45 protein-coding genes and 1 riboswitch are annotated in these 47,799 nt (G+C 63.8%); of the genes, 16 read left to right on the forward strand and 29 right to left on the reverse strand.

Going from position 1 to position 47,799, the window contains the following annotated elements; all coding sequences use genetic code 11:
* The first annotated feature begins 160 nt into the window (after nt 1–160).
* Entirely contained in the window at nt 161–892 is a 732-nt protein-coding gene (locus tag ACVOMF_RS08340; protein WP_481508903.1) for an AraC family transcriptional regulator, read from the forward strand.
* 86 nt (nt 893–978) lie between these two features.
* The gene (locus ACVOMF_RS08345; RefSeq protein WP_481508866.1) at nt 979–3,642 is read left to right on the forward strand and encodes a M1 family metallopeptidase; all 2,664 of its coding nucleotides are present in this window, start codon (nt 979–981) and stop codon (nt 3,640–3,642) included.
* Nucleotides 3,643–4,014: 372 nt separating this feature from the next.
* Here ACVOMF_RS08345 and gcvP read toward each other — a convergent pair whose 3' ends face one another.
* Nucleotides 4,015–6,879, reverse strand: a complete 2,865-nt coding sequence (gcvP, locus tag ACVOMF_RS08350) for an aminomethyl-transferring glycine dehydrogenase (RefSeq protein WP_481508867.1) — start codon at nt 6,877–6,879, stop codon at nt 4,015–4,017.
* Nucleotides 6,880–6,991: 112 nt separating this feature from the next.
* A riboswitch (glycine riboswitch) is annotated at nt 6,992–7,100 on the reverse strand.
* Nucleotides 7,101–7,447: 347 nt separating this feature from the next.
* Here gcvP and ACVOMF_RS08355 point away from each other — a divergent pair.
* A complete protein-coding gene (locus ACVOMF_RS08355) occupies nt 7,448–8,668 on the forward strand; it encodes a multidrug effflux MFS transporter (protein WP_481508868.1) in 1,221 nt (406 codons plus the stop codon).
* Between the two features lie 74 nt (nt 8,669–8,742).
* Nucleotides 8,743–9,159, forward strand: coding sequence for a hypothetical protein (locus ACVOMF_RS08360; protein ID WP_481508869.1), 417 nt, complete (start codon nt 8,743–8,745; stop codon nt 9,157–9,159).
* A gap of 277 nt (nt 9,160–9,436) precedes the next feature.
* On the opposite strand, the gene ACVOMF_RS08365 is transcribed toward ACVOMF_RS08360, so the two are convergent.
* The 6 genes from ACVOMF_RS08365 to ACVOMF_RS08390 form a co-directional block, all read right to left on the reverse strand.
* The gene (locus ACVOMF_RS08365) at nt 9,437–9,904 is read right to left on the reverse strand and encodes a hypothetical protein (protein WP_481508870.1); all 468 of its coding nucleotides are present in this window, start codon (nt 9,902–9,904) and stop codon (nt 9,437–9,439) included.
* Between the two features lie 75 nt (nt 9,905–9,979).
* Nucleotides 9,980–11,977 carry a M2 family metallopeptidase gene (locus ACVOMF_RS08370; protein WP_481508871.1) on the reverse strand — a complete coding sequence of 666 codons (1,998 nt, stop codon included), beginning with the start codon at nt 11,975–11,977 and terminating at the stop codon, nt 9,980–9,982.
* 70 nt (nt 11,978–12,047) lie between these two features.
* On the reverse strand, nt 12,048–12,482 hold the full coding sequence (locus tag ACVOMF_RS08375; protein ID WP_481508872.1) for an EamA family transporter: 435 nt from the start codon (nt 12,480–12,482) through the stop codon (nt 12,048–12,050).
* Nucleotides 12,483–12,861: 379 nt separating this feature from the next.
* Nucleotides 12,862–14,517, reverse strand: coding sequence for a phosphoethanolamine transferase (locus tag ACVOMF_RS08380; protein ID WP_481508873.1), 1,656 nt, complete (start codon nt 14,515–14,517; stop codon nt 12,862–12,864).
* Nucleotides 14,514–15,290: a phosphatase PAP2 family protein gene (locus ACVOMF_RS08385; RefSeq protein ID WP_481508874.1), complete on the reverse strand. Its 777-nt coding sequence runs from the start codon at nt 15,288–15,290 to the stop codon at nt 14,514–14,516. The genes ACVOMF_RS08380 and ACVOMF_RS08385 overlap by 4 nt, the downstream gene beginning before the upstream one ends.
* 216 nt (nt 15,291–15,506) lie before the next feature.
* Nucleotides 15,507–17,237 (reverse strand): ArnT family glycosyltransferase, encoded by a 1,731-nt coding sequence (locus ACVOMF_RS08390; protein ID WP_481508875.1) that lies wholly within the window; start codon nt 17,235–17,237, stop codon nt 15,507–15,509.
* Between the two features lie 181 nt (nt 17,238–17,418).
* Here ACVOMF_RS08390 and ACVOMF_RS08395 point away from each other — a divergent pair, with 181 nt between their 5' ends.
* Entirely contained in the window at nt 17,419–18,111 is a 693-nt protein-coding gene (locus ACVOMF_RS08395) for a response regulator transcription factor (protein ID WP_481508876.1), read from the forward strand.
* Nucleotides 18,108–19,388, forward strand: a complete 1,281-nt coding sequence (locus ACVOMF_RS08400; RefSeq protein WP_481508877.1) for a sensor histidine kinase — start codon at nt 18,108–18,110, stop codon at nt 19,386–19,388. The genes ACVOMF_RS08395 and ACVOMF_RS08400 overlap by 4 nt, the downstream gene beginning before the upstream one ends.
* Nucleotides 19,389–19,473: 85 nt before the next feature.
* On the opposite strand, the gene ACVOMF_RS08405 is transcribed toward ACVOMF_RS08400, so the two are convergent.
* The 5 genes from ACVOMF_RS08405 to ACVOMF_RS08425 are packed head-to-tail and all read right to left on the reverse strand — an operon-like array spanning nt 19,474 to nt 22,470.
* The gene (locus tag ACVOMF_RS08405) at nt 19,474–19,962 is read right to left on the reverse strand and encodes a hypothetical protein (protein ID WP_481508878.1); all 489 of its coding nucleotides are present in this window, start codon (nt 19,960–19,962) and stop codon (nt 19,474–19,476) included.
* A 40-nt stretch (nt 19,963–20,002) separates the two neighbouring features.
* Entirely contained in the window at nt 20,003–20,254 is a 252-nt protein-coding gene (minE, locus tag ACVOMF_RS08410; RefSeq protein WP_282271139.1) for a cell division topological specificity factor MinE, read from the reverse strand.
* Between the two features lie 2 nt (nt 20,255–20,256).
* Nucleotides 20,257–21,066 (reverse strand): septum site-determining protein MinD, encoded by an 810-nt coding sequence (gene minD / locus ACVOMF_RS08415; RefSeq protein WP_282271141.1) that lies wholly within the window; start codon nt 21,064–21,066, stop codon nt 20,257–20,259.
* A gap of 32 nt (nt 21,067–21,098) precedes the next feature.
* Nucleotides 21,099–21,878, reverse strand: coding sequence for a septum site-determining protein MinC (gene minC / locus ACVOMF_RS08420; protein WP_481508879.1), 780 nt, complete (start codon nt 21,876–21,878; stop codon nt 21,099–21,101).
* 1 nt (nt 21,879) lies between these two features.
* Nucleotides 21,880–22,470 (reverse strand): GNAT family N-acetyltransferase, encoded by a 591-nt coding sequence (locus ACVOMF_RS08425; RefSeq protein WP_282271145.1) that lies wholly within the window; start codon nt 22,468–22,470, stop codon nt 21,880–21,882.
* A gap of 149 nt (nt 22,471–22,619) precedes the next feature.
* Here ACVOMF_RS08425 and ACVOMF_RS08430 point away from each other — a divergent pair, with 149 nt between their 5' ends.
* The 5 genes from ACVOMF_RS08430 (at nt 22,620) to ACVOMF_RS08450 (ending at nt 27,090) form a co-directional block, all read left to right on the forward strand.
* Nucleotides 22,620–23,819, forward strand: coding sequence for a sensor histidine kinase (locus ACVOMF_RS08430; RefSeq protein WP_481508880.1), 1,200 nt, complete (start codon nt 22,620–22,622; stop codon nt 23,817–23,819).
* A complete protein-coding gene (locus ACVOMF_RS08435; RefSeq protein ID WP_481508881.1) occupies nt 23,819–24,460 on the forward strand; it encodes a response regulator in 642 nt (213 codons plus the stop codon). The genes ACVOMF_RS08430 and ACVOMF_RS08435 overlap by 1 nt, the downstream gene beginning before the upstream one ends.
* A gap of 342 nt (nt 24,461–24,802) precedes the next feature.
* Nucleotides 24,803–25,942: a polyketide cyclase gene (locus ACVOMF_RS08440; RefSeq protein WP_481508882.1), complete on the forward strand. Its 1,140-nt coding sequence runs from the start codon at nt 24,803–24,805 to the stop codon at nt 25,940–25,942.
* 98 nt (nt 25,943–26,040) lie between these two features.
* Nucleotides 26,041–26,412 (forward strand): DUF423 domain-containing protein, encoded by a 372-nt coding sequence (locus ACVOMF_RS08445; protein WP_481508883.1) that lies wholly within the window; start codon nt 26,041–26,043, stop codon nt 26,410–26,412.
* Nucleotides 26,413–26,415: 3 nt separating this feature from the next.
* Nucleotides 26,416–27,090 carry a DNA-3-methyladenine glycosylase family protein gene (locus ACVOMF_RS08450; RefSeq protein ID WP_481508884.1) on the forward strand — a complete coding sequence of 225 codons (675 nt, stop codon included), beginning with the start codon at nt 26,416–26,418 and terminating at the stop codon, nt 27,088–27,090.
* Between the two features lie 184 nt (nt 27,091–27,274).
* Here the strand turns inward: ACVOMF_RS08450 and ACVOMF_RS08455 are convergent, their stop codons facing one another.
* From ACVOMF_RS08455 to ACVOMF_RS08485, 7 genes are read right to left on the reverse strand one after another with little or no spacing between them, the layout of a single operon-like run.
* Complete coding sequence (locus ACVOMF_RS08455) at nt 27,275–28,087, reverse strand: M15 family metallopeptidase (protein WP_481508885.1); 813 nt, start codon at nt 28,085–28,087, stop codon at nt 27,275–27,277.
* A 9-nt stretch (nt 28,088–28,096) separates the two neighbouring features.
* Complete coding sequence (locus tag ACVOMF_RS08460) at nt 28,097–28,669, reverse strand: PH domain-containing protein (protein ID WP_481508886.1); 573 nt, start codon at nt 28,667–28,669, stop codon at nt 28,097–28,099.
* Entirely contained in the window at nt 28,666–29,952 is a 1,287-nt protein-coding gene (locus ACVOMF_RS08465; protein WP_481508887.1) for an alpha/beta hydrolase, read from the reverse strand. The genes ACVOMF_RS08460 and ACVOMF_RS08465 overlap by 4 nt, the downstream gene beginning before the upstream one ends.
* Before the next feature lie 8 nt (nt 29,953–29,960).
* The gene (locus ACVOMF_RS08470) at nt 29,961–30,143 is read right to left on the reverse strand and encodes a DUF4177 domain-containing protein (RefSeq protein ID WP_481508888.1); all 183 of its coding nucleotides are present in this window, start codon (nt 30,141–30,143) and stop codon (nt 29,961–29,963) included.
* Nucleotides 30,140–30,319 carry a type II toxin-antitoxin system antitoxin gene (locus ACVOMF_RS08475; protein WP_282272483.1) on the reverse strand — a complete coding sequence of 60 codons (180 nt, stop codon included), beginning with the start codon at nt 30,317–30,319 and terminating at the stop codon, nt 30,140–30,142. The genes ACVOMF_RS08470 and ACVOMF_RS08475 overlap by 4 nt, the downstream gene beginning before the upstream one ends.
* Nucleotides 30,316–30,600, reverse strand: coding sequence for a hypothetical protein (locus ACVOMF_RS08480; protein ID WP_282272484.1), 285 nt, complete (start codon nt 30,598–30,600; stop codon nt 30,316–30,318). The genes ACVOMF_RS08475 and ACVOMF_RS08480 overlap by 4 nt, the downstream gene beginning before the upstream one ends.
* A gap of 22 nt (nt 30,601–30,622) precedes the next feature.
* Nucleotides 30,623–31,504: an SPFH domain-containing protein gene (locus tag ACVOMF_RS08485; RefSeq protein WP_481508889.1), complete on the reverse strand. Its 882-nt coding sequence runs from the start codon at nt 31,502–31,504 to the stop codon at nt 30,623–30,625.
* Between the two features lie 249 nt (nt 31,505–31,753).
* Between ACVOMF_RS08485 and purT the strand changes: the two genes are divergently transcribed.
* The gene (gene purT / locus ACVOMF_RS08490; RefSeq protein ID WP_481508890.1) at nt 31,754–32,938 is read left to right on the forward strand and encodes a formate-dependent phosphoribosylglycinamide formyltransferase; all 1,185 of its coding nucleotides are present in this window, start codon (nt 31,754–31,756) and stop codon (nt 32,936–32,938) included.
* 81 nt (nt 32,939–33,019) lie between these two features.
* Entirely contained in the window at nt 33,020–34,936 is a 1,917-nt protein-coding gene (locus ACVOMF_RS08495; RefSeq protein WP_481508891.1) for a HEAT repeat domain-containing protein, read from the forward strand.
* Between the two features lie 76 nt (nt 34,937–35,012).
* Here ACVOMF_RS08495 and ACVOMF_RS08500 read toward each other — a convergent pair whose 3' ends face one another.
* The 3 genes from ACVOMF_RS08500 to ACVOMF_RS08510 form a co-directional block, all read right to left on the reverse strand.
* Nucleotides 35,013–36,206, reverse strand: coding sequence for an endonuclease/exonuclease/phosphatase family protein (locus ACVOMF_RS08500; protein WP_481508892.1), 1,194 nt, complete (start codon nt 36,204–36,206; stop codon nt 35,013–35,015).
* A 105-nt stretch (nt 36,207–36,311) separates the two neighbouring features.
* Entirely contained in the window at nt 36,312–36,707 is a 396-nt protein-coding gene (locus ACVOMF_RS08505; RefSeq protein ID WP_481508893.1) for a hypothetical protein, read from the reverse strand.
* 120 nt (nt 36,708–36,827) lie between these two features.
* On the reverse strand, nt 36,828–37,589 hold the full coding sequence (locus tag ACVOMF_RS08510) for an arginyltransferase (RefSeq protein ID WP_481508894.1): 762 nt from the start codon (nt 37,587–37,589) through the stop codon (nt 36,828–36,830).
* Nucleotides 37,590–37,739: 150 nt separating this feature from the next.
* Here ACVOMF_RS08510 and ACVOMF_RS08515 point away from each other — a divergent pair, with 150 nt between their 5' ends.
* Nucleotides 37,740–38,324 (forward strand): EF-hand domain-containing protein, encoded by a 585-nt coding sequence (locus ACVOMF_RS08515; RefSeq protein ID WP_481508895.1) that lies wholly within the window; start codon nt 37,740–37,742, stop codon nt 38,322–38,324.
* Between the two features lie 66 nt (nt 38,325–38,390).
* On the opposite strand, the gene ACVOMF_RS08520 is transcribed toward ACVOMF_RS08515, so the two are convergent.
* The 4 genes from ACVOMF_RS08520 to ACVOMF_RS08535 all read right to left on the reverse strand — a co-directional run bounded on the left by ACVOMF_RS08520 (nt 38,391) and on the right by ACVOMF_RS08535 (nt 42,018).
* Nucleotides 38,391–39,605: an RNA polymerase sigma factor gene (locus tag ACVOMF_RS08520; RefSeq protein ID WP_481508896.1), complete on the reverse strand. Its 1,215-nt coding sequence runs from the start codon at nt 39,603–39,605 to the stop codon at nt 38,391–38,393.
* A 61-nt stretch (nt 39,606–39,666) separates the two neighbouring features.
* Nucleotides 39,667–40,218 (reverse strand): pathogenicity-like protein, encoded by a 552-nt coding sequence (locus ACVOMF_RS08525; RefSeq protein ID WP_481508897.1) that lies wholly within the window; start codon nt 40,216–40,218, stop codon nt 39,667–39,669.
* 3 nt (nt 40,219–40,221) lie between these two features.
* Complete coding sequence (tesB, locus tag ACVOMF_RS08530) at nt 40,222–41,118, reverse strand: acyl-CoA thioesterase II (protein WP_282271430.1); 897 nt, start codon at nt 41,116–41,118, stop codon at nt 40,222–40,224.
* Nucleotides 41,119–41,235: 117 nt separating this feature from the next.
* Complete coding sequence (locus ACVOMF_RS08535) at nt 41,236–42,018, reverse strand: enoyl-CoA hydratase/isomerase family protein (RefSeq protein ID WP_481508898.1); 783 nt, start codon at nt 42,016–42,018, stop codon at nt 41,236–41,238.
* A gap of 36 nt (nt 42,019–42,054) precedes the next feature.
* On the opposite strand from ACVOMF_RS08535, the gene ACVOMF_RS08540 reads away from it, so the two are divergent.
* Nucleotides 42,055–42,495, forward strand: coding sequence for a copper chaperone PCu(A)C (locus tag ACVOMF_RS08540; RefSeq protein ID WP_481508899.1), 441 nt, complete (start codon nt 42,055–42,057; stop codon nt 42,493–42,495).
* Here ACVOMF_RS08540 and ACVOMF_RS08545 read toward each other — a convergent pair whose 3' ends face one another.
* On the reverse strand, nt 42,496–43,359 hold the full coding sequence (locus ACVOMF_RS08545) for a cupin domain-containing protein (RefSeq protein ID WP_481508900.1): 864 nt from the start codon (nt 43,357–43,359) through the stop codon (nt 42,496–42,498).
* Nucleotides 43,360–43,475: 116 nt separating this feature from the next.
* Between ACVOMF_RS08545 and ACVOMF_RS08550 the strand changes: the two genes are divergently transcribed.
* The gene (locus ACVOMF_RS08550) at nt 43,476–44,009 is read left to right on the forward strand and encodes a carboxymuconolactone decarboxylase family protein (RefSeq protein WP_481508901.1); all 534 of its coding nucleotides are present in this window, start codon (nt 43,476–43,478) and stop codon (nt 44,007–44,009) included.
* Nucleotides 44,010–44,195: 186 nt separating this feature from the next.
* Here the strand turns inward: ACVOMF_RS08550 and ACVOMF_RS08555 are convergent, their stop codons facing one another.
* Nucleotides 44,196–44,603 (reverse strand): acyl-CoA thioesterase, encoded by a 408-nt coding sequence (locus ACVOMF_RS08555; protein WP_296248213.1) that lies wholly within the window; start codon nt 44,601–44,603, stop codon nt 44,196–44,198.
* The gene (gene uvrA / locus ACVOMF_RS08560; protein ID WP_481508902.1) at nt 44,600–47,563 is read right to left on the reverse strand and encodes an excinuclease ABC subunit UvrA; all 2,964 of its coding nucleotides are present in this window, start codon (nt 47,561–47,563) and stop codon (nt 44,600–44,602) included. Before uvrA ends, ACVOMF_RS08555 begins: the two co-directional genes overlap by 4 nt.
* Between the last annotated feature and the right edge of the window lie 236 nt (nt 47,564–47,799).

Genomic DNA, 47,799 nt, shown 5'->3' on the forward strand with positions numbered 1-47,799 from the left:
GCATTGGGCGCTACCGGTAATGCACCTGCCGACCATGGGTCGGCACTACAGGTTTGGCTTTATCGGTAATGCCCCTGCCGACCATGGGTCGGCACTACAGGCAGCGCAGCACTGGCTAGAATGGCTGGGCACGCCCCCCGCTGCCAGCCTGACTGACCCGATGCGTATTGACCCTGCCGAAATCGAAGCCCTGTTCGACGCCATTCCCAGCGTGCTGTTTTTCGCCAAAGACATCGATGGGCGCTACACCCACGTCAACATGACGATGATGCAGCGGCTGGGGATGAAGTCGCGCAACGACGCGATCGGCAAGCGGGCGGACGAGTTGTACCCGGTTGGCATGAGCGAGGCCTATACCGAGCAGGACGCGCGGGTACTGGCCGGCGAGGTGATCGAGAACGTGATGGAGCTGCAGTTGTTCCCCAACCAGCAGCCGGGGTGGTGCCTGACCTGCAAACGCCCTATTGTCGAGAACGGCAAGGTGGTCGGTTTGATCGGTATCTCGCGTGACCTCGGTCAGCGCGGTGGACTGGAGTCGCAGTACGAGCCGTTGCGACTTGCGTTGGATTACCTCAACACGCATTACGCAGAGAACGTGCGCATGCAGACGCTGCTGGATATCACCGGCTTCTCGCTGTCCAAGCTGGAGCGTTCGTTCCGCAAGGTGTTTCAGATGACTCCGCAGCAGGTGCTGACGCGCCTGCGCATCCAGATTGCATTGCATCTATTGCACGGCGAGGACAGCGTGGCCAGCATCGGCCAGGCCTGTGGCTTCAGTGACCAGAGCGCCTTCACCCGCAAGTTCAAAGCGGAAGTCGGCATGGCACCGCGCCAGTACCGGGCGATGATCGCCGAGCGTGCGCAACAGGAAGCCGCCCGCGCGGAGCTATGACTTCCGGCGGTGTTGGGCGGCGATCGAGGGGCAGATGATGCGGAGCTGATGGGCGTCGCGCCCATGCCTTTCCGTAAGGAGCCTTGATGCGCCGTTCCCTTGTTGTTGCTGTTGGTTTTGCCCTTTCCTGCATCGCCACGCCTGCTGTATTTGCTGCCGAGCCTGTCGCAGCTGGCGCCGGTCAGAACGAAATCACCACGCAGTTGCCGCGTACCGCACGTCCGGATCACTATCGGGTGCAGATCACTCCGCACGCAGGGAAGATGCGCTTCGACGGCAAGGTCGGCATCGAACTGGAAGTGCTGCAGCCCACCAATAGCATCGTGTTGCAGGCAGCGGGCATGCGTTTCGGCAAGAGCCAGCTGCAGGCGGTTGGTGGCAGCAAGCCAATACCAACCACGGTCAGTGTCGATGAAGCCAACCAGACTGCAAGCTTCGTCGCCGCCGCGCCGCTGGCGCCGGGGCGCTACACGCTGAGTATCGATTACAGCGGCACCATCAACACGCAGGCCAATGGCTTGTTTGCGCTGGACTATCCCGTAGCTGACGGCAGCAGGAAGCGCGCGCTGTTCACCCAGTTCGAGAACTCCGATGCGCGCCGCTTCATTCCGTCGTGGGACGAGCCGGGCTTCAAGGCTACGTTCGATCTGACTGTGACCGTGCCGGAAGCCGAGATGGCGGTCAGCAACATGCCGGTGATCAGCAGCAAGTCGCTGGGCAAGGGGCTGAAGCAGGTGGTGTTCCAGACCACGCCGAAGATGTCGACCTACCTGCTGTTCTTCTCCAGCGGCGAGTTCGATCGCGCCACCGTAAAGGAAGGCGACACCGAGATCGGCGTGATTGCGCAGACGGGCAAGGTGGAGCAGGCGCAGTTCGCGCTGGAAGGCAGCGCCGAGGTGCTGCGTGAGTACAACGATTACTTTGGCGTGAAGTATCCGCTGCCCAAACTCGACAACGTCGCCGCACCTGGCGGCAGCCAGTTCTTCAGTGCAATGGAGAACTGGGGTGCGATCTTCACCTTCGAATACGCCTTGCTGCTGGACCCAGCCGTGTCCAGCGTCTCCGACAAGAAAGCCGTGTTCTCGATTGCCGCGCATGAGATCGCGCACCAGTGGTTCGGTAACCTGGTGACGATGGCGTGGTGGGATGACCTGTGGCTCAACGAAGGCTTCGCCTCGTGGATGGAGGCACGCACTACCCGCAAGCTGCATCCGGAGTGGGACATCAACAACGTTGATGCCGCACATACCAGCCGCGGCGCGATGGGGCGCGATGCCTACGTCACCACCCATCCGATCGTGCAGCACGTGGAGACGGTGGAGCAGGCCAGCCAAGCCTTTGATGGCATCACCTACGGAAAGGGCTCGGCGGTGATCTCGATGTTCGAAGACTACGTTGGGACCGATGCCTGGCGTGATGGCGTGCGCCGTTACATCGCTGCCCATGCTTACGGCAATGCCGTCACCGATGACCTGTGGGCCGAGATCGACAAGGCAGCGCCTGGCAAGCGCTTCATGGAAGTCGCACATGATTTCACCCTGCAGCCGGGCGTGCCCTTGATCCGTGCCAGCAGCAGCTGTGTGGCCGGCAACACCCAGGTGAAGTTGAGCCAGGGCGAGTACACGATTGATCGCAAGGACAAGCAGCCGCTGCATTGGCGCGTGCCGGTGAGTCTGCGCGTTGGCAATGGCGAGGTGGTGCACATGCTGGTCGACGGCGACACCAACGTGCAGCTGCCGGGCTGCAGTGGACCGCTGCTGGTCAATGCCGGGCAAAAGGGCTATTACCGCACCTTGTATGCGCCGACGCAGTTCATGGCGCTGAGCGCAGGCTTCGACAAGCTGCCGGTGGTCGACCAACTCGGCGTGATGATGGACACCAGCGCATTGGCTGCAGCTGGCCTGCAGCCCGACGCGGATTTGCTGGATTTGATCGCGAAGATCAACGCCGATGCGCCCAACGACCTGTGGGACATGGCCTCCGGCACACTGAGCGGGATTGACGGCATGTTCGACGGTGATACCGCGCGGCAGGCCGCCTTCCGCAGCTACGCACGTTCGCGTTTGTCGCCGGTTCTGCAGTCACTGGGTTGGGACGGCAAGGACAGCGACTCGGCGCAGACCAAGGAGTTGCGTAGCGGGCTGATCGGCACTTTGGCGGCGTTGGACGATGCGCAGGTGATTGCCGAAGCGCAGCGTCGTTTTGATGCTTTCCTGGCCAAGCCGGATTCGCTGTCGCCGGACCTGCGCAGCAGCGTGCTGGGCGTGGTGGCACGCAATGCGGATGGGGCGACCTGGGACAAACTGCACACGCTGGCCAAGCAGGAAACCTCGGCAATGGTGCGCGACCAGTACTACGGCCTGCTGGCCCTGCCCAAGGACAGGGTGCTGGCACAGCGGGCATTGGACATGGCGCTGACCGACGAGCCGGGTGCGACCAACAGTGCAGGAATGATTGGCGGCGTATCGCGCGAGCATGCGGATCTGGCCTTCGACTTCGCCGTTGCCCATCGTGAGAAGGTGGATGGCCTGGTCGATAGCACCTCTCGCGCGCGCTATTACCCGGGCCTGGGCCGTAATGCGGACAACCTGCAGATCGTGGACAAGATCAAGGCATTTGCTGATGCGCACATCGCACCGACCTCGCGGCGTGATGCGGAAACGGTGATTGCCGGAATCCAGACCAAGCTGCGGCTGCGCGAAGAGCGCAAGCCGCAGGTGGATGCCTGGTTGAAGCAGAAGGGGTATTGAAGCGCTGTAGCTGTTTGCTCAAAGCCCCTCTCCCTCTTGCGGGAGAGGGGTTGGGGTGAAGGGCAGCTTCCAGCTAAGCAAAGTCAAAAGCCCCCCTCATCCGCCCGTTGGGCACCTTCTCCCGTGAACGGGAGAAGGGAAGGCCTGAGCCAGAGCAAGAGCCAAGGCTAAAGCTAAAGCTAAAGCTAAAGCCAAAGCCAAAGCTAAAGCTAAAGCTAAAGCTAAAGCCAAAGCTAAAGCCAAAGCCAAAGTCCTGCCCTGCTAGCAGCACCGATCAAGAAAGATCAGCTGCTTCACTCTCCTAATCGTCACAAGAAAACAGCCGGCTTTCGCCGGCTGCTTTCATTCACACATCAGGCAATCAAGCCCTGATCACGCCTCGACATCTTCCTTGTACGCATCCACCGGGATGCAGGCGCACATGATGTTCTTGTCGCCGTAGACGTTGTCCACGCGGGCAACCGGCGGCCAGTACTTCTGCAGCTTCAGCGACGGCAGCGGGAAGGCTGCCAGCTCACGCGGATACGCGTGCGTCCACTCGCTGGCCGACACTGCACCGGCAGTGTGCGGGGCGTGCTTGAGCGGGTTGTCCTCGCGGTCCAGCTTGCCGTCTTCGATGGCCTGGATTTCCTCGCGGATCTGGATCATCGCGTCGATGAAGCGATCCAGCTCGTGCTGCGATTCGCTCTCGGTCGGCTCGACCATCAGCGTGCCGGCGACCGGGAAGCTCAGGGTCGGGGCGTGGAAGCCGAAGTCGATCAGGCGCTTGGCCACGTCCTCGGCACCGATGCCGGAGGTCTTCTCCAGCGGACGCACGTCGAGGATGCACTCATGCGCCACCAGGCCGTTACGGCCGGTGTACAGCGTGGCGTAGTGCGGGGCCAGGCGCTTGGCGATGTAGTTGGCGTTGAGCAGTGCAACCTGGGTTGCCTTGCGCAGGCCGGCGGTGCCCATCAGGGTGATGTACATCCAGCTGATCGGCAGGATCGAGGCGCTGCCGAAGCTGGCGGCGCTGACCATGCCGACCGGGCCGTTGTCGCCCAGCTTGCCCGGCAGGAACGGCGCCAGGTGCGACTTCACCGCGCACGGGCCAACGCCCGGGCCGCCGCCGCCGTGCGGGATGCAGAAGGTCTTGTGCAGGTTCAGGTGCGACACGTCCGAGCCCCACTTGCCGGGCTTGGCCACGCCGACCAGGGCGTTCATGTTGGCACCGTCGGTATACACCTGGCCGCCGTGCTTGTGGATGATCTCGCAGATCTCGACAACTTCTTCCTCGAACACGCCGTGCGTGGACGGGTAAGTCATCATGATCGCGGCCAGGCGGTCGCTGTACTTCTCGGCGTTGCGGCGGATGTCCTCGACATCGACGTTGCCGTTGCTGTCGGTCTTGGTCACGACCACGGTCATGCCGCACATCTGTGCCGAGGCCGGGTTGGTGCCGTGCGCCGAGTCCGGAATCAGGCAGATGTCGCGATGGCCTTCGTTGCGCGAGCGGTGGTAGGCGCGGATTGCCAGCAGGCCGGCGTATTCGCCCTGCGCGCCGGAGTTCGGCTGCAGGCTCACGGCGTCATAGCCAGTGCACTCGACCAGCATCGCTTCCAGGCCGTCGATCAGTTCCTTGTAGCCCTGCGCCTGATCAGCCGGTGCCAGCGGGTGGATGTTGGCGAATTCCGGCCAGGTCACCGGGATCATCTCGGCGGTGGCGTTGAGCTTCATGGTGCAGCTGCCCAGCGGGATCATGGTGCGATCCATCGCCAGGTCCTTGTCGGCCAGCGAACGCAGGTAGCGCAGCATCTCGTGCTCGCTGTGGTGCGTGTTGAACACCGGGTGGGCGAGGAAGTCGCTGGTACGCAGCAGGCTCTTCGGCAGTGCGTCGGTGGTGCTGGCATCGAGTGCGTCCACGTCGACGCTGGCGTCGAACAGCTGGCCCAGTGCGACGACGTCGGCGCGGGTAGCGGTTTCGTCCAGGCTGATGCCTACCGAACCGGCGTCGATGATGCGCAGGTTGATGCCGGCGGCTTCGGACTTGGCCTTCAGTGCGGCCGAATCAACGCCGGTGATATGCAGGGTGTCGAAGAAGTCGTTGCCGACCGCCACGCCCTTGCCACGCAGAGCAGCGGCGAGGATGGCAGCCAGGCGGTGGGTGCGGCGGGCGATGCGCTGCAGGCCTTCCGGGCCGTGGTAGACGGCGTACATCGAGGCCATCACCGCCAGCAGCACCTGTGCGGTACAGATGTTGGAAGTGGCCTTCTCGCGGCGGATGTGCTGCTCGCGGGTCTGCAGGGTCAGGCGGTAAGCGGCCTTGCCTTCGGCATCGACCGAGACGCCGATCAGGCGGCCCGGCATCGAGCGCTTGTAGGCATCACGGCAGGCCATGAAGGCGGCATGCGGGCCGCCGAAACCGAACGGCACGCCGAAACGCTGGCTGTTGCCGATGGCGATGTCCGCGCCCCATTCGCCGGGAGCGGCGATCAGGGTCAGTGCCAGCAGGTCGGTGGCAACCGCAACCAGGCCCTGGCGGGCGTGCACGGCCTCGACCAGCGCCTTGTAGTCGCCGATGTTGCCGAGGCTGTCCGGGTACTGCAGCAGCACGCCGAAGGTGTCGGCGCTCAGCGCATCAGCCGGCTTGCCGATCAGCAGTTCGATGCCCATCGGCTCGGCGCGGGTGCGCAGCAGTTCCAGCGTCTGCGGGTGCACGCTGTCCTGCACGAAGAAGACCTTGGACTTGGACTTGGCCGAACGCTTGGCCAGGGTCATCGCTTCGGCGGCGGCGGTGGCTTCGTCCAGCAGCGAGGCGTTGGCGATTTCCATGCCGGTGAGGTCGGCGACCATGGTCTGGAAGTTGATCAGCGCTTCCATGCGGCCCTGCGAGATTTCTGCCTGGTACGGCGTGTACGCCGTGTACCACGCCGGGTTCTCGAGGATGTTGCGCAGGATCACGTTCGGCGTATGGGTGCCGTAATAGCCCTGGCCGATGAAGCTGCGCAGGACCTTGTTCTTGTCAGCGATGGCGCGGATCTTGGCCAGCGCATCGACTTCGGTCAGCGACTCGGGCAGCGCCAGCGGTGCCGGCGACTTGATCGAACCCGGCACGATGGCGTCGGTGAGTGCTTCGAGCGAATCGTGGCCAACGGTGCGCAGCATCTGCGCGATTTCAGCGTCGTTGGGGCCGATGTGGCGGTCGACGAACGCGGAATGGTGTTCGAGTTCGCGCAGCGAAAGAGTGTTCTGGGTCATGGCTGACGTCCGGAGAAGGCATGCAGGGCAGGGGCGGTGAGCCAGGTCTGCCCGGTTGCCGTCCGGGTGCCGCGCACGCGCGCCACCACAGCCGGCAAGCCAAAGGCTTACCTCGCGCCCCTCTGTCCTTTTGCCTGAGAGTTTGGAAGCGACGCGACGAGGATCGTGCGCTTCGTGCACCTTCGGCGCCGGATTGAACCGGTCTCTCCAGAGTTTTGCTACGGGTGGTATCGGGCCTGAGCGATTACGGGCGTTTGCGCCTTCGGCAGCGGGGGTGAACCGCTTCTCCCACCTTGTTCGTACAGCTTGCCGATTATAGCTCGGTATAACCCGGTAAAGGCCCGGGGCAGACCCGCGCAGCGGCTTGGATTACCATCTGCATCCCGGTTTCAATCCCGCGCGTTGCACGCGTACGGCCGGGCATCCCGGAACCGCTGGCTGAAGCGGGTGAATGTCCGGACAAATTGCCGCATCATGGCCGTCCAGCGCCGTCGCGCCCGGCCCTGTTCATTCTGTCCCCACCCCACATCGGCTCCCGCGCCGGTGCCGTTGCTGGTTAGTGAAAGCCATGGAAGCAAACAAGCAGGTTTCGCTGCGCCGTATCGCCATTCTGGTGGCCGGCCTGTCGATGTTCGGCCCGTTCGCGATCGATGCGGTGTTCCCCGCGTTCCCGCACATGGGCGCTGATCTGGGCGCCGACAAGCTGGCGATGCAGCAGGTGATCAGCGTCTATCTGTTGGCGTATGCGCTGATGAGCCTGGTGCACGGTGCGCTGTCCGATGCGTTGGGCCGCAAGGTGGTGATCATCGGCGGGCTGGTGGTGTTCATCGGCGCATCCATCGGCTGTGCACTGTCCACGGACATGGGGACCTTGCTGCTGTTCCGCTTCCTGCAGGGCTTGTCGGCTGGCGTTGGCTACATCATCGGCCGCGCGGTTATCCGCGACCTCTACGACGGCGATGATGCGCAACGTCTGATGAGCCAGGTCTCGATGATCTTCTCCATCGCTCCGGCCATTGCTCCCATCATCGGCGGCTGGTTGCTGGGCTGGACGCAATGGCAGGGCATCTTCTGGTTCCTGGTCGGGTTCTCGGCGCTGTTGCTGCTGATCACCTGCATCTGGCTGCCGGAAACCCATCCGCCGCATGCGCGGCTGAGCCTGCACCCCAAGCGCCTGCTGCAGGACTACGTCAGCATCGGCATCAATCCGCGCTTCCTGCGTCTGGCCCTGGCTGGTTCGCTGGGCTTCGGTGGCTTGTTCCTGTACATCGCTTCGGCGCCAGCCTTCGTGCTCGATCTGCTGCACATGAACGAGCGCCAGTTCGCCTGGTTGTTCATTCCGACCATCGGCGGCATGGCTTTGGGCGCGTATGCCTCCGGCCGCGCGGCTGGGCGCGTGGATGGCGCGCGGGCGGTGCGTATCGGTTACTGCTTCATGGCGGTCGCGGCCATCTACAACATCAGCTACAACGCCTTCGCCACCGAAATGACGGTGCCGTGGGCGGTGCTGCCCTTCACCCTGACCTCGTTTGGCGTGGCCCTGATCTTCCCGATCCTGACCCTGGCGATCCTCGACATGTACCCGCGCCAGCGGGGCACAGCCTCGTCGATGCAGGCATTCAGCACGCTGGTCACCAACGCCATCATCGCCGGCGTGCTCTCGCCGATGCTCAGCCGCAGCGGCCTGAGCCTGGCCATCGGCGCGGCCCTGTTTGGCCTGGGCAGCTGGGCGATGTGGAAGTGGGAGCGGGTCAGCCAGCGCGCCCAGCGCGATGAAACCGCGTCCTGACACGAATTCACCCCCGCATCGGGGACAATAGCCGCGCCGCCATCACCGGCGGCCGTTCAAAGAGTGAACAACTGATGTCGATCCAATCCAAAGGCCGCCGTGAGGCGAAGAAGAAGCTGGCCGAGCGCGCGCGCAACCAGGCCGAAGCCAATCCGCCGGTAAAGGCCAAAGTTGAACCGCATGCCGAACTGCGCGACCAGCACCGGGCATTGCTGGCCGGCATCGTCCGCCGTGATGGCGAGTGGGTGCTGGGCATGGATGGCAAGATTGCCGGTGAAACCACCAGCGCCGCCCGCGTGCTGGCGCTGATCATGCAGGCCGCCGAATGGCACGAGAACAACGACACGCCGGTGCGGTTGATGTACTCCGATGTGCTCAAGGACGCCGCGCATGCCGAAGCAGCGGAGCAGGGCATCGACTTCGATACCTACAAGCGCAATCTGGCCGGTGAGCTGGGAGCGGTGGGCAAGGCGGCTGCGGGCACGCATTGAGCCTGCGTACAAACTTGAAACCCACAAGGGCGCCGTTGGCGCCCTTGTGGGTTTCAAGCTCCGAGTTTTCGCTACTACCCTTTGTGGGAGCGGCGTAGGCCGCGAAGCACGTGCCAAGTCCTCTGCAATCCGGCCTGTTCATCGCTGAAGTTTCTGCCAAGCATGGCTCGGGAGCTTTGCTTCAGTTCTATCGGTGAAGCCTCTGCCGAGCATGGCTCGGCACTACGGGGTGTTTGGCTCTTGTTGCCCGTGTAGAGACAGCGCCCTCGGTGAGTTGTCATTTCTGTGGCGGTGGTGGGGCTTCTTTCAGTGTTCCGGTGGTGTGATGACCGCCTGCAGCTGCACAGTCGATGTCGCGTGCAGGTGTCCACTTTACGGCGGTGCCTGTAACCACCGGCCTGACGAATCGCCACGGCCAGAACCCGAAGTGCTGGGCACCGTTGTAGTGAATGACCGCATCTGCACCGGCGGCCTTGGCATCAGTCACGACGATGGGAAGGAGGTCGTTGACACTTCCATAGCTGCCTTTGCCGTAGTCGAGCTCTTTTACGACGGTGTACGTAAACTCAGACGGAGGCGTTCCGGTGAAAAGACAGAGTCCACTCTTGGTGTCGTCCTGCGCGAGGTTAACGTCGGTTGCCTGCGCGCTGCAGAGTTGTGATGCACAGAAAATAACGAGGCCTGCAGCCAACTTATGACGCATCTTGGACTCCTTGTGTCGTTCGTTGGATGTTGATTCAAACATCTGTGTGAGATCCGCTTGATGTTGAGGAAGAAGGGCGCCGATACGGCGCCCTCTTCATGACCAATGCAACAAGAGTTACTTTGCGGCCACTGGCTGCGCTACCGGAGCTGCCGCCTGCCAACCACACATCTGGCCTTCGTTCTGCTGCTTCAGCCATTCCTGCAGCGGTGCGAAGTATTCCAGCATCGGGCCGGCATCGAGCTTTTCGGTGCCGGTCAGTTCCTTCAGCGTGGCCTGCCACGGCTGGCTGGAACCCTTGCTCAGCATTGCCCAGAACTTCTGCCCGGCTTCCTTGTTGCCGTAGAAGCTGCACTCGTTGAGCGGGCCGGTGTAGCCGGACGCGTCGCACAGGCCCTTGTAGAACTGGTACTGCAGGATGCGCGCCAGGAAGTAGCGCAGGTACGGGGTGTTGCCCGGTACGTGGTACTTGGCGCCGGCGTCGAAGAACTCCTCGCCGCGTGCGCTGGCCGGGGCCACGCCCTGGTACTGCGCCTTCAGTTCCCACCACTTCTGGTTGTACTGGTCCGGCTTGATCGAGCCGTCGAACACGCCCCAGCGCCAGCGGTCGATCATCAGACCGAACGGCAGGAACGACACGCCCGACATCGCCATGCGCATCTGCGCATTGATGGTGGCTTCGCGGCTTTCCTGCTGCGCGCCGACCAGGCCGATCGAGTTGAGGTACTTCGGCGTCATCGCCAGCACGATGGTGTCGCCGATGGCTTCGTGGAAGCCGTCGTTGGCACCGCCCTGGAACAACGGCGGCAACGGGTTGTAGGCCAGGTCGTAATAGATGTGGCCAAGCTCGTGGTAGATGGTGGTGAAGTTTTCTTCGTTCGGGGTGATGCACATCTTGGTGCGCACGTCCGGGCCCACGTCCTTGCCATCGCCGCCCATGTTCATGTCCCAGGCGCTGGCGTGGCAGACCACGTTGCGGTCCAGCGGCTTGATGAACTGGGTGTTCTGCCAGTAGCTCTCCGGCAGCTTGGGCATGCCCAGCGAGACGTAGAAGTCCTGCGCGCGCTCGGTCATCTGCCGGGCGGTGACCAGCTCGGCCTCACGCTGTGCCTTGAAGCGGCTTGCCGGGTCGGCGCCACCGGCCTTGGCGAGGGCGGCACTGAGGTTGGTCTGGTACTGCTTTTCCAGTGCGGCGGTGATGTCCAGGCTGCCCGCGTTCGGGTACGGTGCGGTCATGTCCCACAGGTTGCTCCAGTCCTGTTGCCACATGTTGCCGGTCAGGTGCGCGGCAATCATGCCGCCGCCGACTTCGGCCTTGTCCTTGCCGTACTCCTTGTCCAGCTTGGCGCGGGTATAGCAATGCACCTGCTCGTACAGCGGCTTGACCTGCTCCCACAGGCGGTCGGTTTCCGGGCCGACCTGATCGGCAGGCATGTCGTAGCCGCTGCGCCACATCTGGCCGGCATCGCTATAGCCCAGTTCGCGGGCGCCTTCGTTGACCAGTTCGACGAAGCGCTGGTAGTTGGCGCGCGACGGCACGGCGGTGGACTGCCAGCCCTGCCAGGCATCGAGCTGCTTGTCGTAGTCGCGCGAGGTGGCCAGCACCTTTTCCAGATCGCCGAGCTGGCGGCAGTTCTTGCTGTCGCCTTCGCCCACGCAGTAGGTGCCGGCGCCGTAGTCGCCTTCCAGCTTGGTGGCGATGCCGGCCAGTTCGGCCAGCTTCTGCGGGTCGCGCGGGGCGGGCATGGAGGTCATCAGCTTGAGCAGGCTGATGGCGCGCTTGGTGTCGGCGCTCATCGGCTGGCCGTCGTACTTGTTGGCCTGCTCGATCCAGCCATTGAGCACGGTCAGCCAGCGCTCGTTGGCCTTGGCCGCGACACGTGCCGAATCGTCATTGATGTAGGTGGACGACAGCCACTGCGCCGAGGTCATTTCCGGGTACATGGCCTTGTATTCGGCATTGACGCGGGCGATGAACTGGTCGGCGCTTTCGGCCGGTGCGGCCTGGGTGGTGGCCGGCTTGGCGGCGTCGGTGGCGGCGTCCTTTTTACAGGCAGCCAGCGAGAGCACGGCCACGCCAACGGCGGCGGCCAGGACCAAATGACGATTCTTCACAGCAAACCCCGGTTTGTTAAGTACCGGCGAAGGCTAGTGGGGCGGCGGCCGGGCCGCAAGTGGAGAAAGCTCAGCGCTTGAGCGCCATCAGCAGAACGCCGCCGCCGATCATCGCCACGCCCAGCCATTCGCGCCAGGCCAGGCGCTCGTGCAGGAAGGCTACGGCGAAGATGGCGACCAGCATCACGCTGAGCTTGTCGACCGGGGCTACCTGTGAGGCTGGGCCGCGTTGCAAGGCACGGAAATAGCACATCCATGAGGCGCCGGTAGCCAGGGCGGAGAGCGCCAACCAGCCGACGGTTGTGCCGGGAAGCTGCAGCGGGTTGCTCCATTTGCCGGTGGCGGCGACGAACATGGCCAGCACCACGCTGATGATGATCGTGCGCAGCAGCATCGCCATGTCTGAGTCGATGTTCTGCAGGCCGAGCTTGGCGAAGATGGCGGTCAGCGCTGCGAATACTGCGGAGAGTAGTGCCCAGGGAAGCCATTGCGGGAAGGTGGCCATGAGAGCTCCTTGTTGCAGGCAGCAGGCTGCTTGTGGGGAAAGCTGGTTTGTAGGAGCGGCGTCAGCTGCGAAGCTGATGGATCATCACAGCAACGTAAAGCAAGCAACTGCAACAGCTCCCCCCATCCGCCCTTCGGGCACCTTCCCCCGCAAGCGGGAGAAGGGACGATAGTGCAAACCCAAGGTCTGAGCCACAGCAGAAGCGCAAAGCAGAAGCGCAAAGCAGAAGCGCAAAGCAGAAGCGCAAAGCAGAAGCGCAAAGCAGAAGCCGTGACTCGATGCATTCCGTGTCCCGGCTTCCGCCACCTACCACGTTCCAAACTCCCAAGCCTGCATCGCAGCTAGCCAGAACCAGCCCAACACCAATCCCGTCAACCCATCAGCCTGCACACTCCGCGAACACATCCCGAGACCGGTCATACACCGAGGTCTGCACCTGCATCAGCCCGAGCACCGAGGGGAACAGGTTGTCCTGGTCGGTGCGCTGCGCAGACCGGCGGCGTACGCAGCTCATGTCCAGGCCACGATCTGCGGTAAACCCCGGCGAGAACCACATCACCATCGGTACCCGGGTCTGCTCTTCCGGCGCGATCGCATACGGCACGCCGTGTAGATACAGGCCCTTCTCACCCAGCGATTCGCCGTGATCGGACAGGTAGATCATCGCTGTGTCGTAGTCTTCCATTCCGCGCAGGGATGCGATGGTGCGGGTCAGGAAATGATCGGTATAGCGGATCGCATTGTCGTAGCTGTTGACGATGTCCTCGCGGCTGCACTTGCCCAGGTCCGCTGTGTCGCAAGTGGGAGCGAACTGGCGGAATTGCGCCGGATAGCGTTGGAAGTAGCTCGGGCCGTGGTTGCCCAGCTGGTGCAGCACAACCACGCGATCGCCTGGTTTGGCGCGCACCTGCGCAGCGAGATTTTCCAGAAGAATCTCATCCATGCAGCGGCCGTCGGCGCACAGGCCCGGCGTGGTTGCATCATCCAGGCGCTGGATTTCCAGACCATCGCAGACGCCCTTGCAGCCGGACTGGTTATCGCGCCACAGGGTGGCGATGCCGGCGTGTTCAAGCACGTGCAGCAGTGACTGGTGACCGCGGATCTTCTTTTCGTCGTAGTCGTGACGGCCAAACGGCGAGAACATGCAGGGCAGCGATACTTCGGTGCTGGTGCCGCAGGAATGCATGTCCGGGAAGTTGATCACGCCTGTCTGCGCCAGTTCCGGGGTGGTCTGGCGGGCGTAGCCGTTCAAACCCCAGTTCTGTGCACGCACGGTTTCGCCTACGACCAGTACCAGCAGGCGCGGCTTGCTGCCGGCGGCACGTGGCATGGCTTTGGCATCCGTGCCGAGCGGCAACTTGGGCTGCTTCTTCATGGGGCTGGAGCTGGCAAAGTTCTGCTTCAGCGCGATCAGATAGTTGGCCGGCGTGGCCAGGTAACGCACTTCACGGTGATTGCGCATCAAGGCGGAAACATTCTGGAACGACAACATGGTGCCGGCGCCGCCCGCTACGATCACGCCCAGCAGGAAGGCAACACGCCACAGCAGGGCTCGTCCCCAGCTGCGCTTGCGCAGCCGCACGCGCCACAGCAGCAGGGTCGGCAAAAGACCGTAGCCGAGCAGCGGCAGCAACAATGCTGGTGTCATCAGCTCGCGTGATTCCTTGTGGTCGGTGGCCAGCACATTGCGCAGCATGTCCGCGTCCAGATAGACGTTGTAGCTGTTCATGTAGTGCGTGGCGAAGGCGGTGGTGATGAATAGCAACGTCAACACGCCCTTGGCATTCCAGCGCCAGACAAGCAGGCCGAACAGGATTGCATGCACGCTCACCAGCAGGGCAAACAGCGACACCGCGAACAGGATGCTGCTCGGGTTGGTGGCGATGGCGCTGCGCCAGAACAAGGTGTTGCAGACCAGCGCAAAAAACACGCTGGCCAACAGGATCAGGGTCTCGGTGCTGATCTCAGGGTGCCAGTTGCGCAGGCGCGACCAGGACAGCTGCAGTCCGACAGGGCGGGGGGCAGCAACGCTCATGCGTTTTCTCCAAGGGTGCCAAGTTTGGCGCGCGACGGGGATGCGATTGATGTAGACGCCGGGAACATCCACAGATAGAGGGCGGTTGCGATCAGCCAGCTGATCGCCAGCGCCCACAGGTCATGCGAGGCAAAGTGGGCGCCGCGCAATTGCTGGGCCAGGCCGAACACCATGCCGACCAGCAGGGCGATGCTCAGTGCCGGCCAGCGCCATTGCGGGCGAACCTGCAACATGAAGAAGAACAGCGCCACCCATGCGTAGCCAGAGCCCGCATGGCCAGCCGGGAAGCAGGCGGCGTGGCCGAGGGCGACCGGGCGTTGTTCGAACAAGCCGATGAAGGGGCGCAGTCCACCGTAACGTTCCAGGTCCCAGGGGCAGTCCATATGGGTCCAGGATTTCAGCAGCGCGACGATGCTGGTGGTCAGCGCTACCGATGACAGCAGGTAGGCCAGCGGCCGCCGCAGCGGGCGCCAGCGCAGGTCCATGCAGCTGCGGATCAGCGCCAGGATCACCAGCAGGGCAACAAACCAGGTCAGGTTGCGGCCGCCCTTGTGGATAAGGTGGCTGGTCCACCACGCGTCTTTCAATGCCCATTGGTTGCCTTGCCAGCGGAACAGCTGGTCCGCAAGCCACTGGTCTCCATTGCCCGCCATCAACAACAGGCTGCCGATGGCGACAATCACCAGCGGGATCAGCAGGGTGCGCCCGGCAAAGCTCAAACGGCTGCGTTCGGCAACCGGGATCAGGGCAGTGGAAGTGGGTTGCTGCGACATGGAGCTGGGGCACCGTCAATCTGGATGCGGCCATGCTCGGTCGGCCCGTGTCGGAGACAGGTCGGAACGATGTCGTGAATTTGTCAGTGCTTCAGTTTGGCTGCCGCCAAGAGCAAGGGTGGCAAACGTAAGAGAGGCTGTACCGGATCCGATACAGCCTCTCTTGCCTATGCTTCAAGCACTCCGGTTCAAGGAGTGCGCTGCAGTTTTCAGACGTCAATCGCCGTCGCTTTCCAGTGCGTTCTCACTGCCAGCGACCACGCCGTGGGTCTTGGTGACGCAATCGGCGTGCAATGCGGTGCCGGGCAGCAGCTGCCAGTTGTTGCGGTTGGCACTGCCGATGTCGATGACCTGGCTTTGGTCGGCGCAAGGCGTCATCGCCTTGTCCAGCACGAACAGCCAGCGCCGTTGTGGGTCTTCAGTCACCCAGCGTGCAGCGTCTTCCCATTGTTCGGCGACCGGGCGTTTGAAGCCGAAATCGGTGGCCTGCGGATGGGTCTGCAGCAGGTTCTGCTCACGCCAAGCTACCATGCCCAGCTCCGCGTCCGGGCCGATGCGCGCGCGCGCCTTGTCCATCACCAGTGAAGCGGAGCTGTAGGGATCAAGTGCAGGCATTGCGCCTAGGCCATACATCGACCACAGCATTACCGTGGTCAACACCACCGCCAGCCCGGCACGACGCAGTCGCAATACCAGCACCAACAGTAGCGAGGCGGCGCCGAAGCCGATCAGCCACCAGCCGACCTGCGGCAGCACCCATGGATCGATCGCGCGCTTGATCGCGTTGCGCTGGGCCCAGCCATCGCCGTGCACCGCTCCATAGCCGACCACCAGCGTGGCCACGGCCAATAGCAGCACATACAGCAGCAGCAGCCAGCGCACGCCGGTGCGGCGTAGCAGGCCGGGCAGCAGTGGTGCCGCGGCTACGGCCAGGGCAGGCAGCATCGGCAGGATGTAGACCTCGCGCTTGCCCGGGCTGGCGCTGAAGAACAGCAGTACCAGCAGGGCCCAGCCCAGCAGCAGGATGTAGCGTGGATCGGCACGGCGGCAGCGGCGCCACCAGGCCGGTAGCAGCCACGGCGCCAGCAGGCTGCCTGGCAGCCACAGCGTGGCCATTACCTGCAGGTAGTACCAAAACGGTTGGTGGTGGTGCCAGGCGTTGGCGTAGCGGGTACCGGTCTGCTTGAACAGCAGTTCCTTGGCATAGGACTGCAGGTGCGGATCGGGGTTCTGCAGCAGGGCGATGGCCAGTGGACCCAGCCAGATAGCGGTGCCGGCCAGGAAGGCGGGCAAGAGGAGCCACCAGCCCCAGCTGCGGCCCGGCCCGGCCGCCTGCGGGTGACGCCAGCGCCAGGCCATCCACGGCAGCAACATCAGCAGCGGCAGGAAGCCAACGCCCTTGGTGACGGTACCCGCACCGGCCGCGAAAGCTGCCAGTGCCAGTGCCCACCAGTTCGGGCCAAGCAGCAGATGCCGCACCAGCCCCCATAGCGCCAGTGTGGTCATGCCGACCAGTACCATGTCGATCTGCGCGCGTTTGGCCATCAGCCCGAACTGGATGCAGACGAACAGGCCGACCACCGCATAGCGGGCGATCTGCCGGTTCCACAGCCGCCGACTCATGTCCCAGGTCAGCCAAAGCGTGAGCAGGGCTGCCAGCAACGACGGCACCAGGAAGGACAGGTTCCAGTCCCCAATCACCTTGTAGGTGGCGGCCTGGATCCACATGAAGGTGGCTGGCTTCTCCGCATACAACTCGCTGCCGCGTTGCGGCAGCAGCCATTGCCCGGTCTCCACCATGTGCCGCGCTGCAAGCACGAAGCGGGGCTCGTCGGGCGGTTGCGGTGAGCGCATGCCCAGCCCCGCCAACAGGCTGGCGATGACCAACGCGATGAGGATGGCAAACCATGGTTTTGTGCTGGAAGAACGCGGTGGATTTGGGCGCACAGGCGGCTCGGTGTCAAAGGCTGGCGGGATGATGACGCATACAACGTTGGAAACGCGTCGAAACGGTAGCGGCACAACGGTCATATTGCCGGCTTCGGCGGTATTTCGACGACAATCTGACGGCTGCGGCGCTAGGATACGTCGGTAATGCCTCGGCCCGGGGCAGCAAGGTCATGCCCGCATGCGGCTGCTGGTCATTGAAGACAATCGCAATCTGATCGCCAACCTGTTCGATTATTTCGAAGCGCGCGGGCACACCTTGGACGTGGCCCCGGACGGCATCACCGGCCTGCACCTGGCCGGCACCCAGAGCTACGACGCCATCCTGCTGGACTGGATGCTGCCGCGCATGGAAGGGCCGGAAGTGCTGCGCAAGCTGCGCGAGGAGTTCCGCTCGGAGGTGCCGGTGATCATGCTCACCGCCCGCGACGAGCTGCCGGACAAGATCACCGGCTTCCGTGCAGGCGCCGATGACTACCTGACCAAACCGTTCGCGCTGCCGGAGCTGGAGGTGCGGCTTGAAGCGGTGCTGGCGCGCACGCACGGGCGTAATCCACGCAAGCGGCTGGAGGTCCATGACCTGAGTCTGGACATGGCGACGTTTGAGGCCCGCCGCGGTGGTCAGGTGCTGCATCTCTACCCGGCTTGCCGCAAGCTGCTGGAAGTGCTGATGCGCGCCAGCCCGGCGGCGGTTACCCGCAATCAGCTCGAATACGCGCTTTGGGGCGATGAGCCGCCGGATGGTGACATGCTGCGCTCGCATATCTACGAGCTGCGGCGCGCGGTAGACGGCCCGTTCGAGCAGAAGCTGCTGCAGACCTTGCCGCGTGTCGGCTATCGCCTGTCCGCGCCGGTGGCGGAAAGCGCACAATGAAACGCCGTACCCTGCGTCGCAAGTTGTTGGGCTGGTTGGCTGTGTATGTGGCGCTGATAACAGTGGCCGTGTTCAGTGCCGCCAACTATGTACACGAACATGCCGAGCACGCGGTGTGGCGCTCGCTGTTGAACACCGAGCTGGACAGCATCATTGGCCAGATGCGTGTCGATCCCGCCTACCATTGGCAGGATTCGGATACCTTGCATTTCTACGCCGTCAGTGAGCCGGGTGGGATTCCTGAAGAATTGGCGCAGTTGCACCCCGGCCTGCATGACGGCGCATTGCTGGGCGGCAAGCAGGCAGCCGTGATGGTGCGCGATACCAGCGATTTCGGGCGGGTGGTGTTGGCATTGGACATCACCGATTTCGGCGAACTTGAGCACTTTGTCACCCGCTGGGCGTTGCTGGCGGGCATCGGTTTGTTGCTGGTGACGCTGCTGATGGCCTGGGTCGGCATGACCCGATTGGTGCGCCCTTTGTCGGTGCTGGCGCAGGACATTGCCGAACTGCGACCGGAGCGTCGTCGCCAACAAGTGCGTGTGGACAAGCGCGGCAGTACCGAGCTGGAAGTGATCGCCGGTGCCTTGAATGATTACCTGCAGCGCAACGAGCACTTCGTCGAGCGCGAACGTGCGTTCATCAGCACCGCCAGTCACGAACTACGTACGCCGATCGCGGTGATCACCGGTGCGGCCGAGTTGGCGTTGGAGCAGCCCGGGCTGCCGGAAAGGGCGCGCCAGCAATTGCTGCGCGTGCGCAATACATCAAGCGGCATGGAACAGCTGATCCAGTTGTTGCTGGTGCTTGCGCGTGATCCGGCCAAGCTGGCGGCGATGAGTGAGCTGATAGCGCTGGATGAGCTGCTGCCGGAAATCGCCGAGGACCATCGTCATCTGGCCAAAGGCAAGGAGCTGGAGCTTGTGCTGGTGGAGCTTGCGTCCTGCCAGATCCTTGCGCCGATGGCCGTGGTGCAGGCGGCGGTTGGCAATCTGCTGCGCAATGCCATCGAGAACAGCGATCGTGGCATTGTGCGGGTTTGTATCTCGGCGGATGCCGTGCTGACCATTGAAGATCCCGGCCATGGCATGAGCCCGGAAGAAGTCGCGCAGGTGTATGCACGCATGACCAGGGGCGAGCGCAACCTGGGCGCAGGCATCGGCCTGGACCTGATTGCACGGCTGTGCGATCACCTTGGCTGGCAGCTGGAGATTCATTCGCAGCCGGAGCGGGGGACGCGGGTGACCTTGGATATGAGTAGTTCCAGACCGCGGTAGGAGCTCTTTATCTGTAGAGCGCAGCCATGCTGCGCAGGGGCTTTACCGGAAAGGCTTCTGCCGAGCATGGCTCGGCATTACAGGCTCACGGCGGCAGCAGTTCGCGCTCTATAAGCCAGCGCTTTGCATCGTCGGCGTCCTGCTCAAACCAGGCCTGGGTCGAGCCCAGCCGGTAGGTGTAGCCCCAGCTGTCCATGTCGGTCATCAGTCGCGCGCTGCCTACGCCCGGCAATTGCCCCGCCAGCACGATCTGCAGGTAGCAGGTGGCGTCTTCCTCGGGAACCGAGTCGGTGGCGTCGGTGTGCACCTGTGCACGCCGCTCGGGCGGCAGCACGATCAGGTGGCAGGACTCGTGCAGCATCGAATGCACTGGGGTGTCGTCGCGCACATAGACATCGCAGGCGATGATGCCGGCCTCGGGCTCGCCCCAGTAGCTGCCGGGAATCTTCTCGCCGGCGGCAACATGATTCAGGCGCAGGCCGTGGCGCGCGAGCAGGTTCGCAGCGTCGCTCCACTGGATATCGCCAACGCACAGCACAGGCTGGGTTGGTTCGCTGGCAGGGCTTTCGTTCACGGGCACTTGAGTCCCGGCGGCCGTGGCCGCCGGGCAGATATCACTTGTCGTCGGGCAGGGCCACGGAAATGTCGAGCACGTCGTTGGCGCCGTCCTTGACCAGGTCCACCTTGACCGCGTCGGCGTCGATGTTGACGTACTTCTTGATCACTTCCAGCAGCTCACGCTGCAGCAGCGGCAGGTAGTCCGGGCCACCGCGGGTGCTGCGTTCCTGCGCGATGATGATCTGCAGGCGGTTCTTCGCCGTTTCGGCGGTGGTCTTCTTCTGTCTCAGGAAGTCGAGCAGTCCCATGCTTATCCTCCAAACAACTTGCTGAAGAAGCCCTTCTTCTCCACGGTGGTGAAGCGCATCGGGCGCTCTTCACCGAGGATGCGGCCGACAGCGTCCTCATAGGCCTGGCCGGCCGGCGACTCGGCATCCAGAATGACCGGCTCGCCCTTGTTGGAGGCATTGAGCACGTCGCCGGATTCTGGGATGACGCCGATGGCCTTGAGCCCCAGCACTTCTTCCACGTCGGTGATGCTCAGCATCTCGCCGCTTTCAACGCGGGAGGGGCTGTAGCGGGTCAGCAGCAGGTAGGCCGGTACGGCCTTGCCGGCTTCGGCATTGGCGGTCTTGGAGTCGAGCAGGCCGATGATGCGGTCCGAGTCGCGCACCGAAGACACTTCCGGGTTGACCACGACAACGGCTCGATCAGCGAAGTACATCGCCAGGAACGCGCCCTTCTCGATGCCGGCCGGGGAGTCGCAGATGATGTAGTCGAAGCCGTCGGCAGCCAGGTCCTTGAGGACCTTCTCCACGCCTTCCTTGTTCAGTGCGTCCTTGTCGCGTGTCTGCGAGGCAGCCAGCACGTACAGGTTGTCAAAGCGCTTGTCCTTGATCAGGGCCTGCTTCAGCGTGGCCTCACCGTGGACGACGTTGACGAAGTCGTACACCACGCGGCGCTCGCAGCCCATGATCAGGTCAAGGTTGCGCAGGCCGACGTCGAAGTCGATGACGGCAACTTTCTTGCCGCGCCGCGCGATGCCGCAGGCGATGCTGGCGCTGGAGGTGGTCTTGCCGACGCCGCCCTTGCCGGAGGTGACTACGATGATTTCTGCCAAAGGATCTCTCCTGAATGTCGTTGTGAGCTGCGTCAATCCAGCGCAGCAATCATGATCTGGTCCTGTTCCAGCCACACCTGCACGGCCTTGCCGCGCAGGTTGTCCGGAATATCGTCCAGTACCTTATACCGTCCTGCAATCGCGACCAGTTCAGCGTGGAAGTCGCGACAGAAAATGCGTGCGCTGGTGTTGCCCTGGGCACCGGCCAATGCGCGGCCACGCAGCGTACCGTAGATATGGATGCTGCCGTCGGCGATGACCTCGGCACCGGCGCCTACCGTTGAGAGTACGGTCAGGTCGCAGTTTTCTGCGTAAAGCTGTTGGCCCGAGCGCACCGTGCCCAGTTGCATCTTGCCGGGCTGCGGTGCGGCGCCATCAACGGCAGCGGCCGGTGCAGCAGGGGGGGCGGCTGCGGCGCGCTTGCTCTGCTTGGGGGCTGGCGCAGGTGTCGCCGCAGGTTCGGTTTCGAGGGGTTCGTACTGGGCCCGGAACTTTGCCAGTACCGGCAGACCCAACTGCTGCGACAGGGTTTCCGTTTCGCTGGTGCCATACGCCAGTGCAACCGGAAGCACGCCTGCTTCGCGCAGGCCATTGACCAGGCTTTGTGCGGTGGCCAGGTCCGGGAGTTGGCTCAAACCACCAAAATCCAGGATCACTGCCGCGCGGCCGAACAGTTTGGGCGCGCGCGCCACGCGTTCGCGCATTTCCTGGGCCAGGCGCTCCACGTCGAGGGTGCGGATGCGCAGGTTGGCAATGCCGACCTGCCCGATTTTCAGTTCACCAGCCTGTTCGTAATCCAAATTCACTGCCATCTCAGGTTCCGGTCGGCCGCTGTTGCAGCAGCCGGCGTGTGTTGCCTACCCAGGGAACGTCGGGCAGGTTGTCGCCATAGGTCTCTTTTACCCACTCGTAGCTGCACAGATCCTTGAGCAGCATGCTGGCCCGCACATCGACCGAGGGCATGGTGTTCTGGCCGACCTCGCGGAAACCGAAGCTGCCATGGAACAGCAGGGCAGCATCGGCACCGTGGTCGAGGAAAACCTCGCAGGCCATCTGCGGGTAGCGCAGCTCAGCATAGCTCTGGGCATCGGCATAGAACGCGCGGCCGACGCCACCGCCGCGGCGGCGGCTGGCCACCACGATGCGGTCGATATAGAAGAAGCTGGGGTAGCGCTGCTGGAACCAGGCGAAGTTGCAGCTGTCATGGGCACTGTTGCTGCCGTAGCCGACCAGGAAGCCGGCCATGTTGCCGTCGCGTTCGGCAACCCGGAAGTATTCGGCGGTTTCGTAGAAACGGCGGACCTTGGCTGCATCCAGCGGAAGAATCGCAAGACCAGCGTTGTTGTTCAGTGCCAGGACGGAATCGAGCTCGTGCTCGCGCACGTCGCGGATAACAATCGACATTGTGACTCCGTGGGGTATCGCGGTCGGCCCAAAGGGCTGTGGCGCGATTATCGCATGGGTGGCATGAGCCGGGCGAGCCATCAGCGAAGGTCGCCATGCATGACTTCCGAGGGAGGGCGTTGGGGCGGTCGGGTCCTTACCATGCACGCATGTTGGGATACCTCAGCCATACCCGAGTCCTCCGCCTGGCCGGCCTGTTTACCTGGGCCCTGGTCAGTCTGCCCCTGATCTATACGCAGTACGCGCCGGAGGAGGGCGTGCTGCAGCCTGCCGCCGGGGAGGCGGTCTGGCTGTTCGTGGCCTACCTGACCTTTGGCGGCTGCTACTTCTGGCTGACCCGTGGGCTCAATGCTGCCGGCCATACCAGCTGGTACGACCGGCTGGCGCTGCTGCTGCTGACGGTCTCGGCGTTGGTGGTCAGCTATCTGTCCGCAACGGGCCTGGGAAGCATCCTGATGATGGTCGCTGCCGGGGTGATCCCCTGGCTGCTGAGCCGCTGGGTGGGCGTCATCTGGTTGGTGCTGAGCCAGCTGGCGGTGCTGCCGGTCTATAACCTGATCCTGGGCTTGCCCCTGTTCGAGGCGCTGCTGCAGTCGCTCCTGTATGGCGGTTTCTCGATGTTCATCTTTGTCACCAGTCTGGTGGCACGGCAGCAGACCCAGGCGCGTGAGGAGCAGCGGCGCTTGAATGCCGAGCTGCGGGCCACGCGGCTGCTGTTGGCCGAAAGCGCCCGGGTCAACGAGCGCACGCGCATTTCCCGTGAGCTGCATGACCTGCTTGGGCACCACCTGACCGCGCTGAGCCTGAACCTGGAAGTGGCCGGGCATATCACCGAGGGCCAGGCGCAGGAGCACGTTCGCCAGGCGCATACCCTGGCCAAGCTGTTGCTCACCGACGTGCGCGAGGCGGTCAGCCAGCTGCGCGAGAGCGGGGCGATCGACCTGGCGGCGGCCCTGCGGCCGCTGACCGAGCGGGTGCCATCGCTGGATATCCACCTGCAGATCGATGATCCGTTCAGCGTTGAAGATCCCGAGCGCGCCCATGTGCTGCTGCGCTGTACGCAGGAAATCATCACCAATGCGGTGCGCCACGCCGGCGCCCACAATTTGTGGATCAGGGTGGAGCGGGATGCCGCCCAGGTGGTCATCAGCGCGCATGATGACGGCATCGGTGGCGATTTCGAGGAAATAATGCCGGGCAATGGCTTGCGCGGCATGCGCGAGCGGCTGGCGCAGTATGGGGGTGTGCTGGACGTATCGGCACGAAGCGGTGAGGGTTTCCGTCTTCGCGCCAGCCTGCCACTGGTTACCAATATGATGTTGGCCTCAGGGCCGCAAGGAGTGAATTGATGATCCGTGTCTGTCTGGTCGACGACCAAACCCTGGTCCGGCAGGGCATCCGTTCGCTGCTGGCACTGGATGACGGTATTGAAGTGGTGGCCGAGGCCATCGACGGGCGCCAGGCGGTGGAGATGATTCCGCAGGTGCAGCCGGATGTGGTGCTGATGGATATGCGCATGCCGGTGATGTCGGGGCTGGAGGCGCTGCAGACGCTGAGCCGCGCCGGCGCGCTGCCGCCGTCGATCATCCTGACCACCTTTGATGACGACCAACTGGTGCTGGCCGGGCTCAAGGCTGGCGCCAAGGGCTATCTGCTCAAGGATGTGACCCTGGAACAGCTGGTGGGTGCCATCCGTACCGTGGCCAACGGTGGCTCGCTGGTGCAGCCGGCGGTGACCCAGCGCTTGCTGTCTGGGCTGGAACACATGCGCAATGAGTTCGTCAGCCTGGATCGGCCGGACCCGTTGACCGACCGCGAGACCGAGATCCTGCGGCTGATGGCCAGTGGCTTCTCCAACAAGGAGATCGCCAACTCCCTGGGCGTGGCCGAGGGCACCATCAAGAACCACGTCTCCAACATTCTGTCCAAACTGGGGGTGCGTGACCGTACCCGTGCCGTGCTCAAGGCCTTTGAGCTGCAACTGGTCTGAGCTGCAGGCAGGAGAGGGCGCTTGGACTTGGATGAATGCGGTGCGCCGCGTTTTTGATCGCGCGGCGGGCGGTCTGTGAAAAGTTGTTTACGGTACTGGTGCTGGACACCATTCACAGTGGAAAATAGCGTCGCTACGGACGAAGTACAGTCCAAGCTATCGGCTGAAGGCGCGTAGGGTTGGTGGTTGATACGCTACCCTGCGGCCTATCGATTGAGATAGCGCATTCTGGTAATGGAAACCGGTGCGCCAAATGTGCTGAACAACCTGCGGAAAGCCTGCTAGGATGGGGGCTTCCCTTCAAATCAACCCGGCCGTGGGATCGGCCCCGGAGACTCCTGAATGACCCGTATTATCGAGTTCCTGATCGCTTTGGGGATCGTGGCTGGCCTGTTTGTCCTCATTGGCGTGTGTCTGCCGGGCGAGCGCCACATTACCGAAAGCATCGAAACCAACCGCAAGATGACGATCGTGTATGACACGGTCAACAGCCTGCGCCGCTTCAAGGATTGGAATCCGCTTGTGCTGCGCGACAAGGCCGTGGAGCTGAAGTTCAGCGGCCCGGACGCCGGCAAGGGCGCCCGTATGGACTATGCCTCCAAGGACCTGGGCCAGGGCAGCTGGGAAATCACCGATAGCGAAAAGAACAAGCGCGTCCTGATTGCCATCGAAGATCCGACCCGCGGTACCGACAAGGTGACCTCGTTCACGCTCGAGCCGACCGGCAAGAACGATCGCAACGTCAAGATCACCCAGGACTACAGCGTCAAGTACGGTTTCGACCTGTTTGGTCGTTACGCCGGCCTGTACGTCAGCCGTCACATCGGTGACGACCTGAAGCTGGGTCTGTCGCGCATGGCCAACATGCTGGCCTCGGTGCCGAACGTTGACTACGCCGCTCCGGAAGCACCGCTGGCCGACCTGAAGGTTGTCCAGGTGCCGGCTGAAAACCTGCTGGTGGTCAACGCCGGTAACATCGATCGCAACAACGATGCCATCCAGAAGTCGATTGACGACAACATGGAATGGATCAAGCGCACGATGGATGCCAATGGCCTGGTCGCCGCTGGTCCGGTCCGTATCGTCACCACCGATTTCGGTGCTGAGAAGTACGCTTTCGACGTGGCTCTGCCGGTTCGCAAGGGCAGCGCTGCTGCTCCGGCTGCCGACAAGAAGGACGGCGAAGCCGCCGCTCCGGCTGTTGCTGCCGCACCGGTTGCTGCTGGTGATGCCGCCGAGCTGAGCGTCAAGATCCCCGCGGGCAACCCGGTGACGTACGTGCATGCTCCGGCCCACCGTTCGGCATTCGCTTCCTACACCGGCCACATGGCTGGCCTGGACCTGGCCCGTAACGGCCTGCGTGCATGGGCTACCACCACCGGTAACGAAGTTGTTGATCGTCCGTATGAGTCGTGGAAGGGTGGTGTGGCCAAGGCCTTCACCGTCGATGGTTCCTACGACCTCTACTGGGCTGTCAAGTAATCATCGGGCTGTTGACGATGATCTGATCGAGAAAACGCGCCGCTTCCAGCGGCGCGTTTTTTTATGGATGGTGTTTTCAGGATTGATTGGAGAACGAGATGTTGGGAGTGGAACGGCGTACGCGTAAGCCCTCGTTTCTGGCCTTCTGCGGCGGCCTGCTGGCGGCTGCGGCGATCGGCTTGTCGGCCTATGCCTCGCATGGAGTGAGTGATCCGCTGGCACAGTCACATCTGAACACCGGGTCCTTGTACGCGTTCGGCCACGGCGTGGTGCTGGTGGGATTGGGCGCGTCCTCGGTGAACCAGTTGGGTCGAGGTGCGCTGTATGTATTGCTGGTCGGTACCTTGTTGTTCTCCGGCAGCCTGGTCGGCAATGTGCTGATGCATTGGCCGACGACGCTGGCACCGGCCGGCGGCATCACCTTGATGGGCGGTTGGGTGCTGCTTGCACTCAGTGCCTTGCGCCGCTGAGTCATGCCCCGTTACCGGCGCGGCTTCGACGTTGATGAAGCGCAGACGCATCTGCAACGGGTGGACAAGCGCCTGGCTACTTGGATGCGCCGGGTTGGGCCGTTGCCGGCCCCGCAAGGCTGGGCGCGTTCGTTCGATCCGGTAGATGCGTTGGCGCGGGCGATCCTGTTCCAGCAACTCAGTGGCAAGGCCGCTTCGACGATAGTGGGGCGCGTGGAATCGGCGATTGGCAGCAAGCGTCTACACGCCGCAAGTCTTGATCTGATTGATGACCCCGGCCTGCGCGCTTGTGGTGTATCTGGCAACAAGGCCTTGGCGCTGCGTGACCTCGCCCGGCGCGAGAGTGCCGGTGAATTGCCGAGCCTGCGGCAGATGTCGGTGATGGATCACCAGGCCATCGTCGACGCTCTGGTGGCGGTGCGCGGGATCGGCCGCTGGACCGTGGAGATGATGCTGATGTTCCGCCTTGGTCGGCCCGACATCCTGCCGATCGATGACCTTGGTATTCGCAAGGGTGCCCAACGTGTGGACGGCAGCGAGACAATGCTGACGCCCAAAGCCCTGGCCGAGCGCGGCGAACGCTGGGGCCCGTACCGCACCTGGGCCAGTCTGTATCTATGGCGCATCGCTGATTTCAGCGTAGAGCCCAGGCAAAAGACCAACCGCTCGCAGGATTAAGTGGCAACGTTGCGGGAGCTGCTCTGTAGGAGCGGCGTAAGCCGCCAAACCCATGATCTGTCAGATCGTAGGCGTACCTGAAAGTAGATGCTGATCCGTAGTGCCGAGCCATGCTCGGCAGACGCCTTGCAGGTAATGCAACAGATCGTCAGCTTCGCGGCTTACGCCGCGCCTACCGACGTCCCTACAACGGCGCAGTGCTGCGATAACACCAGTGCCAGGGTTCGTAGATGATGCCGTGCGGGTTGTTGCGCGGGTAGCTCATGTGGAAGCCGTAATCTGCTGCATGCTGCTGCAACCAGGCAAACCCTGCGGTGTGTTCGAAGGATTCTTCGGCAGGCGGCTCTCCCGGTGTGCTGATGTCCAGTGCGTCACCGCCGTGGTGCTCGCTGTAGCCGGGTGCAGCGTTGACGGTGAGGATCTCGTCCACGCTCAGCCCGCGTGCCAGCTTGCGTTCAAAAATACCGAACTGATAGTCGTGGCTGCGGTAGCCGGAGATCGCATCCAGCGCGACGCCATCAATAGCCGCTGCCTGCTGCATGCGCTGCCAGCCGCGCGCTGCACCGCCGGTCAGCCAGAGCGGGCGACGGTAGCGATCAAAACCGGCCAGGCGCAGATGCGCCGGTTCGGCGACCAGTGGCAAGCCGGTCTGCGCGGCATAGGCGCCGGCATCCAGATCCAGTTGCTGTAGATGCAGATGCAGCTGATGTAACGGCAGGCTGCCGCTCGGGGGCGGGATACGGGATGGTTGAGACCGCAAGGCTTCCAATGCGGTCAACGCAAAGTCGATGCCGGGTTCGTCCGCCAGCCGGGTCACCAAGGGCATCAGTCCGCCGCGTAGCTGTGCGGCCAGATAGCGTCCATCGCGTTTGCGTCGTAGCACTTGCGTTGCCCGTGCCAGCACGCGGGCATCGTCACTGCTGCGCGCGCGCAACAGGCCGCCCGGCCAGATCTCGATGTCGGGTGTGTTCAGCAGGATTTGGGGAGCGTTGCGCATGCACGCAGCTTAGGCCTGTGCGCCGCCGTCGGCCAGTCGCCTGAGTTCATCCAGCAGGGCGCGCGGCTGTTCGGGGCTGACCAGCACGCTGTTGCCGTCGCGCAGCGGGATCACCAGTACGCGGCTGTTGTCGGTGATCAGGCAGAAAGCCTTGCCGTCACCCTTCATGTGGAAGTGACCCGCGCGGAAGCCGGGGAACTGGAAGCCATTGGATTTCCCGCCCGGCTTGAAATCAGGGTTCTCTGCGAAATTGACGATGCGCGCGCGTTCCAGCCGCATCGAACTCAGCGCCACGCGCCGGGTGTACAAGGTGGCGGCGATGGTCAATTGCTTCGGTTCAACGCGCAGTTCGCGTCGCCGGTAGGCCACGGTCAGCGCTGCGCCAACCACGGACAGTACCAACCAGCCGCCCCAGGAGGCGAACGTCGCCTGGAACGGCGGCTTGCCGGCGAACACCCTGATCAGCGGATCGATGCTGAGTACCAGCAGCATGGGCGCCCACAACCAGAGCAGGAGTGAGCTGGTTGGTTCGGCGACGTTGAATGCCTTTGTCTCGGCTGGCGTCGTGTTGCGGCCGCTCATTGCTGTGTCTTGATCCATAGCGCGATGTCGTTGATCAGTGCTGGATCGACGTGGCCCGGGCGCGCGTATTCTTCCAATGAGCCCTTGCCTTCACCGGTGATGCCGAGGTGGTTGAGTGCCGGGTAGTGCCGGAAGCGGTAGCGCTCCCCCTGCAGGCCCTTGTTCCACAATTGCCAATCGGTATCGATCACCTGAAAGTCGCGGCCACCCTGCAGCAACAGCACTGGCAGCGTGCTGTCGCGCGCGTCGGCGATGGGGTCGACAGCTTCCAGCTGCTGCCAGAACCGACCGGGGACATCCATCAGCCGCGCTTCCGGATTGCCGCGCACGCTCGCTATTGCTGCGCCCAGTGCGGTGAGCTGGGCTTGGTCCTCTGCGCTGATCGTGCCGTCCAGGCCAAGCATGTAGCGGTTCTGCTCGGCCAGCAGGTCGAGGATGGGGCGCGCCGGTGCAGCCAGCAGTACCATTCCAGCCAGCTTGCCATTGGCCGCCTTGGCGATGCGCCCTGCCAGCAATCCTCCCTGGCTGTGGCCCAGCAGATACACGCGGCGAGGATCGATGTTGGCGTTGCCCGCCAGCGCGCTTACCGCCGCGACCGCATCGTTGGTGGTTTCGTCATCAACGCTGAAGCTGCCTTTGAAATCCTGCGGACGTGCGTGACTGCGCTTTTCGTAACGCAGCACGGCAATGCCCTGCGCGGCGAGACCGCGCGCGATGTCCAGGAACGGGCGGTTGGGGCCGATGGTTTCATCGCGGTCCTGCGGACCGGAGCCGTGCACCAGCACGATGGCGGGGAAGGGGCCTTTGCCCTTGGGTAGGGTCAGCGTGCCCGGCAGTGGCGCGCTGGCGCTACCACTGGCCGGTACGCTGAAGTCCTGCTCGATGACGCTGGCGTCCGCCGCAGGCGGTGGTGCCGGCGCAGCCGCTGCAGGCTGCACCAGGAAGCCTGCCACCTTGTCGTCCTGATCAAGCACGATACGCGCCTGCAGCCCGCCATTTGCATAGTGCAAAGGAACGACGACGATGCGGAAGCCGTCGGCTTCGCTGGTTACGGCAGCGCCGCGAGGACCGGCTGCGCCCATCTGCGCGGGCAGGGACTCCCATACCGCCTTGAGCTTCTCAGCAGGTACCGCTGCTTTCATCTGCGGCGAAAAATCCGCTTCGGCAGCGGCGTATTGACCAGCATCAAGCCGGTCCAGTAGTTGGATCGCCAAGGCGGCCGGGTCGGCAGCGTGTGCGCTGCCGGCGAGGGAAAGAATCGCTGCTGTGATCCATCCGCTCAAGGCTTTCATCACAGTGCCTTTTTGAAAACCAGGGTGGGGGTGGAGATGGTTGGTGTGGCGTGGACCACGTTGACCAGTTCCCAGCCAAGCCGACCTTGCTTGTCCAGCTCTTCCTGCAATGCTTCTGCCTTGAAGCTGCCCATCAGGGTGGTTTTCAGTTCGACGACCAGATATTTCCACTGCGTGCTCATGGCTCTTCCTTGGGTTCTTGCTCAGGTTTGGGTAGACGCCCGGCCTTGCGCAGGGCGTCGCGGATCACGTACTCGATCTGCGCGTTGAGGCTGCGCAGTTCGTCGTCAGCCCAGCGCTGGGTCGCGGCCAGAACATCAGCGTTGATGCGCAGCGGATAGGCCTTCTTCTCGCTCACCGGCGGGGTGCTCCGTTGTTGCCGCGACGCAGGTGCAGCACCAGCGAAATGCCCAGCGCGTTGACCGCCACCACCAGCGCGATGATCACGCCGTAGGCGATGTTGCGGTTGTCACCAGCCAGATAGACGCCGGTGGCTGCCACGAACATGCACAGCGCGATCAAGGCCCAGCGCAGGCCCAGCCCGCGTGCATGGGCGGTGCCGGGGCGTCCGCTCCATACGGCGAAGCACAGGGCCGGAACGCCAGTGGCGGCGATGATCAGGGGGGCGAAGACATTCACTGCGATTACCTCACTACGTTGTTCAGTACAGCGAACCGGCATTGACGATCGGCTGGGTGCCGCGGTCCGAGCACAGCACGGTCAACAGGTTGCTGACCATGTGTGCCTTGCGCTCTTCGTCGAGGGTGACGACGGCGTTCTTCTGCAGTTCCAGCAGTGCCATCTCGACCATGCCGACGGCACCGGCGACGATCTGCGTGCGTGCGGCGATCACCGCGCTGGCCTGCTGGCGCTGCAGCATGGCCTGGGCGATTTCCGGGGCGTAGGCGAGGTGGCTGATGCGGGCATCGAGTACCTGCACGCCGGCATCGGCCAGGCGCTCGGCCAGTTCGTCCTTCAGGTGCTGGGAGATCTCGGAGGCATGACTGCGCAGGGCAAGCTGGCCTTCGGTGTGCTGGTCATAGGGATAGCTGGTGGCCATCGCGCGCAGCGCCGATTCGGACTGGATGTGCACGAAGCTTTCGTAGTCGTCGACGTTGTAGACCGCTTCGGAAGCATCGACTACCTGCCAGACAATGACCGCGGCGATCTCGATCGGCGAACCGTCCAGTTCATTGACCTTGAGCTTGCCGCTCTCGAAGTTGCGCACGCGCTGGCTGACGGTGCGCTTGCTGAAGAACGGGTTGTTCCAGCGCAGGCCGTTGTCCTTGACCGTGCCCACGTACTTGCCGAACAGGCTGATCACCGCCACCTGGTTGGGCTGGACCATGTACAGGCCGCAGCTGAGGAAGAGGCCGACGACCACCAATGCGATGCCGCCGATCGCCATCGGCCCACCGCCACCGGTGCCGTTCTTGGTGACTACGATCGCTGCGATGATTGCGATGATGCCTGCAAGCATCATCACGAGGGTGCCAAGCAGGGTGGGAATGCCGGTAATGGAACCGATGGACTTCTCTTTCATGGCACGTCTTCCGTGGTAGTTGGAATTTAAGATATCAAATTGATATCAACATGCAAGCTATTTTGGCGCGACTCCCGCCAGCCCCGGAAACCTTGGCCCTGGTAAGCGGGACGCATCCGGGAAGTGAGCCGGTTCGCCATCGCCATGGTCATCACGCTCATTCCCCGGATGTACCCCGGGGCAGCTCCCCCGCGGCGCGGCGCCTTGCCTAGAATAGGCACCCTCTTTTGTGCCTTCCGGACCTGCCTGATGATCACCCTCGGTACCCCGTTGTCCCCATCCGCTACCCGCGTCCTGCTGCTTGGTTCGGGAGAGCTGGGCAAGGAAGTGGCCATCGAACTGCAGCGTTTCGGGGTGGAAGTGATCGCCGCAGACCGTTACGCCAATGCCCCGGCCATGCAGGTTGCGCACCGCAGCCATGTGCTGGACATGCTCGACCCGGCTGCCCTGAAGGCGCTGATCGCGCAGGAGCAGCCACATCTGGTGGTGCCCGAGATCGAGGCCATCCATACGGAAACCCTGGTGCAGCTGGAAGCCGAGCAAGGCCTGCGGGTGATTCCGACCGCGCGCGCCGCACGTCTGACCATGGACCGCGAAGGCATCCGCCGCCTGGCCGCGGAAACCCTGGGTCTGCCGACCTCGCCCTATCGCTTCGTAGATACCGAAGCTGAGTACCGCGAGGCCGTCGCCGCGATTGGCCTGCCGTGCGTGGTCAAGCCGGTGATGTCGTCCTCGGGCAAGGGCCAGAGCACGTTGCGCAGCGAGGCCGACATCGGCCCGGCCTGGGAGTACGCGCAGACCGGCGGCCGCGCCGGCGCCGGTCGCTGCATCGTCGAAGGCTTCATCGACTTCGATTACGAGATCACCTTGCTGACCGTGCGTCATGCCGGTGGCACCGCGTTCTGCGATCCGGTTGGCCATCTGCAGAGGGACGGCGACTACCGCGAAAGCTGGCAGCCGCAGGCGATGTCGGCCAAGGCACTGGAAGGCGCGCAGCAGATTGCCCGCGCCATTACCGATGACCTTGGTGGTTGGGGCCTGTTCGGTGTCGAGTTGTTCGTGAAGGGCGACGCGGTGTGGTTCAGTGAAGTTTCGCCGCGCCCGCACGACACCGGCCTGGTCACCCTGGTATCGCAGGAGCTGAGCGAGTTCGCGCTGCACGCACGTGCCATTCTTGGTCTGCCGATCCCGGTCATCCGCCACAACGGTGCATCGGCATCATGCGCGATGTTGGCGCAGGGCAATGGTGTGCCGTTCTTCAGCAACGTGGCCGAAGCGCTGATCCATCCGGATTCGGCGCTGCGCCTGTTCGGCAAGCCGATGGTGCAGGGTCAGCGCCGCGTCGGCGTGACCTTGGCGCGGGCTGCCGATGTAGACCAGGCACGTGCGATTGCACGTGATGCGGCAGCGGCAATCGGTATTGAACTGCGGTAACCGATGCCGGCGCAGGTCCGAGCCTGCGCCAAACGGCTATGTTGTCGGGCTTGTGTCCTGCTTGATCCTCATGGAGGGGAGATGCGTAGATTGCTGGCCTGGACTGCTGCGACGATTGTGGTCATTGCTGTGCTGCCTGCAGCTGCGGTGCGTGCACCGACTGGGCTGCCGTGTACGTCATTGGAAATATGCGTCGGCAGTTTGCAGATGTTTGCGAAGGCCCCGCCACGGACGTCTGAGGCGCGTGCACAGGCAGAGGCGCTGTTTGCGCGAATCAGCACGTTTGCTGGTGCTGACGCGGCACTTGTGCCGCTGTTGGAGAGCACGGATATCGCCGTTTCTGAGCTGGCTGGCAGGGTGCTTCGGGATGTGCCGCATATAGACCCTGCATACCTGCCAGAGATCAGGCGCGGGCTTGATCGAGGTCTGGGCTGGCTGGCACCGGCTCTCGCCCGGATGGACACCGACGAAGCTGCCGGTGAAGCCGTGCAGCGCTATTTGCGCTCAGACAGTGCGCCGCACAATCAAGAAGGCTATGCCGTAGAGTTGAGCGGTGCGCGGGCTGTGCCTTTTATCGTAGAAGCTGCTCGCTGCGAGACAGCCTGCGATGGTCGTCTGCACTTTCTGCTGGGAGAGGTGCTGCACCGCATGCCACCCTCCGTCCGTGCCGCCACGGCGCCCCAACTGCTCTCGATTGCCGTGGCGCCTGGCGTGAGCGATCAGGTGGGCTATGGTGCTATTGCAATGATTTCCGAGCTCGGGGTGCCGGCCTTGGGGCTAGAGGCTGAGCTGCTGCAGTTGCGCAGCCGTCGTCCCACTTGGGCGCTGGCGATCGACAATGCACTTGTCGCTATCGGTTCCAGTGAGGCTGGCAGCATATTCGTGCAGCGCCTTGTCGATCCCGACGCGCTGACACTGCGAGATGCTGCGCAGGCGGGGCCGGCCGCGGCCGGCGCTGCGGGCAGGGTGATTGCGCTGTTGGATGATGCCGATCCGGAAGTCCGGGTCGCGGCGGCGAGGGCCTTGGGCTTTATCGGCAATGCCGCTGCCGGACCGGCGTTGGCTGGCAAGTTGGATGATCCGATGGACCCGCGGTTGGCGTGGACGGCGGCGGACTCGCTGGGGCGGATCAAGGCAGTTGCTGCCCTGCCGGCACTGCAGCGGGCAAGCACGCTGCACTGGTATCTACCGGTCCGACAAGCGGCCACGCTGGCAATCACCAGGATAGGTAACGGCGAACCTTATGTTTCGCGGTTCCACCCAGACAACTTCCCATCCGAGTTCTTCCGTTATTTTCAGATCGGCGAAGACGATGGCGTTCCTGTATGTGGTGTGCCGGTTGATGGTGAGCTGGCTGGGAGTAGTGAAACCAAACTACGCGCGCCGACACATGCTGCAAATCTGAAAGCGCTGGCCTATAACCGAAGCGAGATCGAAATCGCGCCGCCTCCTGAGGGGGACGCTGGAACGGGGGAAATCGTTGAAAAACGTCGGCTGGTGAAGCAGGTTCCGAGTACAGCGCTGCGGGTGCCCGGCGGCTGGTTGCTCGGTAGTGACCGAGGAGAGTGGGGCGGGGAACTGGTCTTCTTCGGTGAGCCGGGCCAGCAGCACGAACTGTTGCAGGATAACGTTGAAGACATCTTCCGCTTCGGTGATGGCTATGTGGCGGTGGTTGGTATTGCTCACCTTGGAGGTAATCGGGGTGCGTTGATCAGCGTCGAACAGACCGCGGCTGGCTGGAAGGCTTCGACGTGGCGGATTCTGCCAGGGGCACCCATGCGATCGTACCTGACCACCAACGGCGAATTGCTGGTGGCCACTTACAGCGGTGGAACGATCGTGGTCTCCGCCGATGGAAAGATGCGCATGGCGGAGTGCAGGAAACAGGCGCCGGACCAGCTGTCCACAAGGGCGCAGGCGCTTGCCCGGAAGGAAGCAGGGGCGGCCGCCGAGGACGTCGCTGAGGCGGCCATGATGGCGGCGGATGATTGGCCGTAGGGAGAGGTCAAACGATGACGCCGGCTGGCGCCGGCGTCATGCAAAACCTTCAGATGCAATTTGCGGCGCTCAGCGCTCAGCGCACATCCACCCAGACAAGGTGGTGGTCACTGCCATCGGCGATCTCCGCTTCCGGGCTGTCGTTGGCGGGCCAGAACACGCCGCTGCCGATGTAGCTCAGGCCGGTGGAAGGCAGCACGTAGTCCAGGCGCATGGTGCCTGAGCGCGGGCCGAAATCACCGGTGGCGTGCTGCGGCGCGCCGCGGCGGACGATGCCTTTCTCTGCGTAGGCCAGGCTGGTCTGCTCGGCACCGACGCTGGTCGGGGTCGGGTAGCGCAGCACGCGCGGGTGTTCCAGCAGTTCGAGGATGGCGTCGTGGCGGCCGTCGCCATCGGCCGGATCGTTGTTCAGATCGCCGACGATGACGAAGCGTGCATCGGCGGCCAGACCACCGCATGTGCCTTTGTCATCGCACAGCCACGGCTTGTCGCCGCCATCCAGGTATTCCTTCCACAGCCGCAGTTCGTCGTGGTTGCGGGCGGCATTGCGCTTTTCCTTGCCGTCGAACACTGGCGGGGTGGGGTGCGATGCCAATACATGCACGGTGCCCAGCGGTGTGCGCACCGGCACGTCCCAATGCGATTTGGACGACAGTCGCAGCTGTGACCACACCGCATCTGGCCAGAACGATTTGCCGGTAGTCGGCTCGATCGGGCGCAAGGCGCCGGGCAGGGTGCTCCACTTCAACAACTGGAAGGTGCGTACGGCGGCTTCATCGATCGGGTACTTGGACAGCACCAGCATGCCGTACTGGCCCGGGTGCAGGCCGTAGCCCCAGGCATCGTTGCCGCGCTCGCGGCCCTTGCCGCCGACGGTGCCGTTGTTGTCCAGGTCCAGGCCGCTGGGCACGCCAGTGTTGACCGGAGCCAGGTAGCGATACGGGTATTTCAGTGCTTCGCCGCCGCCGGGCTGGGCGACTTCAAGATAGCGTTGCTGGAACAGGTCGGCGGCGCGGTGGACGTCGTCGAAATCGAATTCGTTGAGCAGGACCAGATCCGGCCGGGTCTGCTGCAGCACAGCAGCGATCTTGCGCGCGTGCGCGCTGTCGCCCTGCAGTTCGCGGATCAGGCCGCCTTCCTCTTCGGAGTACAGGGAGGTGTTGTAGGTTGCCAGCCGCAGTTGGGCAGGCGGGCTAGCGCTGCCGCTAGGTGAGGTGGAGCAGGCTGCCAACAGCAGGGTCATCGGGGCGAGTAGGGTTGAGATGCGCATCCGCCGATTTTCTCACGTCGTCATGACGATGAGGCGAAAAGTCGAAGCTGTGAAAACACGAACGCCCCGCAAGCGGGGCGTTCGCGGACAGCGCTGTTACGTTGCTTAGAACGTGCAGCCCATCGCGCCGAAGCTGGTCTTGGCCTGTTCCAGCGCGGTCTTGCACTGGTTGGCCAGCTCGGTCTTGTCGGTCACGCCTGCCCAGGCGCTACGCGACTGCTCGATGCCCTGCTTCATCATGTCGCGCTGGGCTTCGGGAACCTTGTCGCTGATGCATGCGTAGACCTTTTCCAGGTACTGGTCGCATTCCGGAACGCCGGTGCCGGCCTTGACGGTGTCGGTGGCCGGAGCCGGGGTGACTTCGGCTGCAGCTGCTGCGGGGGCAGCGGCCGGAGTGGCCGGAGTGGCTGCCGGTGCGTCGGTGGCCGGGGTTTCGGCCTTCTTGCAGCCAGCGAGGGCCAGGGTGCCAATGGCAGCCAGAATCAAAAATTGGGTCTTCACGCATTACTCCTGTTGAATGAATACTTCCTTGCGCCATCACGATGCGCGATGACATTCCTATTCTGCATAAATCCCGGTTAAATATGTATCAAGGCCGGTTGCAATTGAGTGGCATCTCAATCAAGGCAGAGTCGGGCCACCCTGCAGGTCACCGGGCAGCCAGCGCTTGCCGTCGAAATACTCAAGCGGATGGAAGCGACGCTTGTAGTCCATCTTGCGGTGGCCGTTGATCCAATAGCCCAGGTACAAATGCGGCAAGCCGTTGCGCTGCGCCCAGGCGATCTGCTGCAGGATGCCGAAGGTGCCGAGGCTGCGTTTTTCCTGCTCCGGGTCAAAGAAGGTATAGACCGCCGACAGGCCGAGGTCGGTGACGTCGGTGACGGCGACGGCCAGTAGTTGCCCGCGTTTGCCGGCCGCGCCGGGCATTCGGATTTCCATGAAGCGACCATGTGACCAGCTGCCGATAAGGAACTGGTCGAACTCGTGCGGGCCGTGCTCGTCCATGCCGCCCTTGGCATGGCGGTGGGCCAGGTAGCGTTGATACAGGGCGAACTGTTCGTCGGTACGTTCGGCAGGCAGGATCCGGCATTGCAGGTCGGCGTTGTGCGCCAGGCAGCGGCGCTGGCTGCGGTCCGGGTTGAAGCGCTCCACGGGAATGCGCACCGGCACGCAGGCGCGGCAACCTTCGCAGTGCGGGCGGTAGACCAGGTCACCGGAGCGGCGGAAGCCCCAGGTCAATGCCATCGGGTAAAGCGCTCCCAGCCGCTCGTCCTGGGGGTCCAGCACAAGGTCGCGTGCCTGCCGCTCAGGCCAGTAGCCGCAGGGATGCTCGCCGGTCTGGAACAGGCGCAGTTCTTCGTTGTTTTCGCCATGGGCTGCCATGCGTACAGCATAGCCGTGGCGCGTCGCAAAACCTGCGCCTGTCTGCGTGATGAATATCGCCGGCACGCAGGTCAACCAAGCCGACAGCTGGCGCGTTGACCGTAGCGAGGACGCAATGCCGCGTCCGCAGCCTCACCACGGAGCCACACCATGACCAAGACCCACCGCAAACCTCTCCTCCTGCTGGCGATGCTGCTGGCCACCTCGGCGACCGGCTTGGTGTTCGCGGCTGCGCCGACCAGCACCAGCCCGGCGCCGCAGCGCCTGGATGCCAACAATGATGGCGTGGTTGATCGCCAGGAAGCAGCGGCCCGTCCGCATCTGGCACAGCGTTTCGACGAACTGGACAAGAACAAGGACGGCAAGTTGTCGCGCGAGGAAATGGCGCAGATGCGGCACAGCGGGCGTCACGGCGGTGATCGCCACGGCGGTCATCGCGGGCCGCGTGATGGCGGCTTCATGCGTGGCATCGATACCGACAACGACGGCCGCATCAGTGCCGCCGAGTACCAGGCCAACTTCACCCGCCTGGACGTCAACAAGGACGGCTACATCGATCAGGCCGATCGCCAGGCCCGCGCCGAGCAGCGCCGTGCCGAGTGGTTTGCCAAGGCCGATACCAACAAGGACGGCAAGTTGAGCCCGGAAGAACTTCAGGCTGCACGCAAGGATGGTCATCGCGAACATCGTGGCCCGCGTGGGCCGATGCCGCCGCAGGCTCCGGCTGCGAAGTAAGTTCTACAAAGGCGCCGATCGACAACACCCCCGCTGGCAACAGCGGGGGTGTTTTGTTGCTGGAGTTCAGTGTTGCAGCAGCGCGTACAGCGTCGCCGCAACCGCCAGCAGCGATGCGCTGACCACGGCGCTGCGCCCGAACATGCTCTGATAGATCCAGGACGGGCCTTTGCGGCCATGGCGAGCCGCATCCCGGGCAAGCATCGGCGCCATCACGCGCGGCAGCGTGACCAGGTACTGGTAGTTCAATACGGCCATGCCTATTGCCAGCGTCAGCAGTCCGCCAACCAGACCCATGCGGAACACTACGCCGGCCATGGCGCAGATGCAGAACACGAAGGCGCCGATGGTGTGCAGGCGCATGAAGCGGCGAACACGCTGGGTTTCCTCCGGCGTCTCGGCATAGTGCAGCAGGTAGAGATTGGTGAGATAGGCCCCAACGGTGCCAAACACGACTGCGCCCAGCACTATCCATAGATCGAAAGGATTCGGGAACAGCGCATTTACGGTAGCGCCGAGTGTTCCTGCGGCCGCGCCGCTGCCGGCGGTGTTGATGCCAAGACTGCCGATTCCCAGTTTGCCAGCACTGGTGCTGGCAACTCCTGCGCCACTGGCAATGATCGCAGCGCTGGCTACGCCAGGGGCTGCCAACATCAGTGCCGAGCTGACCAAGGCAGCGAAAGCGGCGCTCGGCGCAGAGCTGCGGGCGAATTCACCAAAGCGCTTGAGCATTTCCTCGCGCACGCTGGCGCGGGCGCGCGACAGGCGCTTGCGCACGGCCGCATCGCTCAGGCCCAGCAGCATGGCCACCTGCTGTGAACTCTGCCCTTCGCGGTAGTACAGCAGCAGCGCTTCGCGGCTGTCCTCGGGCAGGGCCGAGATGATCTCCTCGGCGACCAGTTCTTCCTCCACCCGCGCCATCGCGTCGGCACCGTTGGGCGAGGGATCGGCGGCCATGCTGATGGCGATTTCCGCAGCCTCGCCGCTGAGCGGACGGTTGCGGTTGGCGCGCAGCCAGTCGCGGGCCAGGTTGCGGGTGATCTGCCGCAGCCAGGGCAGGAAGCTGGAGCTGTTGTTGAGCTGGGTGAGCTGTTGCCAGGCCTTGATGAAGGCTTCCTGGGCGATGTCCTCGCTGGCCTGCACATCGCGGGTGATGGCCAGGGCGATGGCGGTCACCGTGTTCTGGCAGGCCATCACGATGCGCCCATAGGACTGCGTGCAGCCCTGGCGGGCGGCAGGCAGCTCGTTCTGCAGCAGGATTTCCAGCGTTTCGGTGCTCATCGGACAGGCCTTTTCGACGGTACTGCCAAACAGGACGGGCACCGAAGCCCGATGTGACCGATTATTTTTCCGGTGCCGGTGCCGGTGCCGGTGCCGGTGCCGGTGCGGGCGGGGTGTCGGGCTGGGACTGGATGCGCACGCGGAACTCGGCTTCGCCCGGTTGCGGCTGGGCCGGTTGTGCCTGTGCCGGGTTGGCGGGGGCCGTGGCTGCAGGCGCGGGCGCAGTGCGATGACGCATCATGATCACCAGCGCCACACCGGCAATCACCACCAGCAGGGCGATGCGGATGCGCCACGCCCAGCTGCGGCCATTGCCGGCCTCGGCGGGGGCTTCGCGGAAGGCGTATTCGGCGGTGGGATGGTCGCGGCGGGTGGTGTCGAGCAGGCGCTTGTCGCGCAGGATCTCACGCGCCCGCGGCTGGTCATTGGCATGCACCACCCAGACCGAAGGCAGGTTTTCGTTGTTGACCTTGTCGGTATAGCTGAACTGGCCACGGCGCTTGCTGTGGTACGAGCGGCCGTTGGTGACACGGACCTCGATGCCTGCATCACGCAGGATCTCTGCCACGCCCTCGGCGTTCTCGACGCGCTGGCTGCTGAAAATCTTGCGCATGGTTCAGCCCTTGCTCGCTTCGTTGTCGTCGGGGGTTACGCGGATCAGGCCTTCCTGTGCGGTGCTGGCGACCAGCACGCCGTCGCGGGTATAGAACTGGCCACGCGCCAGGCCGCGCGAGTCCTGCGCGCTGGGGCTGTCCAGCGAGTACAGCAGCCAGTCGTCGGCGCGGAACGGGCGGTGGAACCAGATCGCATGGTCGAGCGAGGCCATCTGCACATGCGGCTGGTAGTAGCTGATGCCATGCGGGAAGGTGGCTGTGCCGAGCAGATGGAAGTCGGAGGCATAGGCCAGCAGCGCCTGGTGCAGCTCCGGCGCATCGCCGATCTTCTCGTTCAAGCGCAGCCACACCTGGTGATAGGGCGGGCGCTTAGGCGGGTTCAGTTCGTCGCGCGGATAGACGTGGCGGAATTCGAACGGACCGCCGCGCGAAAGCCAGCGCTGCACCTTCACCGGCAAGCGCTCCAGCACATCGGCCGGCAGTGGACGGCTCGGCTCGATGTCCTCCGGCTGCGGTACATCCGGCATCTTGTGCTGGTGTTCGGCACCACGCTCGGCCTGCTGGAACGAGGCCGCGCAGAAGAAAATCACCTTGCCGTGCTGGATGGCGGTGACCCGGCGCACCGAGAAGCTGCCGCCATCACGGGTGCGGTCCACGTCATAGACGATGGGGTGGTCGATGTTGCCGGCGCGCAGGAAATAGGCATGCAGCGAATGCACGTGACGGCCGTTCTCGACCGTGGCCTGGGCGGCGGCCAGCGCCTGCCCCAGCACCTGCCCGCCGAACACGTATTTGGTGCCGATATCGCGGCTCTGGCCGCGGAACAGGTTGTCCTCCAGTCGCTCCAGCGACAGCAGGTCAATCAGTTCGGAGACCACGGGTTCAGGCGTGTTGGACAAGGCGGCGGCCTTCTTTTCGACAGGCCGCGATTATAGGCGAGCGGGGACGGGGCAACGCAGGCAGGTCAGCACCCGGCATGCCGCCGTTGCCAATCCCCAATCCCAACTCCCGAATCCCTAGTTCTTGCCCAGGCGAGCCGCCAAGGCCTGCAAAGCGCCCTGCGCATCCGGCGAGAACCACGCCTCGACAAAGCGTTCCAGCTGGATGTGTTCGGCCTGCATGGCTTCATGCAGATCGGCGCGGGCGATGGCGCGGGTCTGCAGCATCGGCTGCGGCGGCAGCTTGAGCTGGGCCTGCAGCCAGCCGATGGCGCGTTCGACCACCTGCGCTGCGCCGTCAGCCAATTCATCGACCAGGCCGATTTCCAGGGCGCGCTCGGCGCTGACCAGCTGGCCGCCGACCAGCAAGACGCCGGCGCGGTGGTGGCCGACCACGCGGCGCATCAGGCGTTGGATGCCTTCCGGCGCGACCAGCCCGACCTGTACCTCATTCAGGCCGATCACATAGGGCTTGGCCGGATCGGCGCTGCGCGCCATCACCCGGTAATCGCAGCACAGTGCCAGCACACAACCGCCGGCCGGCGAGTGGCCGGTCAGCGCGGCGACCACCGGCACGCGGCTTTCGGCCAATACACGTGCAGCGCCGAAGAAGGCCTGCCAGCTGTCCATCAGCTTGCGCTTGTCATCGCCATGCGAGAGCAGGTGTGGCACGTCCATGCCGCCGGTGAAGATGCGCTCGCTGCCCGACAACACGATGCCGTGCACGTCGTCGGTCATGGCCAGGGTGACGGCAGCAATCAGGGCGCGGCACAGTTCGGTATCCAGCGCGTTGACTGGCGGCCGCGCCAGGCGCAGTTCACGGATGGGGCCATGGTTGATCACTTCGATGAGCGTGGTCATGCTGCGGATTCTCGTACGGCAAGGAGTCGTGGCCTGATGATAACCAAACCATTCGTGTGCGTACTGTTGGCCTTGGGGGCGTTCGAGGCGACTGCAGCACCGGCCTGTGTGAGCGTGGAGCAGGGCTGGGTGCGCTTGACCCCGGCGGCGATGCGGATGGCGGCCGGATTTGCGCGCATCCGCAACGGCTGTGCCAGCGAGGTGGTTGTCGTCGGCGCGGGCAGCAAGGCCTTTGCTGATGTGTCGCTGCATGAAACCAGGGTGACGGAAGGCGTCAGCCGGATGCGCGAGATCGAACGTTTGCCGATTGCTGCCGGGGCAGTTGCCGAGCTTATGCCCGGCGGTCTGCACTTGATGCTGATGCAACCGGAAGTACCGCTGACGGAAGGCGCGCAGTTGCCGTTGCGGCTGAGCCTGGAAGATGGAACCAAGGTGGACGGCATGCTGCAGGTACGGCGCGAGGCGCCTGCGCGTTGATCAGGCCTGGGGCTGTTTCAGCCAGTCGCGTGGCGACATTCCGGTCTTGGCGCTGAACACGCGCGACAGCGCCGAGGCATTGGCATAACCGAGTTCGTCGGCCAGCGTCTTGATCGGCCGACCTTGGCGGAGCCGACGCTGGGCCAGCGCGATGCGCCAATCGGTGAGGTAGTCCAGCGGCGTCTGTCCGACGATGTCGCGAAAACTGTTGGCGAAGGCGGTGCGCGACATGCCTGCCTGTTCGGCGAGGCTGCTGAGTGTCCAGTTCTCGCCGGGACGATCGTGCATGGCGGCCAATGCACGCGCCAAGCGCTGATCCGACAGCCCGGTGATGAAACCGGCGGGTATCCCTGCCTCCTGCGGATGATCCAGCAGCCAGCGCAGCAGCTGGATGACCACCACTTCGAACAGACGATCGGTCAGCAGGCGTTGGCCGCAGCGGACGTTGTCGGTCTCGTTGAACAGCAGTTCCAGCGTCATTGCCAGGCCGGGGATGCATGCCAGCGGCAATGCGATCAGCGAGGGCAGGCCACGCACCAGCGGATGGGCGATGCCGCCGTCGAAATCCAGACGTGCACAGGTGAAATCGGCGCCCTCGCGTGGCGGGTTGTGGAAGCGATGGCTGAACGGTCGCGGATAGAACAGCAGTGTCGGCTCTTCGAAGTGCATCGAGGCCGGGATATCGCGGCTGCCGGGATGGCTGACCTCGAGTTGACCACGCCGCAGTACGTGCAGGTAGGCGTGGCCTTCACCCGCATCGAAACTGGTCAGTCCGCATAGCGGGCCGGAGTGGAACAGTTGGGCCTGGAAGCGGAAGTTTTCCAGGACGCCAGCCAGGCGATCCACGGGCGGAAGGCTGCTCATCTGTATTAATTGGTTTGTTTGATGGACTAATCGTATCAAATGGTTCTGGCTCGGACGGGATACTTCTTTCACGGGCAGGCAGCCCGGCAAACACCCCAACCGATCAGGAGATCGCCATGTCACGCATCAATCTAGAGACCAAGACCGCCCCCGCCGCCAGCCAGCCGCTGCTGGCGCAGATCCACCAGGCCTTCGGCGCGACGCCGAACATGTTCAAGGCGGTGTCCAACTCCCCGGCTGCATTGCAGAGCATGTGGGCTGCGTTTGGCGCGCTGGGCAAGGGCAGCCTTGGCGGCAAGCTCGGCGAGCAGGTCGCCGTCGCCATCGCCAACCGCAACCGCTGCGAATACTGCCTGGCGGCGCATACCGTGCTGGGGCAGAAGGCCGGTGCAAGTGCGGCGGAGATGGCATTGGCACAGGCGGGTCAGTCCGAAGACGCGCGTACTGCCGCGGCATTGCGATTCGCGCTGAAAGTAGTGGAGCAGCGTGCGCAGCTGGACGATACCGATGTGGCGGAGCTGCGTAGCGTGGGCTTCGGCGACGAACAGATCGTCGAGATTCTCGCCCATGTGGCGTTGAACCTGTTCACCAACTACATCAACGTGGCGCTGGATGTGCCGGTGGATTTCCCGAAGGTTGCGTTGAAGTAAGGCTGCGCGAACGCGGGGAGGTCCGCGTGATGCCTGCAACTGCAGCTTGAGCCCCTCTCCCACCGGGAGAGGGGTTGGGGTGAGGGTAGAAGCGAAGCGCCGCGCTGCCAACAACCCCAGTGCTGAACCGACCCTCATCCGCCCCTTCGGGGCACCTTCTCCCGGAGGGAGAAGGGTCAGGCGGGCTCAGCTCGAAGCACCTCGCACAGCCTCCGGCAAGGGCGCACTCTTGCCGGTCTGCGTATCCATCCAGACCACCACCACGTTGCCGTCCGAATACAGCTTGCTGTCGTCGTTCTGGTCAACAATGCGGTGACCAATGGTCACGCTGCTATTGCCCAGGCGCTCGACAAACAACTCGACCACGATGTCGTTTGGCCACACGATCGGCAGGCGATAGTTGATGTTGGTATTGGCCACCACCGGTGCGATGCGGTCGGTCATCGACACGCCTTCCACGCCCAGCATCCAGCGCACGCGCGCCTCTTCCAGATACGAAACGTACTTGGCGTTGTTGACGTGGCCCATCGAGTCCATGTCACGCCAGCGCACGCTGATCGGTACGCGGGCCAGTTGCTTGTGCTCGTTGCTCATTTTGCAGTCTTCTTCTTGGCGGGGGCGGCAGCCTTCTTGGCTGCTGCTTTCTTGACCGGCTTCTCCTTGCGCGGCGGGCGCGCATCGGGCTTGTTGGCCACGGCCGCCGGTTGTTCCGGGCGCGCGCTGGTCGAGGGCAGCATCTTGGCCAGGAACTGACCGGTGTAGGAGTCTGGATGTGCCGCCACGTCTTCCGGCGTGCCGGTGACCAGCACCGTGCCGCCGCGGTGACCGCCTTCCGGACCCAGATCGACGATCCAGTCCGCGGTCTTGATCACGTCCAGGTTGTGCTCGATCACCACCACGGTGTTGCCTTCGTCGCGCAGCTTGTGCAGCACGCCGAGCAGGGCCTCGATGTCGTGGAAGTGCAGGCCGGTGGTCGGCTCGTCGAGGATGTACAGGGTGCGGCCGGTATCGCGGCGGGACAGTTCCTTGGACAGCTTCACGCGCTGTGCTTCACCACCGGACAGCGTGGTCGCGCTCTGGCCGAGCTTGATGTAGCTCAGGCCGACGTCCATCAGCGTTTCCAGCTTGCGTGCGATCGACGGTACCGGCTCGAACAGGCGCAGTGCATCTTCGACGGTCATTTCGAGCACATCGTTGATGTTGAAGCCCTTGTAGAGGATCTCCAGCGTCTCGCGGTTGTAGCGCTTGCCGTGGCACACGTCGCAAGGCACATACACGTCCGGCAGGAAGTGCATTTCCACCTTGATCAGGCCATCGCCCTGGCAGGCTTCGCAGCGGCCGCCACGCACGTTGAAGCTGAAACGGCCCGGCGAATAACCACGCGCACGCGCCTCCGGCACCTGCGCGTACAGCTCACGCAGCGGCGTGAACAGGCCGGTGTAGGTCGCCGGATTGGAACGCGGGGTGCGGCCGATCGGCGACTGGTCGATATCGACGACCTTGTCGAACAGGTCCAGGCCTTCGACGCTCTTGTACTTGGCGATGGGGTGCGAAGAACCGTTGATCTCGTTGGCCGCCAGCGAGAACAAGGTGTCGTTGATCAGCGTCGACTTGCCCGAACCGGACACACCGGTGACGCAGGTCAGCAGGCCGGACGGGATATCCAGATCCACGTTCTTCAGGTTGTTGCCGCTGGCGCCACGCAGGCGCAGCGTCATCTTCGGGTTGGGCTTGTGGCGGCGCGCCGGGATCTCGATCTGGCGCTTGCCGGACAGGTACTGGCCGGTCAGTGAGCGTGGTGCATCCAGCAGCTCCTGCAGCTGGCCTTGGCCGACGATTTCGCCTCCGTGCACGCCTGCGCCCGGACCAATGTCGACCACGTAATCGGCCAGCCGGATCGCGTCTTCGTCGTGCTCGACCACGATCACCGTATTGCCCAGGTCACGCAGGCGGGTGAGGGTGCCGAGCAGGCGTTCGTTGTCACGCTGGTGCAGGCCGATGGACGGCTCGTCGAGCACGTACATCACGCCGACCAGGCCGGCGCCGATCTGCGAGGCCAGGCGAATACGCTGTGCCTCACCGCCGGACAAGGTGTCAGCCTTGCGCTCAAGTGTGAGGTAATCCAGGCCGACGTCGACCAGGAAGCCGAGTCGCTCACCGATTTCCTTGACGATCTTGGTGGCGATCTCGCCACGCCAGCCGGGCAGGCTCAGCTCGCTGAAGAAGCGCTTGGCTTCGTCGATCGGCAGTACCGCGATTTCCGGCAGCGGACGGTCGGCGACAAACACGTTGCGCGCGGCCTTGTTCAAACGCGCGCCCTTGCACTCCGGGCATGGCCGCGAGCTGATGTACTTGGCCAGTTCCTCGCGCACCGCCGGCGATTCGGTCTCGCGGTAACGGCGCTCAAGGTTGGGGATGATGCCTTCGAAGCGGTGCTTGCGCTGGTTGCGCCCACCGGCCTCAGTGAAATAGGTGAAGGTGATCTGCTCTTCACCGCTGCCGTACAGCACGGCCTGCTTCACGTTGTCCGGCAGCGACTGCCAGCTGGCGTCCACGTCGAATTTGTAGTGCTTGGCCAGCGAGGCGATCAGCTGGAAGTAGTAGGCATTGCGCCTGTCCCAGCCGCGTACCGCGCCTGCGGCCAATGACAGCTCCGGATGCACGACGACGCGGTTCGGATCGAAAAACTCGGCCACGCCCAGGCCATCACAGCCCGGGCAGGCGCCGACCGGCGAGTTGAACGAGAACAGGCGCGGTTCCAGCTCCGGCAGCGCGTAATCGCAGACCGGGCAGCTGTACTTGGAGGAGAACAGCTGCGGGGTGCTGTCGGCGGCATCCAGGGTCATCACCGTGGCCATGCCATCGCCCAGCTTGAGGGCGGTTTCAAAGCTTTCGGCCAGGCGCTGCTTGATGTCTTCGCGCGGACGGAAACGATCAACCACGGCCTCGATGGTGTGCTTCTGGCGCAGGGTCAGCGCCGGCACTTCATCGATTTCATACAGCTCGCCGTCAACGCGTACACGTACGAAGCCCTGCGCACGCAGCTGGTCGAAGACCTGTGCATGTTCGCCCTTGCGATCGCGGATGACCGGTGCCAACAGCATGTAGCGTTGCTCCGGATCCAGGGTCAGTACCTGGTCGACCATCTGGCTGACGGTCTGCGCTTCCAGCGGGTAGCCGTGGTCGGGGCAGCGCGGGCTGCCGACGCGGGCGTAGAGCAGGCGCAGGTAGTCGTAGATCTCGGTGATGGTGCCGACGGTGGAGCGCGGGTTGTGAGAGGTCGACTTCTGCTCGATGGAGATCGCCGGCGACAGGCCTTCGATGTGGTCCAGGTCGGGCTTTTCCATCACGCTCAGGAACTGCCGCGCATACGCCGACAACGACTCGACATAGCGGCGCTGGCCCTCGGCATAGATGGTGTCGAACGCCAGTGAGGACTTGCCCGAGCCGGACAGGCCGGTGATCACGATCAGTTTGTCGCGGGGCAGGTCGAGGTCGATGTTCTTGAGGTTGTGCGTCCGCGCACCGCGGATGCGGATGAAATCCATCGCCATGGGAAATCCGATTTGGACTGCTGCCGGCTGGGCCGGTAGCAGGAGGTGTGGGGGCGTCGCTGACGGCAGTCAATCAGCCTAGCGGCCTTGTGATTTGGGGGCAATTGCCAGTTTTGCCAGTGCTGTTTCCCGCCAGTGGGCCGGATGCCGGCTGCGGGGGGGGGCCCCGGGGGGGGGGCCGCGCGGGGGGGGGCGGGGGGGGGGGGGGGGGAGGGGGGGGGGGGCGGGGAAAGACC

The sequence above is a fragment of the Stenotrophomonas sp. STEN022 genome (assembly GCF_056760155.1).

Excerpts from the sequence above, each read along its gene's own strand:
- ACVOMF_RS08340 (WP_481508903.1), top strand. The coding sequence starts at position 161 with ATGCGTATTGACCCTGCCGAAATCGAAGCCCTGTTCGACGCCATTCCC.
- ACVOMF_RS08345 (WP_481508866.1), top strand. The coding sequence starts at position 979 with ATGCGCCGTTCCCTTGTTGTTGCTGTTGGTTTTGCCCTTTCCTGCATC.
- gcvP (WP_481508867.1), bottom strand. The coding sequence starts at position 6,879 with ATGACCCAGAACACTCTTTCGCTGCGCGAACTCGAACACCATTCCGCG.
- ACVOMF_RS08355 (WP_481508868.1), top strand. The coding sequence starts at position 7,448 with ATGGAAGCAAACAAGCAGGTTTCGCTGCGCCGTATCGCCATTCTGGTG.
- ACVOMF_RS08360 (WP_481508869.1), top strand. The coding sequence starts at position 8,743 with ATGTCGATCCAATCCAAAGGCCGCCGTGAGGCGAAGAAGAAGCTGGCC.
- ACVOMF_RS08365 (WP_481508870.1), bottom strand. The coding sequence starts at position 9,904 with ATGTTTGAATCAACATCCAACGAACGACACAAGGAGTCCAAGATGCGT.
- ACVOMF_RS08375 (WP_481508872.1), bottom strand. The coding sequence starts at position 12,482 with ATGGCCACCTTCCCGCAATGGCTTCCCTGGGCACTACTCTCCGCAGTA.
- ACVOMF_RS08380 (WP_481508873.1), bottom strand. The coding sequence starts at position 14,517 with ATGAGCGTTGCTGCCCCCCGCCCTGTCGGACTGCAGCTGTCCTGGTCG.
- ACVOMF_RS08385 (WP_481508874.1), bottom strand. The coding sequence starts at position 15,290 with ATGTCGCAGCAACCCACTTCCACTGCCCTGATCCCGGTTGCCGAACGC.
- ACVOMF_RS08395 (WP_481508876.1), top strand. The coding sequence starts at position 17,419 with ATGCGGCTGCTGGTCATTGAAGACAATCGCAATCTGATCGCCAACCTG.
- ACVOMF_RS08400 (WP_481508877.1), top strand. The coding sequence starts at position 18,108 with ATGAAACGCCGTACCCTGCGTCGCAAGTTGTTGGGCTGGTTGGCTGTG.
- minE (WP_282271139.1), bottom strand. The coding sequence starts at position 20,254 with ATGGGACTGCTCGACTTCCTGAGACAGAAGAAGACCACCGCCGAAACG.
- minC (WP_481508879.1), bottom strand. The coding sequence starts at position 21,878 with ATGGCAGTGAATTTGGATTACGAACAGGCTGGTGAACTGAAAATCGGG.
- ACVOMF_RS08425 (WP_282271145.1), bottom strand. The coding sequence starts at position 22,470 with ATGTCGATTGTTATCCGCGACGTGCGCGAGCACGAGCTCGATTCCGTC.
- ACVOMF_RS08430 (WP_481508880.1), top strand. The coding sequence starts at position 22,620 with ATGTTGGGATACCTCAGCCATACCCGAGTCCTCCGCCTGGCCGGCCTG.
- ACVOMF_RS08435 (WP_481508881.1), top strand. The coding sequence starts at position 23,819 with ATGATCCGTGTCTGTCTGGTCGACGACCAAACCCTGGTCCGGCAGGGC.
- ACVOMF_RS08440 (WP_481508882.1), top strand. The coding sequence starts at position 24,803 with ATGACCCGTATTATCGAGTTCCTGATCGCTTTGGGGATCGTGGCTGGC.
- ACVOMF_RS08445 (WP_481508883.1), top strand. The coding sequence starts at position 26,041 with ATGTTGGGAGTGGAACGGCGTACGCGTAAGCCCTCGTTTCTGGCCTTC.
- ACVOMF_RS08450 (WP_481508884.1), top strand. The coding sequence starts at position 26,416 with ATGCCCCGTTACCGGCGCGGCTTCGACGTTGATGAAGCGCAGACGCAT.
- ACVOMF_RS08455 (WP_481508885.1), bottom strand. The coding sequence starts at position 28,087 with ATGCGCAACGCTCCCCAAATCCTGCTGAACACACCCGACATCGAGATC.
- ACVOMF_RS08460 (WP_481508886.1), bottom strand. The coding sequence starts at position 28,669 with ATGAGCGGCCGCAACACGACGCCAGCCGAGACAAAGGCATTCAACGTC.
- ACVOMF_RS08470 (WP_481508888.1), bottom strand. The coding sequence starts at position 30,143 with ATGAGCACGCAGTGGAAATATCTGGTCGTCGAACTGAAAACCACCCTG.
- ACVOMF_RS08485 (WP_481508889.1), bottom strand. The coding sequence starts at position 31,504 with ATGAAAGAGAAGTCCATCGGTTCCATTACCGGCATTCCCACCCTGCTT.
- purT (WP_481508890.1), top strand. The coding sequence starts at position 31,754 with ATGATCACCCTCGGTACCCCGTTGTCCCCATCCGCTACCCGCGTCCTG.
- ACVOMF_RS08495 (WP_481508891.1), top strand. The coding sequence starts at position 33,020 with ATGCGTAGATTGCTGGCCTGGACTGCTGCGACGATTGTGGTCATTGCT.
- ACVOMF_RS08500 (WP_481508892.1), bottom strand. The coding sequence starts at position 36,206 with ATGCGCATCTCAACCCTACTCGCCCCGATGACCCTGCTGTTGGCAGCC.
- ACVOMF_RS08510 (WP_481508894.1), bottom strand. The coding sequence starts at position 37,589 with ATGGCAGCCCATGGCGAAAACAACGAAGAACTGCGCCTGTTCCAGACC.
- ACVOMF_RS08515 (WP_481508895.1), top strand. The coding sequence starts at position 37,740 with ATGACCAAGACCCACCGCAAACCTCTCCTCCTGCTGGCGATGCTGCTG.
- ACVOMF_RS08520 (WP_481508896.1), bottom strand. The coding sequence starts at position 39,605 with ATGAGCACCGAAACGCTGGAAATCCTGCTGCAGAACGAGCTGCCTGCC.
- ACVOMF_RS08525 (WP_481508897.1), bottom strand. The coding sequence starts at position 40,218 with ATGCGCAAGATTTTCAGCAGCCAGCGCGTCGAGAACGCCGAGGGCGTG.
- ACVOMF_RS08535 (WP_481508898.1), bottom strand. The coding sequence starts at position 42,018 with ATGACCACGCTCATCGAAGTGATCAACCATGGCCCCATCCGTGAACTG.
- ACVOMF_RS08540 (WP_481508899.1), top strand. The coding sequence starts at position 42,055 with ATGATAACCAAACCATTCGTGTGCGTACTGTTGGCCTTGGGGGCGTTC.
- ACVOMF_RS08545 (WP_481508900.1), bottom strand. The coding sequence starts at position 43,359 with ATGAGCAGCCTTCCGCCCGTGGATCGCCTGGCTGGCGTCCTGGAAAAC.
- ACVOMF_RS08550 (WP_481508901.1), top strand. The coding sequence starts at position 43,476 with ATGTCACGCATCAATCTAGAGACCAAGACCGCCCCCGCCGCCAGCCAG.
- ACVOMF_RS08555 (WP_296248213.1), bottom strand. The coding sequence starts at position 44,603 with ATGAGCAACGAGCACAAGCAACTGGCCCGCGTACCGATCAGCGTGCGC.
- uvrA (WP_481508902.1), bottom strand. The coding sequence starts at position 47,563 with ATGGCGATGGATTTCATCCGCATCCGCGGTGCGCGGACGCACAACCTC.